General features: G+C 69.6%; 57 protein-coding genes (2 of these 57 only partly in view). 25 read left to right on the forward strand and 32 right to left on the reverse strand.

Features of this window, described 5'->3' with window-relative positions:
* Positions 1-168, reverse strand: partial view of an ArsR/SmtB family transcription factor gene (locus tag GEMRO_RS0116445; protein WP_027134877.1) — the 5' portion only. The gene continues 150 nt to the left of window position 1, outside the view; only the first 168 of its 318 coding nucleotides appear in the window; the start codon lies at positions 166-168; its stop codon lies off the left edge, out of view.
* A gap of 146 nt (positions 169-314) precedes the next feature.
* On the opposite strand from GEMRO_RS0116445, the gene GEMRO_RS0116450 reads away from it, so the two are divergent.
* Complete coding sequence (locus tag GEMRO_RS0116450) at positions 315-1,364, forward strand: alkene reductase (protein WP_027134878.1); 1,050 nt, start codon at positions 315-317, stop codon at positions 1,362-1,364.
* 96 nt (positions 1,365-1,460) lie between these two features.
* Here the strand turns inward: GEMRO_RS0116450 and GEMRO_RS0116455 are convergent, their stop codons facing one another.
* The 4 genes from GEMRO_RS0116455 to GEMRO_RS0116470 all read right to left on the reverse strand — a co-directional run bounded on the left by GEMRO_RS0116455 (position 1,461) and on the right by GEMRO_RS0116470 (position 5,538).
* Complete coding sequence (locus GEMRO_RS0116455; RefSeq protein ID WP_027134879.1) at positions 1,461-2,498, reverse strand: matrixin family metalloprotease; 1,038 nt, start codon at positions 2,496-2,498, stop codon at positions 1,461-1,463.
* Positions 2,499-2,546: 48 nt separating this feature from the next.
* Complete coding sequence (locus GEMRO_RS0116460) at positions 2,547-3,440, reverse strand: hypothetical protein (RefSeq protein WP_027134880.1); 894 nt, start codon at positions 3,438-3,440, stop codon at positions 2,547-2,549.
* Positions 3,441-3,953: 513 nt separating this feature from the next.
* Entirely contained in the window at positions 3,954-4,841 is an 888-nt protein-coding gene (locus GEMRO_RS0116465; RefSeq protein ID WP_027134881.1) for a protein-methionine-sulfoxide reductase heme-binding subunit MsrQ, read from the reverse strand.
* A gap of 43 nt (positions 4,842-4,884) precedes the next feature.
* Entirely contained in the window at positions 4,885-5,538 is a 654-nt protein-coding gene (locus GEMRO_RS0116470; RefSeq protein WP_035487396.1) for a ThuA domain-containing protein, read from the reverse strand.
* A gap of 233 nt (positions 5,539-5,771) precedes the next feature.
* Between GEMRO_RS0116470 and GEMRO_RS0116475 the strand changes: the two genes are divergently transcribed.
* The gene (locus GEMRO_RS0116475) at positions 5,772-6,347 is read left to right on the forward strand and encodes a cytochrome b (RefSeq protein ID WP_084507055.1); all 576 of its coding nucleotides are present in this window, start codon (positions 5,772-5,774) and stop codon (positions 6,345-6,347) included.
* Positions 6,348-6,375: 28 nt separating this feature from the next.
* Here GEMRO_RS0116475 and GEMRO_RS0116480 read toward each other — a convergent pair whose 3' ends face one another.
* From GEMRO_RS0116480 to GEMRO_RS30105, 6 genes are all read right to left on the reverse strand, one after another.
* Complete coding sequence (locus tag GEMRO_RS0116480) at positions 6,376-6,606, reverse strand: formate dehydrogenase subunit delta (RefSeq protein ID WP_027134884.1); 231 nt, start codon at positions 6,604-6,606, stop codon at positions 6,376-6,378.
* Entirely contained in the window at positions 6,606-7,433 is an 828-nt protein-coding gene (gene fdhD, locus GEMRO_RS0116485; RefSeq protein ID WP_035487397.1) for a formate dehydrogenase accessory sulfurtransferase FdhD, read from the reverse strand. The genes GEMRO_RS0116480 and fdhD overlap by 1 nt, the downstream gene beginning before the upstream one ends.
* Positions 7,434-7,444: 11 nt before the next feature.
* Positions 7,445-10,282 (reverse strand): formate dehydrogenase subunit alpha, encoded by a 2,838-nt coding sequence (gene fdhF / locus GEMRO_RS0116490; protein WP_027134886.1) that lies wholly within the window; start codon positions 10,280-10,282, stop codon positions 7,445-7,447.
* A gap of 11 nt (positions 10,283-10,293) precedes the next feature.
* Positions 10,294-11,853, reverse strand: coding sequence for a formate dehydrogenase beta subunit (locus tag GEMRO_RS0116495; RefSeq protein WP_027134887.1), 1,560 nt, complete (start codon positions 11,851-11,853; stop codon positions 10,294-10,296).
* A complete protein-coding gene (locus GEMRO_RS0116500; RefSeq protein WP_027134888.1) occupies positions 11,850-12,311 on the reverse strand; it encodes a formate dehydrogenase subunit gamma in 462 nt (153 codons plus the stop codon). Before GEMRO_RS0116500 ends, GEMRO_RS0116495 begins: the two co-directional genes overlap by 4 nt.
* Before the next feature lie 138 nt (positions 12,312-12,449).
* Positions 12,450-13,349, reverse strand: a complete 900-nt coding sequence (locus tag GEMRO_RS30105; protein WP_035487398.1) for a LysR family transcriptional regulator — start codon at positions 13,347-13,349, stop codon at positions 12,450-12,452.
* Between the two features lie 169 nt (positions 13,350-13,518).
* On the opposite strand from GEMRO_RS30105, the gene GEMRO_RS30110 reads away from it, so the two are divergent.
* Positions 13,519-14,562, forward strand: coding sequence for an adenylate/guanylate cyclase domain-containing protein (locus tag GEMRO_RS30110; RefSeq protein ID WP_051329143.1), 1,044 nt, complete (start codon positions 13,519-13,521; stop codon positions 14,560-14,562).
* 24 nt (positions 14,563-14,586) lie between these two features.
* On the opposite strand, the gene GEMRO_RS30115 is transcribed toward GEMRO_RS30110, so the two are convergent.
* From GEMRO_RS30115 to uxaC, 6 genes are all read right to left on the reverse strand, one after another.
* On the reverse strand, positions 14,587-16,407 hold the full coding sequence (locus GEMRO_RS30115; RefSeq protein WP_051329144.1) for a PAS domain-containing sensor histidine kinase: 1,821 nt from the start codon (positions 16,405-16,407) through the stop codon (positions 14,587-14,589).
* A gap of 220 nt (positions 16,408-16,627) precedes the next feature.
* A complete protein-coding gene (locus tag GEMRO_RS0116520; RefSeq protein ID WP_027134889.1) occupies positions 16,628-16,960 on the reverse strand; it encodes a cupin domain-containing protein in 333 nt (110 codons plus the stop codon).
* A 59-nt stretch (positions 16,961-17,019) separates the two neighbouring features.
* The gene (locus GEMRO_RS0116525) at positions 17,020-18,300 is read right to left on the reverse strand and encodes a TRAP transporter large permease (protein WP_027134890.1); all 1,281 of its coding nucleotides are present in this window, start codon (positions 18,298-18,300) and stop codon (positions 17,020-17,022) included.
* On the reverse strand, positions 18,288-18,830 hold the full coding sequence (locus tag GEMRO_RS0116530) for a TRAP transporter small permease (RefSeq protein ID WP_027134891.1): 543 nt from the start codon (positions 18,828-18,830) through the stop codon (positions 18,288-18,290). Before GEMRO_RS0116530 ends, GEMRO_RS0116525 begins: the two co-directional genes overlap by 13 nt.
* Before the next feature lie 73 nt (positions 18,831-18,903).
* Complete coding sequence (locus tag GEMRO_RS0116535; RefSeq protein WP_051329145.1) at positions 18,904-19,878, reverse strand: TRAP transporter substrate-binding protein; 975 nt, start codon at positions 19,876-19,878, stop codon at positions 18,904-18,906.
* A gap of 23 nt (positions 19,879-19,901) precedes the next feature.
* Positions 19,902-21,302: a glucuronate isomerase gene (gene uxaC, locus GEMRO_RS0116540; RefSeq protein ID WP_027134893.1), complete on the reverse strand. Its 1,401-nt coding sequence runs from the start codon at positions 21,300-21,302 to the stop codon at positions 19,902-19,904.
* 160 nt (positions 21,303-21,462) lie between these two features.
* On the opposite strand from uxaC, the gene GEMRO_RS0116545 reads away from it, so the two are divergent.
* The 3 genes from GEMRO_RS0116545 to GEMRO_RS34715 all read left to right on the forward strand — a co-directional run bounded on the left by GEMRO_RS0116545 (position 21,463) and on the right by GEMRO_RS34715 (position 23,415).
* Positions 21,463-22,245, forward strand: a complete 783-nt coding sequence (locus GEMRO_RS0116545) for an SDR family NAD(P)-dependent oxidoreductase (protein WP_027134894.1) — start codon at positions 21,463-21,465, stop codon at positions 22,243-22,245.
* 109 nt (positions 22,246-22,354) lie between these two features.
* Positions 22,355-22,744: a DUF6481 family protein gene (locus GEMRO_RS0116550; protein WP_240476702.1), complete on the forward strand. Its 390-nt coding sequence runs from the start codon at positions 22,355-22,357 to the stop codon at positions 22,742-22,744.
* Between the two features lie 257 nt (positions 22,745-23,001).
* Positions 23,002-23,415 carry a VOC family protein gene (locus GEMRO_RS34715; RefSeq protein ID WP_027134896.1) on the forward strand — a complete coding sequence of 138 codons (414 nt, stop codon included), beginning with the start codon at positions 23,002-23,004 and terminating at the stop codon, positions 23,413-23,415.
* A gap of 13 nt (positions 23,416-23,428) precedes the next feature.
* Here the strand turns inward: GEMRO_RS34715 and GEMRO_RS0116560 are convergent, their stop codons facing one another.
* Genes GEMRO_RS0116560 through nthA form a run of 4 tightly spaced genes read right to left on the reverse strand, consistent with a single transcriptional unit; the run spans position 23,429 to position 25,171 of the window.
* Positions 23,429-23,899 (reverse strand): nitrile hydratase accessory protein, encoded by a 471-nt coding sequence (locus GEMRO_RS0116560; RefSeq protein WP_051329146.1) that lies wholly within the window; start codon positions 23,897-23,899, stop codon positions 23,429-23,431.
* Complete coding sequence (locus GEMRO_RS35680) at positions 23,880-24,236, reverse strand: SH3-like domain-containing protein (RefSeq protein ID WP_205625000.1); 357 nt, start codon at positions 24,234-24,236, stop codon at positions 23,880-23,882. The genes GEMRO_RS0116560 and GEMRO_RS35680 overlap by 20 nt, the downstream gene beginning before the upstream one ends.
* 4 nt (positions 24,237-24,240) lie before the next feature.
* Complete coding sequence (locus tag GEMRO_RS35685; RefSeq protein WP_205625002.1) at positions 24,241-24,546, reverse strand: SH3-like domain-containing protein; 306 nt, start codon at positions 24,544-24,546, stop codon at positions 24,241-24,243.
* 25 nt (positions 24,547-24,571) lie between these two features.
* Positions 24,572-25,171, reverse strand: a complete 600-nt coding sequence (gene nthA / locus GEMRO_RS0116570) for a nitrile hydratase subunit alpha (protein ID WP_027134898.1) — start codon at positions 25,169-25,171, stop codon at positions 24,572-24,574.
* 187 nt (positions 25,172-25,358) lie between these two features.
* Here nthA and GEMRO_RS0116575 point away from each other — a divergent pair, with 187 nt between their 5' ends.
* The 6 genes from GEMRO_RS0116575 (at position 25,359) to GEMRO_RS0116600 (ending at position 31,445) form a co-directional block, all read left to right on the forward strand.
* Positions 25,359-26,375, forward strand: a complete 1,017-nt coding sequence (locus GEMRO_RS0116575; protein WP_027134899.1) for an aldo/keto reductase — start codon at positions 25,359-25,361, stop codon at positions 26,373-26,375.
* Between the two features lie 163 nt (positions 26,376-26,538).
* Positions 26,539-28,104, forward strand: coding sequence for a nickel ABC transporter substrate-binding protein (gene nikA, locus GEMRO_RS0116580; protein ID WP_027134900.1), 1,566 nt, complete (start codon positions 26,539-26,541; stop codon positions 28,102-28,104).
* Between the two features lie 26 nt (positions 28,105-28,130).
* On the forward strand, positions 28,131-29,072 hold the full coding sequence (gene nikB, locus GEMRO_RS0116585; protein WP_027134901.1) for a nickel ABC transporter permease subunit NikB: 942 nt from the start codon (positions 28,131-28,133) through the stop codon (positions 29,070-29,072).
* Positions 29,069-29,890 carry a nickel ABC transporter permease subunit NikC gene (gene nikC / locus GEMRO_RS0116590; RefSeq protein ID WP_027134902.1) on the forward strand — a complete coding sequence of 274 codons (822 nt, stop codon included), beginning with the start codon at positions 29,069-29,071 and terminating at the stop codon, positions 29,888-29,890. The genes nikB and nikC overlap by 4 nt, the downstream gene beginning before the upstream one ends.
* Positions 29,887-30,669, forward strand: a complete 783-nt coding sequence (locus GEMRO_RS0116595) for an ATP-binding cassette domain-containing protein (RefSeq protein ID WP_051329147.1) — start codon at positions 29,887-29,889, stop codon at positions 30,667-30,669. Before nikC ends, GEMRO_RS0116595 begins: the two co-directional genes overlap by 4 nt.
* Positions 30,666-31,445: an ABC transporter ATP-binding protein gene (locus tag GEMRO_RS0116600; RefSeq protein ID WP_027134904.1), complete on the forward strand. Its 780-nt coding sequence runs from the start codon at positions 30,666-30,668 to the stop codon at positions 31,443-31,445. Before GEMRO_RS0116595 ends, GEMRO_RS0116600 begins: the two co-directional genes overlap by 4 nt.
* Here GEMRO_RS0116600 and GEMRO_RS0116605 read toward each other — a convergent pair.
* Both GEMRO_RS0116605 and GEMRO_RS0116610 read right to left on the reverse strand, forming a co-directional pair.
* Positions 31,426-33,069, reverse strand: a complete 1,644-nt coding sequence (locus tag GEMRO_RS0116605; RefSeq protein WP_051329148.1) for an ABC transporter permease — start codon at positions 33,067-33,069, stop codon at positions 31,426-31,428. The genes GEMRO_RS0116600 and GEMRO_RS0116605 overlap by 20 nt on opposite strands.
* A gap of 92 nt (positions 33,070-33,161) precedes the next feature.
* Positions 33,162-34,202 carry an extracellular solute-binding protein gene (locus GEMRO_RS0116610; RefSeq protein ID WP_035485473.1) on the reverse strand — a complete coding sequence of 347 codons (1,041 nt, stop codon included), beginning with the start codon at positions 34,200-34,202 and terminating at the stop codon, positions 33,162-33,164.
* Positions 34,203-34,440: 238 nt separating this feature from the next.
* Between GEMRO_RS0116610 and GEMRO_RS30125 the strand changes: the two genes are divergently transcribed.
* Positions 34,441-35,445, forward strand: a complete 1,005-nt coding sequence (locus GEMRO_RS30125; RefSeq protein ID WP_051329149.1) for a serine hydrolase domain-containing protein — start codon at positions 34,441-34,443, stop codon at positions 35,443-35,445.
* Positions 35,446-35,526: 81 nt separating this feature from the next.
* On the forward strand, positions 35,527-36,471 hold the full coding sequence (locus GEMRO_RS30130) for a cation diffusion facilitator family transporter (protein ID WP_051329150.1): 945 nt from the start codon (positions 35,527-35,529) through the stop codon (positions 36,469-36,471).
* Positions 36,472-36,507: 36 nt separating this feature from the next.
* Here GEMRO_RS30130 and GEMRO_RS0116625 read toward each other — a convergent pair whose 3' ends face one another.
* The 3 genes from GEMRO_RS0116625 to GEMRO_RS0116635 all read right to left on the reverse strand — a co-directional run bounded on the left by GEMRO_RS0116625 (position 36,508) and on the right by GEMRO_RS0116635 (position 39,288).
* Positions 36,508-37,578: a zinc-binding dehydrogenase gene (locus GEMRO_RS0116625; protein WP_027134907.1), complete on the reverse strand. Its 1,071-nt coding sequence runs from the start codon at positions 37,576-37,578 to the stop codon at positions 36,508-36,510.
* Positions 37,579-37,717: 139 nt separating this feature from the next.
* A complete protein-coding gene (locus GEMRO_RS0116630) occupies positions 37,718-38,389 on the reverse strand; it encodes a GntR family transcriptional regulator (RefSeq protein ID WP_027134908.1) in 672 nt (223 codons plus the stop codon).
* Positions 38,386-39,288, reverse strand: coding sequence for a dihydrodipicolinate synthase family protein (locus GEMRO_RS0116635; RefSeq protein ID WP_027134909.1), 903 nt, complete (start codon positions 39,286-39,288; stop codon positions 38,386-38,388). Before GEMRO_RS0116635 ends, GEMRO_RS0116630 begins: the two co-directional genes overlap by 4 nt.
* Before the next feature lie 214 nt (positions 39,289-39,502).
* Here GEMRO_RS0116635 and GEMRO_RS0116640 point away from each other — a divergent pair, with 214 nt between their 5' ends.
* The 6 genes from GEMRO_RS0116640 (at position 39,503) to GEMRO_RS0116665 (ending at position 43,674) form a co-directional block, all read left to right on the forward strand.
* Positions 39,503-40,825, forward strand: coding sequence for an ABC transporter substrate-binding protein (locus GEMRO_RS0116640; RefSeq protein ID WP_027134910.1), 1,323 nt, complete (start codon positions 39,503-39,505; stop codon positions 40,823-40,825).
* The gene (locus tag GEMRO_RS0116645; protein WP_027134911.1) at positions 40,822-41,757 is read left to right on the forward strand and encodes a carbohydrate ABC transporter permease; all 936 of its coding nucleotides are present in this window, start codon (positions 40,822-40,824) and stop codon (positions 41,755-41,757) included. The genes GEMRO_RS0116640 and GEMRO_RS0116645 overlap by 4 nt, the downstream gene beginning before the upstream one ends.
* A complete protein-coding gene (locus GEMRO_RS0116650; protein WP_027134912.1) occupies positions 41,754-42,578 on the forward strand; it encodes a carbohydrate ABC transporter permease in 825 nt (274 codons plus the stop codon). Before GEMRO_RS0116645 ends, GEMRO_RS0116650 begins: the two co-directional genes overlap by 4 nt.
* 66 nt (positions 42,579-42,644) lie before the next feature.
* A complete protein-coding gene (locus tag GEMRO_RS0116655) occupies positions 42,645-42,926 on the forward strand; it encodes a type II toxin-antitoxin system ParD family antitoxin (protein ID WP_035487405.1) in 282 nt (93 codons plus the stop codon).
* Between the two features lie 5 nt (positions 42,927-42,931).
* On the forward strand, positions 42,932-43,219 hold the full coding sequence (locus GEMRO_RS0116660) for a type II toxin-antitoxin system RelE/ParE family toxin (protein WP_027134914.1): 288 nt from the start codon (positions 42,932-42,934) through the stop codon (positions 43,217-43,219).
* A 23-nt stretch (positions 43,220-43,242) separates the two neighbouring features.
* Complete coding sequence (locus GEMRO_RS0116665) at positions 43,243-43,674, forward strand: DUF488 domain-containing protein (RefSeq protein WP_027134915.1); 432 nt, start codon at positions 43,243-43,245, stop codon at positions 43,672-43,674.
* A gap of 3 nt (positions 43,675-43,677) precedes the next feature.
* Here the strand turns inward: GEMRO_RS0116665 and GEMRO_RS0116670 are convergent, their stop codons facing one another.
* Both GEMRO_RS0116670 and GEMRO_RS0116675 read right to left on the reverse strand, forming a co-directional pair.
* The gene (locus tag GEMRO_RS0116670; RefSeq protein WP_027134916.1) at positions 43,678-43,998 is read right to left on the reverse strand and encodes a Dabb family protein; all 321 of its coding nucleotides are present in this window, start codon (positions 43,996-43,998) and stop codon (positions 43,678-43,680) included.
* A gap of 81 nt (positions 43,999-44,079) precedes the next feature.
* A complete protein-coding gene (locus GEMRO_RS0116675) occupies positions 44,080-44,655 on the reverse strand; it encodes a helix-turn-helix domain-containing protein (protein WP_035485475.1) in 576 nt (191 codons plus the stop codon).
* Between the two features lie 97 nt (positions 44,656-44,752).
* Between GEMRO_RS0116675 and GEMRO_RS0116680 the strand changes: the two genes are divergently transcribed.
* Both GEMRO_RS0116680 and GEMRO_RS0116685 read left to right on the forward strand, forming a co-directional pair.
* Positions 44,753-45,979, forward strand: coding sequence for an MFS transporter (locus GEMRO_RS0116680; RefSeq protein WP_169728404.1), 1,227 nt, complete (start codon positions 44,753-44,755; stop codon positions 45,977-45,979).
* A complete protein-coding gene (locus GEMRO_RS0116685) occupies positions 45,976-46,695 on the forward strand; it encodes an HAD family hydrolase (RefSeq protein WP_035487407.1) in 720 nt (239 codons plus the stop codon). Before GEMRO_RS0116680 ends, GEMRO_RS0116685 begins: the two co-directional genes overlap by 4 nt.
* Here the strand turns inward: GEMRO_RS0116685 and GEMRO_RS0116690 are convergent.
* The 3 genes from GEMRO_RS0116690 to GEMRO_RS0116700 all read right to left on the reverse strand — a co-directional run bounded on the left by GEMRO_RS0116690 (position 46,692) and on the right by GEMRO_RS0116700 (position 51,142).
* Entirely contained in the window at positions 46,692-48,287 is a 1,596-nt protein-coding gene (locus tag GEMRO_RS0116690) for a GMC family oxidoreductase (protein WP_027134920.1), read from the reverse strand. The two genes, GEMRO_RS0116685 and GEMRO_RS0116690, sit on opposite strands and share 4 nt — an antisense overlap.
* Positions 48,288-48,342: 55 nt before the next feature.
* A complete protein-coding gene (locus GEMRO_RS0116695) occupies positions 48,343-49,881 on the reverse strand; it encodes an acyl CoA:acetate/3-ketoacid CoA transferase (protein WP_035485478.1) in 1,539 nt (512 codons plus the stop codon).
* Positions 49,882-49,963: 82 nt separating this feature from the next.
* Positions 49,964-51,142, reverse strand: a complete 1,179-nt coding sequence (locus GEMRO_RS0116700; RefSeq protein WP_051329635.1) for a benzoate/H(+) symporter BenE family transporter — start codon at positions 51,140-51,142, stop codon at positions 49,964-49,966.
* A gap of 146 nt (positions 51,143-51,288) precedes the next feature.
* Here GEMRO_RS0116700 and GEMRO_RS0116705 point away from each other — a divergent pair, with 146 nt between their 5' ends.
* The 3 genes from GEMRO_RS0116705 (at position 51,289) to GEMRO_RS0116715 (ending at position 53,840) form a co-directional block, all read left to right on the forward strand.
* The gene (locus GEMRO_RS0116705; RefSeq protein WP_027134923.1) at positions 51,289-52,431 is read left to right on the forward strand and encodes an acyl-CoA dehydrogenase family protein; all 1,143 of its coding nucleotides are present in this window, start codon (positions 51,289-51,291) and stop codon (positions 52,429-52,431) included.
* Complete coding sequence (locus GEMRO_RS0116710; RefSeq protein ID WP_027134924.1) at positions 52,428-53,201, forward strand: 3-ketoacyl-ACP reductase; 774 nt, start codon at positions 52,428-52,430, stop codon at positions 53,199-53,201. The genes GEMRO_RS0116705 and GEMRO_RS0116710 overlap by 4 nt, the downstream gene beginning before the upstream one ends.
* A gap of 105 nt (positions 53,202-53,306) precedes the next feature.
* Entirely contained in the window at positions 53,307-53,840 is a 534-nt protein-coding gene (locus GEMRO_RS0116715; RefSeq protein ID WP_027134925.1) for a hypothetical protein, read from the forward strand.
* On the opposite strand, the gene GEMRO_RS0116720 is transcribed toward GEMRO_RS0116715, so the two are convergent.
* Positions 53,837-54,530 carry the 3' portion of an MFS transporter gene (locus GEMRO_RS0116720; protein ID WP_027134926.1) on the reverse strand. It continues 554 nt past the right edge of the window, so 694 of the gene's 1,248 nt are visible here — the last part of the coding sequence; the start codon falls outside the window, past its right edge; the stop codon is at positions 53,837-53,839. The genes GEMRO_RS0116715 and GEMRO_RS0116720 overlap by 4 nt on opposite strands.

Raw genomic sequence — 54,530 nt, forward strand, 5'->3', positions numbered from 1 at the left:
GTGATGGCTGAGCGTCGACTTGGCGATCGGCAGGTCGAACTCGCCGCAGGTCCGGGGGCCGCCCTCGGCCAGGATCGACACGATCTGCAGGCGCACCGGATCCGACAGCGCGCCCAGCACGTCGGTGAGGCCGACCGCATCAAGGGCAGGATGGAACGGTTGCTTCAAGCGGTGAGCCTCCCCATGTTCGTTGTTCATCGAACTTCGAAAGATGGCGCAGGGGACAGGCCGGACAAGTGTCGGCAGTCCATCTTCCCATCGCCCGAGGATGACCCTGGCATCCGCCAGGACGGAGAACAATGATGGATCTGCCGATGCCCAATCTGTTCGACCCGATGAAGGTCGGAGATCTGCGCCTCCCCAACCGGATCTGGATGGCGCCGCTGACCCGCTCCCGCGCGGGCGAGGTGCGCGTGCCCAACGCCCTGATGCGCGACTATTACGTCCAGCGCGCCTCGGCTGGCCTGATCCTGTCCGAGGCGACCTCGGTGACGCCCACGGGCGTGGGCTATGCCGACACCCCCGGCATCTGGTCAACGGAGCAGGTCGAGGGCTGGAAGCAGATCACGGACGCGGTGCACGCGGCCGGCGGCCGGATGTTCCTGCAGCTCTGGCATGTCGGCCGGATCTCCGACCCGGTCTTCCTGGACGGCGAGCTGCCGGTCGCACCCAGCGCCGTGGCGGCCAAGGGCCATGTCAGCCTGGTCCGGCCGAAGCGCCCCTACCCGACGCCGCGCGCCCTCGGGCTGGACGAGATCCCGGGCGTGGTCGCGGCCTATCGCAAGGGTGCGGAGAACGCGCAGGCCGCCGGCTTCGACGGCGTGGAGATCCACGGCGCCAATGGCTACCTGCTCGACCAGTTCCTCCAGGACGGCAGCAACCATCGCACCGACGAGTATGGCGGCTCGATCGAGAACCGTGCCCGGCTGATGCTGGAGGTCACCGACGCGGCGATCTCGGTCTGGGGTGCGGACCGGGTCGGCATGCACCTGGCGCCGCGCGGCGACAGCCATGACATGGGCGACAGCGACCTCGCCGCCACGTTCGGCCATGTCGCCAGCGAGCTCGGCAAGCGCAGGATCGCGTTCATCTGCGCCCGCGAGCGCCTGGAGGAGCCGCGCCTGGGGCCGGCCCTGAAGAAGGCGTTCGGCGGGGTCTATGTCGCCAACGAAGGCTTCGACCAGGCAGCGGCCGACGAGGTGCTGGCCAGGGGCGAGGCGGACGCGGTGGCGTTCGGCAAGCTGTTCATCGCCAATCCCGACCTGCCCAGGCGCTTTGCCGAGAACCTGCCGCTCAACGCATGGGACGCCGAGACGTTCTACGCGCCCGGCCCCAAGGGCTACACGGACTATCCCGCGATCTGAGGCCGGCGCCGTTCGTGACGGCGAGCAGGGCCTGGACCGGATGGCAGGATCGTGATGCGCGCGTTCGGCGGAGGCGACCCGTCGAACGCGCGACCGTCAGTTGATCGTGATCGGGCGGGGCATCGCCAGGGCGTTGTTGCCCTCGCGGTCTTCCGCATGCTGGGCGTCCCGGTCGAGGATGAAGCCCAGCCAGTAGCGGCCAGGGGACACGTTGCCCGGGATCGCCAATGTCCTCGAGAAGGTGACGCTGACGCCCGGGTCGGCCCAGGCACCGGTGTTGGTTCCAAGCAGGCGGTCGCCGGTGCTGATGATGTCGTTGGTCGACAGGTAGAAGCCGATGTTGAACGTCCGCCGCGACGTGCTGAAATTGTGGAACGTCTGCTCCATGACGGCCGTCGCCCCCCGGACGGCGGCGAGGGAGCTGGAGGTGAGGCCCGAGGTGCCGGCGCCGGTCCGCTTGAAGTCGGAGGCCGCAAGGTCGACCTCGGTGGTGCCGTCCGGATAAAGGAAGCGCGCGCCGGCCCGGTCGTCGGCCAGCGGATCCCACTCCTTACCGTACCCCACAGGCCCGCTGTTCGGGTAGAACGAGTTCAGCGTGGCGAGCCAGCGGTCCTCGTGGTTCAGCCCGAGGGAATGGCCGAGCTCGTGCAGCGCCACGCTCTCGAAGCTGTAGGGCGAGCCCAGGCTGTCATAGCTGAGCGGCGACGTGGTCCAGCTGTAGTTGAGGTTGAAGCCGATATCGGTCTCGATGATGTTCCGGCTGGAGCATTGCCAGCGGAAGAAGGTGACGGCCAAAGCCGTGCCGAGGTTGCGGGCGAAGTAGATCTCGGTGACGCCGTTGGTGTTGCTGTAGGTGCCGTCGGTGTCGCGCAGGAAATAGAAGTTGAAGCCCGAGCCCTTGACGTTGTTCCAGCGCGCCATCGCGTTCTGGAACCGGATGTCCCAGACGCTGCCCGGGGGCAGGGAGACGGTGTTGATCGACAGATTGGTCCAGCCGCGCTGCCACTTGACCGGCACCCCGCTGCAGGTGGTGTAGGCATAGGCCTGGGCGGCGGAAGCACCGAAGGTCATCAGCGGGACGATGGCAAGCGCGCCCAGCATGGACCGGCGCCAGGAAGCTGTCATGGTCGACATGGCGGATCTCCTCGGAACGGCGTCCCGAAGGGGGTGGCGAGGCAGGAGCTACGGGTTGGCCGGCTGGTTTCCGGGACCGGCCGGAACGTTGCCGGGCTCTTCCGAGGCAAGGGGCGCCTTGATCCCGCCGCCGCGCTCCCGCCCGGGCTCCTTCAGGGTCGAGGCGGCGAGGCCGGGCCGCTGTACGGGCTGCTGCATTGCGGCGCCGACCGGCACCGAATGGAGCGCCGCCTGGGCCTGGCGCGGGGCGCTCAGCGCCGCCTGCCGCGCCGCCTGCCGGATCGCTTGCACGAACTCGCCGTAGCTCACCGGCTCGTCCGCCTGGGTGGATGCCTGGGCCGCACTGGGCGCCGATAGCGCCGGGGATCCCGCCTGGCTGCCGCCCGAGCCGGCGGCGGAGCGGGCCGTGCCGGGTCCCGGGGCAGCCGGTGCCGCCGCCGGGTCGATGATCTCGGCCTCGAACGCGTGGCGCTGCTCCTTCTCGATCCGCCCGCCTTCCACCTCGAGCAGCCGGTTGCCGACGCTGTCGGCGACCACCCGCTGCCCGTCGTCCGGCACCACCTGGAACAGGCCCTGCTCCCAGCCGACCAGGGGGACGATCCGGGTGCCGTTGCCGGCCACGAAGGCGATCACCCGTTGCCCCGGCTGGAAGGACGGCGCGCCCACCAGCTTCAAGGTCTCCCCGCCGGCGGACCCGCCCATCAGCATGAGGGTGAAGCGGTCCTGGCCGTAGCTTCCGGCATGGACCCGCAGGTCGCCCAGCGTGACATAGGTGAAGATCCCGCCATCGCCGCTCGTCCCGGAGGTGACCGATGCCACCGTGCCCTCCACGACGCCATCCGCGCCGCGGACCAGCGCGTTCAGATCCAGATAGGGCAGTGTCGTCGCCTGCGCCTGCGCGGCCAGGAACAGACCACCCAGGAACGCCACAGTTCTCACCATAGGCATGGCTCCGGCCAGGCGATGCCGATCCTGCCGAGGCGGCAGGATGAGCTCGCTGCTTCAACGGCGGACAATGATGCCGGCCCTCGCGACGGAGGAGGCCGGGCCATCCCGGGGACAGCCTGTCTCGCCCGCAATCAAGATCACGAGGGCCGGCGAACAGAATAGCACACCAAGTGCCATTTCAGCAATATTATAGTATCGGTGTCTATTTATTCGAGATGTCGATCGAAATCAGATGTCGATCAAGATGGTTTGTGATGAGGCAATGTATGTGGCTGGTTCGTCTCTAAAGATGCCGTGCCGGATGGTGGTGGCCCGTCGTCTCGGAGGGGCCATGTCCGGTTGGGCGGTGTTGCTGAGACGTTTTTGGCCGGCCCTTCCCGGATTGCGCCCTGGCGATCGGCCTGCGCGCCTTGCGCCATTGCGGCGAAGACGGCTTCGGCCGCTGTTTCATCATCCGGGGGCCGCGGAAACGGCCCACACCGCGGATCGGTGGCCGCCGCCTCGGGATCAGGAGCCGCGGGCGGAGAGGCGTGGCCCAGCTGGCCGGCCGGGGGCGGCGCGGCTGGCCTGCCACGAGCCTGCCGCGGCCAGCGCCGCGGCGGCGAGGCCGGCCGCCAGCACCCACCAGGCCGGGCGGATGCTGTAGGCGAACTCGAGATTGGCACCGAGCACCGCGCCCATCGGAGCGCCGCGGTAGAGCCCGTACCAAAGCGCCTCGATCCCGGCGCAGAGCAGCGCCGACGCAACCGCCAGGCTCGCCAGCCGCCAGGGCGCCGGCTGCCAGCGGCGCACCATCAGGCGGTAGCCCATCAGAAACAGGAAGAACCCGGTCAGCAGCACCGGCTCGGTGACGTCGACCTTGGACTGAATGAAGAAATGCACCAGGCCCAGCACCGCCAGCACGTAGACCGAGCGGTGCAGCGTCTGCCACCGGCGGCCCATCCGGCGGACCATGGCGTCGGTGGAGGTGACGCCCAGCGCCGCCAGGCCCAGCAGCGCCACGAAGCCGATGGTCAGGTAGAAGCGCAGCACGATCTCGGAGGCGACCTTCACCAGGTCGAACTGCTGGTCGACCACGTAGAGCGCCAGGTGCGCCAGCGCGTAGGCCAGCGCCGCCACGCCCACCATCCGCCGCACCAGCATCAGCCTGGGCCAGTTCAGGAGGCGGCGCAGCGGCGAGATGCACAAGGAGGCCAGCAGGAGGCGGATCGCCCAGCTGCCGGTCTGGTGGATCGCTTCCTCCAGCGGGCGCGGCTGCAGGCCCGTGGTGGCCCACAGCCAGATCACCCAGAGGGCGGGCAGGGCCACCAGTGCCAGGCAGGTAGCCTTGAGGGGGGAGAACCGCCCGGCCCGGTCGAGCCAGGGCAGCTTTTGGGAGAAGGATCGCTCGGCCATGCGCTCCATTACGCCCGATCGGGCCATCCGGTTTCAACATCCGTCAGCGCGCCGCCCAGACCAGGCCGCGGCGGAGGATGGTCTGCATCTGCGGGACGGCAAACTCCGAGGCGGCGTGCCCGAGCGAGGAGTAGAACACCCGGCCCCGGTCGTAGCGGTGCTTCCAGACCACCGGCATGACCACCCCGTCGATCCAGGAGGCGTGCTCGCCGGTGAACCTGGTGGTGGCGAGGACTTCCACCGCCGGGTCGACATGCAGGTAGTACTGCTCGGAGTGGTAGTCGAAGTCCTCGATGCCGGCCATGACCGGGTCGTCGGGTCGGGTGACGTTGACGCGGTAGTCGATGATGTTGCCCGGATGGGCGACCCACTGGCCGCCGCACATGAACTGGTAGGCGGGGGCCTGGCGGAACGCGTCGGCCATCCCGCCATGGTAGCCGCCAAGACCCACGCCGCCGGCGATCGCCCGGCACAAATTGTCGAGTTCCTCCTTCTCGATGGTCGACATGCTGCAGATCGGCACGATCAGGTCGAGATCGTGGAGGCCGGGGTCGGCGAAGGCACGGGTGGTGTCCTCGATCGACACCTCGAACCCTTCCTCCTGCAGCATCGCGCCCACGATCTCCGCACCCTTGTCCGGCTCGTGCCCGGCCCAGCCGCCCCAGACCACCAGCGCCCGCTTCCTGTTGCTCGCCATCCTGCCTCTCCTGTTCAGCCGGGCCCGCCGATCGAAGGCCTCCGGCGTCTCCAACGGCGACAGCATGGATGCCTGGGGGCTCGGGGTCATGCCCCCGCTGACATCGAGTTCATCCCGGGCGGGCTGGCGGCCGGCGCGGTCGAGGGCTGGCGCCGTCGCCGAGGGGGCGATTGCCTGCGGCACCGCCCTGGCACATGTTCCTGGAAGGGCAGGGCCAATAGGCGGAGGAACAGGTGGCAGCGAATGCTTTGGAGGCACGGCGCCAGGCGGCGCTGGCGCGGGAAAAGATCCGCCGCTACGACATCGTCAGCATCGTCCTGCATTGGCTGACCGTGCTGCTGGTGCTGGTCCAGATCGTTGCCGGGCTGGTGATGACCGACCTGGAGCGCGGCACGACCCAGGACGTCCTCTACTATACCCACAAGTCCGTGGGCATCGCCGTGCTGCTGGTGGTGCTGCTGCGGCTGCTCTGGCGGATCGGCCATCCCTGGCCGCCTTTGCCGCCGGACACGCCCAGCGCCCAGGCGGGACTGGCGCGGCTCAACCACCTGCTGCTCTACGTGATGCTGCTGGTGATGCCGATCAGCGGGTTCGTGTTCACCGCGGCCGGCGGCTATCCGGTGCCGTTCTTCGGGCTGGTCGACCTGACCGGCGTGATCGCGAAGAACCCGGACCTGGCCAAGACCGCGCAGTGGGTGCACCTCAGTGCACAGTGGGTCGTCTACGCCCTGGTGGCGCTGCACGTCCTGGGCGCGCTCTACCATCTGGTGGTGCGCAAGGACGGGGTGTTCCAGCGGATGTGGCCGTAACGGGCAAGGCGGGGGCGACCCCCGCGGGTCAGGCGGCCCGGGTCGGGGCTTCGCCGGCCAGGAGCCGCACCGCCGCCAGGGCCACCGGGTCCAGGCCTTCGCCGCCGGCCTCGACATGGGCGGCGATCGCCTGGCGCATCCGCGGGTCCCAGAACGAGCGGATATGGTCCGCGGTGGCGCGGGCGGCCTGATCGCCCGGCTGGGTGGCGAAGAAGGTGGCGATCTGGTTGGCCATCTTCACCAGACGGTTCTGGTCCATCACAGGGTGATCCGCTGCTCGTGGGTGTAGACGTTGAATCCGGACGGCCTGGCGAAGCCGATCAGGGTCAGGCCGGCGGCGTCGGCCAGTTCCACCGCCAGGGTGGTGGGTGCGGAGATCGCCACCACCACCGGGAAACCCGCCAGCGCCGCCTTCTGCACCATCTCGGTGCTGCAGCGGCTGGTGAGCAGCAGGAAGCCGTCGGCGGCCAGCAAACCCGCCCTGGCCATCGCCCCGGTCAGCTTGTCCAGGGCGTTGTGCCGGCCGACATCCTCGCGCAGCAGCACGACCCGGCCGTCGCGGTCGGCAAAGGCCGCGGCATGGGCGGCGCCGGTCTGGTGGTTGACCGCCTGGTGCTCGGGCAGGGCGGCCAGGGCCTGTTGGACGACCGACCCCGGAATGGAGGGGGAGGGCGGCAGCGCCGGCAGGGCGCGCAGGGCGCGCTCGATGCTGAGGATGCCGCACATGCCGCACGACGTGCCGGCGGTGACGTTGCGTCGCCTGTCCAGCAGCGCGTCCATCCGCCGTGCCGGGATGGTCAGCCGGATCTCGACGCCCAGCACCACGTCCTCGACCGTGATCGCGGAGATCTCCTGGGCATCCGCGACGATCCCCTCGGCGAGCGTGAAGCCGACCGCGAAATCCTCCAGATGCTCCGGGGTGGTCATCATCACGGCGAAGGAATCGCCGTTATAGACCAGGGCGGTGGCGCACTCGCCGGCGATGGTCTCGATCCGCTCGACGAACCGGCCGTCCTGGTAGCGGCGCACCGCCCGCGAGGGCGCGACCGGGTGGCCGCGCCGGCGCCGGCGGGCGGTCGGCTCCAGGACCGGTTCGCTCACTCGGCGGCCACCGCCGCGATCTTGCGGGTGCTCTCGCGGAACTCCTCGTAGTCCTCCTGCCAGCGCGACGGGTGGTTGGTCAGGCGCACCTCCACCGCGGTCACCTTGTATTCCGGACAGTTGGTCGCCCAGTCGGAATTGTCGGTGGTCACCACGTTGGCGCCGGAGAGCGGGTGGTGGAAGGTGGTGTAGACCACGCCCGGCTGCATCCGCTCGGAGATCTTCGCGGTGAGCGCGGTGTCGCCGGCGCGGCTGGCCAGCAGCACCTGGTCGCCGTCCACGATGCCGCGCTGCTCGGCGTCGTGCGGGTGGATCTCCAGCACGTCCTGGTCGTGCCAGGCGACGTTGGCGGTGCGCCGGGTCTGCGCGCCGACATTGTACTGGCTGAGGATCCGGCCGGTGGTGAGCAGGAGCGGGAAGCGCGGGCCGGTGCGCTCGTCGGTGGGCACGTAGGCGGTGACCACGAACTTGCCCTTGCCCCGGGCGAAGCCGTTCACGTGCATGGTCGGCGTGCCTTCCGGCGCCGCGTCGTTGCAGGGCCACTGCACCGAGCCCATCGCGTCGAGCTTCTCGTAGGTGACGCCGGCAAAGCCCGGGGTCAGCGCCGCGATCTCGGCCATGATCTCGGAAGGATGCTGGTAGGGCATCGGGTAGCCCAGCGCCTCGGAGAGGGCGACCGTCACTTCCCAGTCGGCCTTGCCGGCGACCGGCGGGATCGCCTTGCGCACCCTGGAGATCCGCCGCTCGGCATTGGTGAAGGTGCCGTCCTTCTCCAGGAAGGAGGAGCCCGGCAGGAACACATGGGCGTAGTTGGCGGTCTCGTTCAGGAAGATGTCCTGGATGACCACGCATTCCATGGCGGCCAGCGCCGCGGTGACGTGCTGGGTGTTCGGGTCGCTCTGCGCGATGTCCTCGCCCTGGATGTAGATGCCCTTGAACGAGCCCTCCACCGCGGCATCCAGCATGTTGGGAATGCGCAGGCCCGGCTCGTCGTCCAGGGTCACCCCCCACGCCGTGTCGAACATCTGCCGGGTCGTGGCGTCGGAGATGTGGCGGTAGCCGGACAGTTCGTGCGGGAACGAGCCCATGTCGCAGGCACCCTGCACGTTGTTCTGGCCGCGCAGCGGGTTCACGCCGACGCCAGGCCGGCCGAGATTGCCGGTCGCCATGGCAAGGTTGGCCATGCCCATTACCATGGTCGAGCCCTGGCTGTGCTCGGTGACGCCCAGCCCGTAATAGATCGCCCCGTTGCCGCCCATGGCGTAGAGGCGGGCGGCGGCGCGCACGGTCTGCGCCGGCACCCCGGTCATCGCCTCGGTGGCTTCCGGGCTGTTCTCCGGGCGCTCGATGAATTCCCGCCAGACCGCGAAATCGACCGGGTCGCAGCGCTCGGCGACGAACGCCTCGTCGATCATGCCCTCGGTGGCGATCACATGCGCGATCGCGTTGATGATCGCGACGTTGGTGCCCGGGCGCAGCTGCAGGTGGTGCTCCGCCTCGACATGCGGCATCCGCACCAGGTCGATCCGGCGCGGGTCGATCACGATCAGCCTGGCGCCCTCGCGCAGGCGCTTCTTCATGCGCGAGGCGAACACCGGGTGGCCGTCGGTCGGGTTGGCGCCGATCACCAGGATCACGTCGCTCTGGAGGACCGAATCGAAGTCCTGGGTGCCGGCCGAGGTGCCGAACGCGGTCTTCAGGCCATAGCCGGTCGGCGAGTGGCAGACCCGGGCGCAGGTGTCGACGTTGTTGTTGCCGAACGCGGCGCGGATCAGCTTCTGGACGAGGAAGGTCTCCTCGTTGGTGCAGCGTGACGAGGTGATGCCGCCCACCGCGTTGCGGCCGTGCTTGGCCTGGATGCGCTTGAACTCGGACGCCGCGTGGTTGATCGCGGTTTCCCAAGAGACCTCCTGCCAGGGCTCGTGGATCGAGGCGCGGATCATCGGCTTGGTGATCCGGTCGCGATGGGTGGTGTAGCCCCAGGCGAACCGGCCCTTGACGCAGGAATGGCCATGGTTGGCCTTGCCGTCTTTATGCGGCGTCATCCGCACCACGCGGTTGCCCTGCATCTCCGCCTTGAACGAGCAGCCGACCCCGCAATAGGCGCAGGTGGTGACCACGCTGCGGTCGGGCAGGCCGTGCTCGATGACGCTCTTCTCCATCAGCGTCGCAGTTGGGCAGGCGTCGACGCAGGCGCCGCAGGACACGCACTCGCTGTCCAAGAACGCCTCGTTGGCGCTGGCGGCCACGGTGGAACCGAAGCCGCGGCCCTGGATGGTCAGCGCGAAGGTGCCCTGGACCTCCTCGCAGGCGCGCACGCAGCGCGAGCAGACGATGCACTTGGAGGGGTCGAAGGTGAAGTAGGGGTTGCTCTGGTCCTTGGCGGCGCCGAGATGGTTGGCCCCGTCATAGCCGTAGCGGACCTCGCGCAGGCCGACCGCACCCGCCATGTCCTGCAGCTCGCAGTCGCCGTTGGCGGCACAAGTCAGGCAGTCCAGCGGATGGTCGGAGATGTAGAGCTCCATCACGCCGCGGCGCAGCTTGGCCAGCCGGTCGTTCTGGGTCGCCACCTTCATGCCGGGCTCGACCAGGGTCGTGCAGGAGGCGGGCGTGCCCTTGCGGCCCTCGATCTCGACCAGGCACAAGCGGCAGGAGCCGAACGATTCCAGCGTGTCGGTGGCGCACAGCTTGGGCACCGACACCCCAGCGATGGCGGCCGCGCGCATCACCGTGGTGCCCATCGGCACCAGGACTTCCTTGCCGTCGATCTCCAGGCTGACCAGCTCGCCGGTCGCTGCCGGGGTGCCGAGATCCTGTTCCTTGATGAGGCTCATGATGTCGGTCCTTACTCGGCGGCCTGCGCCAGGGGCGCGCGGTCGAAGTCTTCGGGGAAGTGGGTGAGCGCGCTCAGCACCGGCATGGGCGTGAGGCCGCCCAGGGCGCAAAGCGAGCCGTCCCGCATCAGCTCGGTCAGGTCCTGGAGCAGGGTGATCTGGTTGACCACGTCCTCCCCGGCGATGATCCGGTCCAGCACCTCGACCCCGCGGGTCGAGCCCACCCGGCAGGGCGTGCACTTGCCGCAGGACTCGATGGCGCAGAACTCCATGGCGAAGCGCGCCTGCTTCGCCAGGTCGACGCTGTCGTCGAACACCACGATCCCGCCATGGCCGATCATCCCGCCCTTGGCGGCGAACGCCTCGTACTCGAAAGGCGTGTCGAACAGATGGGTCGGCCAGTAGGCGCCAAGCGGGCCGCCGACCTGCACGGCGCGGATCGGCCGGCCGGTGCGGGTGCCGCCGCCCAGGCCCTCGACGATGTCGCCGAGCGTCAGGCCGAAGGCGCGCTCGATCAGGCCGCCATGCGCGACGTTGCCGGCCAGCTGGATCGGCATGGTGCCGCGCGAGCGGCCGATCCCGAACTCCTGGTAGAAGGCCGAACCCATCGCCAGGATGGTCGGCACGGCGGCCAGGGAAAGGAGGTTGTTGATGATGGTGGGCTTGCCGAACAGGCCCTCGATTGCCGGGAGCGGCGGCTTCTTGCGCACCGTGCCGCGCTTGCCCTCCAGGCTCTCCAGGAGCGAGGTTTCCTCGCCGCAGATATAGGCGCCGGCACCAAGGCGCGCTTCCAGGTGGAAGGCACGGCCGCTACCCAGCACGTCGCCGCCCAGGATCCCGGCTTCCTCGGCGATCCGGATCGCCTCAGAAAAGGTCTTGAAGGCGTGCGGGTATTCGGAGCGGATGTAGACGAAGCCCTTGGTGGCGTTCACCGCGAGGCCGGCGATCGCCATGCCCTCGATCAGGAGGTACGGGTCGCCCTCCATGATCATCCGGTCGGCAAACGTGCCGCTGTCGCCCTCGTCGGCGTTGCAGACGATGTAGCGCTGCTCGGCTGGTGCCGCGGCCGCCGTGCGCCACTTGATCCCGGTCGGAAAGCCAGCACCACCACGGCCGCGCAGGCCGGACTTCGTCACCTCCTCGACGATGGCGGCGGGGTCCATCTGCAGGGCGGCAGTGAGCCCGACCAGGCCGCCATGGGCGCGGTAATCGTCCAGGGACAGCGGGGCGGTGATGCCGCAGCGGGCAAAGGTCAGGCGCTGCTGGCAGGTCAGCCAGGGAAGGTCGGCGACGATGCCTTTAGCGAGCGGGTGGCTGCCGCCCTGAAGGAAGCCGGCGTCGAACAGGCCGGGCACGTCGGAGGCGGCGACCGGGCCGTAGCCGACCCGGCCCTGCGGCAGCTCGACCTCGACCAGCGGCTCCAGCCAGAACATGCCCCGGCTGCCGTTGCGCACGATCTCGATCTCGCAGCCGCGCGCCAGCGCCTCGGCGCGGATCGCCGAAACCACCCGCCCGGCGCCCACCGCCAGGGCGGCGGCATCCTGCGGAACGAAGACGCGGATCGCGGTCATGCCCGTGCCTCCCTTGCCAGCGCCGCAGCGCCTGGCGGGTCGAGCCGGCCATGCACCTCGCCGTCCACCAGGGCCGCGGGTGCGGTGGCGCACAGGCCCAGGCAATAGACCGGCTCCAGCGTCACCCGGCCGTCCGGGGTGGTCTGGCCCAGGCGGATGCCGAGCGCCGTTTCCATGGATTCCAGGATCCCGTCCGAGCCCATCGACTGGCAGGCTTCCGCCCGGCAGACCTTGATGACGTGCTGGCCGGCCGGGTGGTGGCGGAAGTCGTGGTAGAAGCTGGCCACGCCATGCACGTCGGCGCGGGACAGGTTCAGGACGTCGGCGATCACCGGGATCGCCCGCTCGTCGACAAAGCCGAACCGGTCGACCAGCGCGTGGAGGATCGGCAGGAGCGGTCCCTCCAGCGGCTTCAGCTCCAGGGCGATGGTGCGGACGAGGTCCGCGTCGAAATCCAGATACCGACGCTGCGTGGTCAACCCGGCCGCCTCCCAAAGCGGTCAACGATGTCGACTGATTCTATCTACCTGCGCATGCCAATGATCAAACGGGATAATTCGATGGCCTGATCGAGAATGTCGATCATGGTTGTGCAGCTACTCGATCACGTCCTGAAGGCGCAACGCGGATGTCGCTTTTTCGAGAGCGGCCACCAGCGGGGGCACCGGGGTCTGGTCGCGGAACACCAGGCCGATCTCATGGCTGGGCGAAGGCTCGACCAGAGGCAGGGCGATCATCCCGGCGGGCGTGCCGGATACCCACAGGAAGCTGTGCGGCAGGACGCTGGACCAGGCCCCGGTGCGCATCTGCGAATAAAGCGCCATCACCGAGTTGGTTTCCAGGCGCGGCTCGGGCCGAAGGCCGAGCTCGGTGAAGATGCCGTTCAGGATCCGCCGGTTCTGCATGTCCGGGGTGAGCAGGCACAACGGCACCGCCGCGGTCTCCGCCCAGCGCACCTCGCTGCGGCCCGCGAAGGGCCCGTCCGCCGGCGTCACCAGCAGGTAGCGCTCGCGGTAGAGCGGGATGGCGCGCATCCCGTGCAGGGGCTCGTTGTCCAGGTAGGTGAGGCCCGCCTCGAAGCGGAACTCGTCCAGGCCGCGCTGGATCTCCACCGAGGTGCGCGAGGTGACGGTCAGGCGCACGCCCGGATAGGCTTCCAGCAAGGGCGTGGTGACCAAGCCCACGATCGGCAGCGCCATCGGGATGGCGCCGATGCGCAGATGGCCGGTCAGGCCGCGGCGCAGCGCGCTCAGGTCCTGGTCCAGGGCGTCGCGTTCGGAGAGCATCCGGCGCGCCCAGTCCAGCAGCACCCGGCCCTCGGGCGTAAAGTCGCGAAAGCGGCGGTCGCGCTCCACCAACGGTGCGCCGACCTCCTCCTCCAGCTGGCGGATCGCGGCGGACAGGGTCGACTGGGTGATGTTGCAGGCCGCCGCGGCCCGGCCGAAATGGAGCTCGCGGCCGAGCGCTGCGAAATAGGCCAGATGGCGGATCTGCATCGACAACCGGTCCGGCGAGCCGAGGCACCGGGTGATGCCTTGGGCGGCCCGCCCGGCTGCCAGGATGCGGCGTCCGGCGGATCGGGGCAAGGCGGCGGCCGGGAGATCGTGACTTGGCGGCCGCGCCTGCGCATGATCCCGGGCCATCCCGATCAAACGGAGACGAAGCTTGGCCGCCGAACTGCAGATCCACGAGCGGATCCTCGCCGACCTGCAGGACGGCGTCCTGACCCTGGACCTGGAAGGCCGGCTGATCACCCTCAACCCGGCCGCTGCCCGCCTGCTCGACCTGGTGCCCGCCGAGGTGACCGGGCAGACCTATGCCGAGGTGTTCCTGCTCGACGAGGCGTTCGAGCCGCTGAACGAGGTGCTGCTGCAGGCCCTCTACGAGCCGGCGGTGACCCATGAGCGGGAAGTGGTGCTGAGCCTGCCGGCCGGGATCCGCGACCTGATGGTGCGCACCACGCTCTTGCGCGGCGAGGCCGAGGATCCGGGCGGGGTCATCGTGCTGCTGGCCGACATCTCCGGCGAGCGCAAGCGGCGCAAGCTCAAGCGCCTGTTCGGCTCCTATATCGACCCGCGCATCGTCGAGCGGCTGATCGACCAGGCCGACCAGATCGACGAGGGCAGCCGGCAGACCGCCACCATCGCGTTCTTGGACCTGCAGGGCTTCACCCGCCTGGCCGAGCGGCTGGCGCCGTCCGACATCGTCGCTTTCCTGAACGCCTACCTGGAGGAGATGTCGGCGCCGATCGGGGCCAACCAGGGGGTCACCGACAAGTATATCGGCGACGGGATCATGGCGTTCTGGTCGCCGGTGTTCGCGCCGGCCGGCGATCCGGCGGTGCTGGCCTGCCGGGCGGCCCTGGCGCAGCGCGCCAAGCTGCCGGACCTGCGCGAACGCATCCGCCGGGAGTTCAAGGTCCTGGCCGAGGCCGAGGCGATCGAGATCCGCTGCGGGATCGCCACCGGCGAGGTGATCGCCGGCAGCCTGGGGCCGCAGCAGGCGCGCACCTACACGGTGATCGGCGACGCAGTGAACCTGGCCGCCCGGCTGGAGGCCGCCAACAAGCGGCTGGGCACGCGGATCCTGGTCTCGGAAGCCACCCACGCGCAGGCGGCCGACCGGTTCGCCTTCCGGCCGCACGGCACCATCGAGCTGCCTGGGCGCGCCCGGACCGAGACGGTGTTCGAGCTGCTGGACGAACGCTGACCGGCGGGAGCCGGGTCGGAGCGGTCAGGCCGCCCGGATGTCCTCGTCCACCTGGGCCTCGGCCAAGGGCAGGGTGAACCAGAACCGGGTGCCGCCGTCGGCCACGTCCTCGTAGCCGATGGTCCCGCCATGCTTCTCCACCAGGGCCTTGGCGATGGAGAGGCCGAGGCCCGCGCCACCCAGGCGGCGGATGTCGGTGGCATCGGCCTGGGCGAAGCGCTGGAAGATCCGGGGGCGGAACGCCAGCGGCACCCCGGTTCCCTGGTCCCGGACGCCGACCCGCACAAACCTCTCCACCACCTCCAGGGTGATGTCGACCGTGGCGCCGCGAGGGGAGAACTTCGCGGCATTCGACAGGAGGCTGGCCATCACCCGCGCGAGCAGGCCGGCGTCACCGTTGACCGGCAGCGGCAGGTCGGGAGGGTGCAGGAAGCGGACAGCAACCTGGTGCTGCAGGGCGACCCCCTGGATGCTTTCGATCGCCCGCTCGACCATGGAGCGGGCGTCGAAGCGCCCCAGGCTCAGCTCCATGCGCCCCATGTCGATCTTCTCGATGTCCAGGATGTCGTTGATGAGGCTCGCCAGCAGCTCGCTGTTCTTGTGGGCAAGCTGGAGGAAGGCTTTCATCGGCTCCGGAGGAGTGCCGGTGGCCCCGCCCATCACCAGGCCGAGCGAGCCGCAGATCGAGGTGAGCGGCGTGCGCAGCTCGTGGCTGACGGTGGAGATGAACTCGTTCTTCAGCCGGTCCAGCCGGTGCCGCTCGGTGACGTCGCGGATGGCGCTGGAGACCAGCAGCTCGTCGCCGGTCTGCAGGGGGTTGAGGCTGATCTCGATCGGGAACTCGGAGCCGTCCCGCCGCTGGCCGAACAGGTTCAGGACGCCGGTGCCGAGCGGGCGGACCCGGGACTGGGCGAAGAAGCCCTGGCGGAGCTTGGGGTGCGCCGCCCGGAAGCGCTCGGGCAGGAGGACCTCGATGGTCTCGCCCAGGAGCTCGCTGCGGTCGAAGCCGAACAGGATCTCGGCCTGCGAGTTCACCAGGACGATCCGGCCCTCCTGGTCGACGATCACCATGGCGTCGGGGGCCGCCTCCAGCAGCATCCGGAACTTCTGCTCCGCCTTCTTCTGGGCGGTGATGTCGCGGATCGAGCCGACGGTGAGCTGCTCCTGGTCGAGGTCCAGGCTGCCCAGGCTGACCTGGACCGGAAACCCGGATCCGTCCGCGCGCCGGCCCTGCTGCTCCTGGCCGTCCAGGGCCTCGCCGGCCGCCGGCGCCGCGCCGACCAGATCGTGGAAGTGCGGCAGCAGCAGGTCGATCCGGCGGCCCAGCAGTTCGTCCTGGGCATAGCCGAACAGGCGGACCATGTGCCGGTTGGTGTGGACGATGTGGCCGGTGGCGTTGACCACCACCACCGCGTCCGGGATCGCGTCGAGCAGGCCGTGGAACCGGTTCCCGAGCAGCCGGGCGTCGCGCTGCACCTTGATCCCGGTTACGTCCTTCACCACGATGGCGACCTGCCGGCCCGAAGGCCCCTCGCTCGGGAGCGGGGTGGCGGTGACGTCGACATGGATGAGGCGCCCGTCCTTGCGCCGCCGGATCGCGTCGTAGGTGCCGCCCCCGGACTCGATGATGTTCAGGACCCGCCGACGTTCCTCGCGGGAGATCTGGAGCAGGACTCCAAGATCCTGGCCGACCGCCTCGGCCGCCTCGTAACCGAACGCGCGGGCCGCCCCAGCGTTCCAGAATATTATCTTGTAATTCGCGGTGACGACGATCACCGGGTCTTGGATATGTCCGGAAATAATCGTGTCGATCTGAACAGCTTCACGATCGTCGATCTGGTCCATGCCGTTCTCGTCCGCGACCCCCGCGAACAGGACGTAGCGACTTCGATCCTGACAAGCCATCCAGAAAATGTCTAAATGAGTCTGATGTCACAGCCTGTGTCGCATCGCCCGCGCACCCTTGGGCGGTGGCGGTGGCGGTGGCGGGAGGTTGGCGCTCGGACGTGCCTGTCGGGGAGAGGGGGAGGCCCGCCCATCGGCGGGACGGGCCTTAGGAACGGCGTCAGTCGTCCAGGAACTCGTCGCGGCGCGGCGTGAACACGTCCAGGAGCGCGCCGGCCTCCACCGCCACGCAGCCATGCACCGCGTCGGAAGGCACGTGGTAGATGTCGCCTTCCTGCAGGCGCTTGGTCTCGCCCGCGATGGTGACGTCGAACACGCCCCGCTCGACCACGCTGACCTGGGTATGCGGGTGCTGGTGCATGGCGCCGACCGCACCTTTCTCGAAGGCGACACGCACCGTCATCATCGCCGGGTCGTGGCTCAGGATCTGGCGGCGGACGCCGGGAGCGACGTCGCGCCAGGGGGCATCGGCGGTGGTGGCGAACAGGGGCATGGGCGAAGGTCCTCGGGCGATGGGAAGGTTCGGGCAGGAGGCCCGGCCGGCTGCCGCTGTCAATGGAACAGGCTCGGCAGCCACAGGGACAAAGCGGGGATGTAGGTCACCAGCAGGAGCACCAGGACCGAGGCGAAGTAGAACGGCCAGATCGTGCGCACCGCCTGCCAGATCGGGATCTTGGCGACCGCGCAGCCCACGAACAGGACCGAGCCCACCGGCGGGGTGCAAAGGCCGATGCCGAGATTGAGCACCAGGACGGCGCCGAAATGGACCGGGTCCATGCCGTAGGCGGTCACCACCGGCAAAAAGATCGGGGTGGTGATCACGATCAGCGGCGACATGTCCATGAAGGTGCCGAGGAACAGGAGGATCAGGTTCAGCAGCAGCAGGATGACGATCGGGTTCTCCGAGATCGTCTTCATGAACGCGATCATGCCGGCCGGGACGCGCAGGTAGGCCAGCAGCCAGCCGAACGCGGCGGCAGCGCCGATCACCAGCAGGACCATGGCGGTGGTGCGCACCGCACCCAGCGTCGCCGCCGTGAAATCCGCCCAGGACATCGAGCGATAGACCAGCACGGTGACGAACAGGGCGTAGACGATCGCGATGCAGGAGCTTTCCGAGGCGGTGAACACGCCCGAGCGCACCCCGCCGAAGATGATCGCGATCAGCAGGATGCCCGGGATCGCCGTGACCGCCAGACGCAAAATCATCGTGAGCCCGGGGAAAGGCTCGGTGGGGTAGCCGCGCTTCTTCGCCACGAACCAGGCAGCGATCATCAGCGCCGCGGCCAGCATCAGGCCGGGCACGATCCCGGCGGTGAACAGGTCGGCGATCGAGATCGTGCCGCCCGCCGAGATCGAGTAGATGATCATGTTGTGGGACGGCGGGATCAGAAGGGCGATCACCGCGCTGGTGACGGTGATGTTGACCGCGTAGTCGACGTCGTAGCCGCGCTCTTTCATCTGCGGGATCATCAGCCCCCCGATCGCCGAGGCGTCGGCCACCGCCGAGCCGGAGATCCCGCCGAACAGGGTCGAGGCGGCGATGTTGACCTGGCCCAGGCCCCCGCGCAGGTGGCCCACGATCGAGCCGGCCAGGCGCACCAGCCGGTCGGCGATCCCGCCGCGCACCATCAGGTCGCCCGCATAAATGAAGAACGGGATCGCCATCAGCGCGAAGCTGGACACGCCCGAGGTCAGGCGCTGGAACACGATGAGCGGCGGCATGCCGATGTAGAACACGGTCGCGAACGAGGCGACCCCTAGGCAGAACGCGACCGGCGTGCCGATCAGCAGCAGGACGACGAACGTCCCGAACAGGATCAGGAGTTCCATGCCGCCTCCTCGGGGCGCGCGTCGTGGACGCTGGGATGGACCGGCGCCATGCCGGCCAGGCGGCGGACCAGCTTTTCCAGCCCGAACAGGGCGATCAGCAGGCCGCCCGCCACGATCGACACGTATTCGACGGTGCCGGGCAGGCGCAGCACCGGGATGGTGGCGCTCCAGGTGCCGGCGGCGAGCTGGGTGCCGAAGTAGGTCATGCCCGCGCCGAACACGATCACCGCGAGGTCGCTGGCCAGGCGCATGACGCCGGCGACCGGCGCCGGCACCGCGCCGACCAGCACGTCGAAGCCCAGATGGGTATCCTCGCGCACGCCGGCGGCGGCACCCAGGAAGATGAACCAGCCCATCAGCAGGAGCGAGACCTGCTCGGTCCAGCTGGGCGAGCTGTTGAGGACATAGCGGCCGAACACCTGCCAGGCGGTGGCGGCGGTCATGGCGACCAGGCCGATGCCGGCGATCCACAAGGCCGCGGTCGACAGGAGATGGAGCAGGCCGGCTAGGCGATGCAGGGCGGAGCGCACGTGGGCGTGACCCTTGGCGGATGTCGGTGGGATCGAAGTGGCCCGCCGCCCGACCGGGCGGCGGGCCGGGCGACTACTCGACCGCCTGGATGCGCTCCACCAGGTCCTTGAGCTCGGGCGTGTTGGCGAACTCCTCGTAGACCGGACCCATCGCGTCGACGAAGGGCTGCTTGTCGACCTCGATCACCTCGACGCCGGCCTGGCGCACGATCTCCTCCGACGCCTTCTCGCGCTCGGCCCAGAGATCGCGCATCTTGCCGACCGATTCCTGGGCGGCCTCCTGGACCGCCTGCTGGTCCTCGGGGCTGAGCTTGTCCCAGGTCGCCTTAGCCATCACCAGGACTTCCGGCGACATGGAGTGCTCGGTCAGCGTGTAGAACTTCGCGACCTCGTAGTGCTTGGAGGATTCGAGGGACGGCCAGTTGTTCTCCGCCCCGTCGATCACGCCGGTCTGCAGCGCGGAATAAACCTCGCCGAACGACATGGGCGTCGGGTTGGCGTTCAGCGCCTGCATCATCGACAGCCACATGTCGGACTGCTGGACGCGGATCTTCTGGCCCTGCATGTCCTCGATGCCGCGGATCGGCTTGCCCACCGTGTAGAACGAGCGGGCGCCGCTGTCGTAGTAGGCCAGCGCCACCAGGTCGTGCGGCTCGAACGCGGCGCGGATCTCGTCGCCGATCTCGCCGTCCATCACCTGGTGCATGTGCTCGGTGGAGCGGAAGATGAAGGGCAGGGCGGGGACCACCGTCGCCGGGACCAGGTTGTTGAACGGGGCCAGGTTGACGCGGTTCATGTCGATCACGCCGAACCGGGTCTGCTCGATCGTGTCCTTCTCCTCGCCGAGCTGGCGGGAATGGAACACCTCGACCGAGATCCGACCGTCGGTCTTTTGCTGGAGCAGCTCGCCCATGTACTTGACCGCCTCGACGGTCGGGTAGCCGTCGGGATGGATGTCGGCCGAGCGCAGGATCATCTCCTGGGCCTGGCCAGTGCCGGTCATGAGTGCCAGGGCGGCGGTGGCGCCCAAAAACAGTCTGCGGATCATGAAGCTTCTCCCTGAAGGATGGATCAGAGGCGGTAGGCCTTCTTGGCGAGGCCGTAGGCCAGGTCATGCGCGAGCTCGTGGGCTTCGTCCTCGTCGAGCCGGCCGGTGAGGACCAGGTTCGCCAGGAACGCGCAGTCGACCCGGCGCGCCACGTCGTGACGGGCCGGGATCGAGGGAAAGGCGCGGGTGTCGTCGTTGAAGCCGACCGTGTTGTAGAAGCCGGCGGTCTCGGTGGTCAGCTCGCGGTAGCGGCGCATCCCGTCGGCGCTGTCGAAGAACCACCAGGCCGGGCCGAGCTTCAGGCAGGGATAATAACCGGCCAGCGGCGCCAGCTCGCGGGCGTAGGTGCTCTCGTCCAGCGTGAACAGGATGATCGACAGGTCGGACCGGTGGCCGACCAGGCTCAAGAGCGGCTGCAGCGCCCGGACATAATCGGTGCGGGTGGGGATGTCGGCGCCCTTGTCGCGGCCGAACCTGGCGAATCCATAAGGGTCGTGGCAGCGCAGCGAGCCCGGATGGATCTGCATCACCAGCCCGTCGTCCAGGCTCATCTTCGCCATCTCGGTGAGCATCTGGGCGCGGAATGCCTCCCGCTCGGCCGGATCGGCATCGCCGGTCCGCACCTTCGCGTAGAGTGCCGCCGCCTGGGCCTCGTCCAGGGCCAGGGTGGCGGCGGTGGGGTGGCCGTGGTCGGTGGAGGTGGCGCCCATCTCCTGGAAGAAGGCGCGGCGCTGGCGGTGCGCGTCGAGATAGCCCCGCCAGCTGCCAAGCTCGCAGCCGGTGATCTCGGCCAGCCGCTCCAGGTTGGCGGCGAAGCCCGGGAAGTCCGGATCGACCACCGGATCCGGGCGGTAGGCGGTGACCACCCGGCCCTGCCAGCCGGATTCCCGGATCTGCCGGTGCCAGCGCAGATCGTCGAGCGGGCTCTCGGTGGTGGCGATCACCTCGATGTTGAACCGCTCGAACAGGGCGCGGGGGCGGAACTCGGGCCTGGAAAGGTAGCTGGCGATCTGGTCGTAATAGTGGTCGGCGTTGCGGGCCGAGAGGCGCTCGTCCAGGTCGAACAGGGTCTGGAAGGCGTGGTCCAGCCACAGCCGGGTCGGGGTGCCGCGGAACAAATGGTAGTGCTCGGCAAAGCGCCGCCAGATCCTGCGTCCGTCGGTCTCGACCGGGCTGCCGTCGACCGTCGGGACGCCCAGATCCTCCAGGGGCACCCCCTGGCTGTACAGCATCCGGAACACGTAGTGGTCGGGCACCACGAACAGCTGGGCAGGGTCGGGGAACGGCTCGTTGCGGGCATACCAGCTGGGATCGGTATGGCCATGCGGGCTGACGATCGGCAGGCCGCTGATCTCGTCGTACAGGCGTCGCGCCAAGGCACGCGCATCCGGTTCGAATGGCAGCAGCCGGTTGTCGTCGAGCAGCAAGGCTCGCCTCCCTGTTCCCTGGTTCGATCGGCCAGTCGCCCACAAGCTAATATATCAGTTTGGTATGATCAATAGACCTGCGACATCGCGGGGCGGCTCTTGACGCGAGGGGGCGGCTCGTGGGTGCTGCACCGAACAGCCAGGCGGGAGAATGGCGATGGGCGTACTCGATCTGTTCAAAGTCGACGGCAAGCGGCTGATGGTCACCGGCGGCAGCCGCGGGCTCGGCCGGGCCATGGCGCTAGCGATCGCCGAGGCCGGCGCCGACGTCATCCTGACCGGCCGCACGCCGGACACGCTGGAGAGCACCGCCGACGAGATCCGGGCGCTCGGCCGGCAGGCCTGGACGATCACCGCCGACATGGCCGACCCGGCGCAGTGCGAGCGGGCCTGCCAGGAGGCGCTGGCGATTCCGGGGCAGATCGACATCCTGATCAACAATGTCGGTAACCGGGAGGCCAACATCCCGACCGAGGAGATGCCGCTCGCAACCTGGCAGGAGATGATCGACCTGAACCTGACCAGCGCCTTTCTGGCCACCAAGCTGATCGGCGGCTCGATGCTGGATCGGCCGACCCGCTCCAAGATCATCAACATCGCCTCGATCAGCGCCATCATCGCCAATCGCGGCATCCATGGCCGCCATTACGAGACCGCCAAGGCGGCGCTCCTGCATTTCACCAAGGCGACCGCCGCCGACTGGGCGACCCGCAACGTCAACGTCAACGCGATCTGCCCCGGCCTGTTCATGACCGACGCCAACAAGCGCTGGAACGAGCTTCGCCCGGAGGTGATCCAGACCTTCGTGCAGCAGGTGCCGATGGGCCGGCCGGGCGAACCGGAGGAAATCGGGCCGCTCGCCCTCTACCTTGCCAGCCCGGCGTCCGATTTCGTGACCGGATCCGCCTACGTGATCGATGGCGGCTACCTGATCTGGTAAGGTCCGGCGACGCGCTCCGGCCGGACGGTGACGTTTCCCGTCGCTTCGTCCAGGCAGGTCGGATAGATGCGGTGCCGGCAGGGTTGAAACGCCCCTGCAACAATATCACATGGACCACATGCCAAATTCAAAGAGTGTCGAATCGAAAAGTGTCAACTTCTCGGACCGGGCGAACAGTTCCGCCGAGGCGAAGAAGGCACTGCTCGAACGTTTCCGCGCCAAGGCGACGGCGAACGATCCCGCCGCCGCCGAGCGGCAGGCGGAGCGGGTAGCGATTGCCCGCGCGCGCGAGGCCCGCAAGGCCGAGCGCGATGCGGCCAAGCGCGAGCTGCAGGCCCAGCAGGAGGCCGAGAAGGCCAGGCGCGAGGCGGAGATCGAGGCCGAGAAGGCGGCCGCGGCTGCCGAGGCCGAGCTCGAGGCCCAGCGTGCCGTCGAGCTCGCGGCAGCCCAGAAGGCCGCCCGCGACGCACGCTACGCGGCGCGCAAGGCCCGCAAGTAGCGTCCTTGGCCCCGATGGCGCAGTGCCGCCATCGGGGCAGGGCGCCTCGCGGGATCGCGATGGCGGCCGGACCGCCTTCTGGCCGGCAGGGGCTTTACCCCTGGCCGCTCCCGCCGCACCCTCCTCGGACCGGTCCTCACCTGCCCGGCGCCGGCACGTCGTTGCGCCGTAAGCCAAGGTGGGCCGCAGCCCCCGATCCGGCTCCTGCCCGGATCGCCATGGACAGACCCGCACCGGTCGGTACCGAGGAGACGCGCATGACCACTCCCAGCCTCGACTTCATCAGCCTGGCCGTGGACGACATCGAGCGGACCGCCGCCTTCTACCGGGACGGGCTCGGCTGGCCCGCCGACCGGATCACCACCGGCGACGACCATGTGAAGATCGACCTGGAGCACGGCCTGTCCCTGGTGCTCTACGAGCGCAGCTTCTTCGCCAGCCAGTTCGGCGAGGTGGTGGGCGCCGGCCAGGGCGGCGGGATGATCTTCAGCACCTTCGAATCCACCCCGGACGGGGTCACGACGATGGTGGAGCGGGCGGCTGCCGCCGGCGGCCGCAAGGTCGGCGGCGAGCCGCGCGAGCATGACTGGGGCGGCTTCGCCGGCTATTTCGCCGACCCGGACGGCCATGTCTGGGAAGTGGTGTGCAATCCCGAGGACGAAGAGGACTGAGCGGCTAGCATCCTCAGCCGCCACGTGCCGGCGCGACCGCAACCGGGGCGGGCGGCACCGGGTGGCGGCCATGGTCATGACCGTGATGGTGGTGATCGCCGTGGTCGTGCCGGCCGGCGTTGGTCAGCTCGACCGGCTCGCCGTGCGGCGTGCGCAGATAGGCCTGGCGCCAGGCAGACTGGCAGGCGTCGATCTCCGCCGCCGCGCAGGCCTGCCGCTCGATCACCAGATCTTCCAGGGCCGACAGCCACTGGCGGTAATAGGCGTCGTTCGCATCCTCGCCCGGCTGCTGCGGTGCGGAGGCGATGACGGCGGAGAACCGCTCCGCCCATTCCGGCCAGGTGAACAGCCCGCCCCGGCTCAGCTCCACCGCCAGCGCGAACGCCTGCGCGTGCCAGGGCTGGGTGAAGGGCCGCTCGCTCGCGGCGAGGCCGGCCTCGTCCGGCAGCCGGGCTTGGGCCGGATCAGGATCCGCAGGGCTCAAGATAGCTCTCCCAGAGATCCAGATGGAGCGCCTGCGCGCCTGACTGGCCGTCGCCCCAAAGCTCCCGGCCGTCGAAGCGGACGCTGTAGAGATGCTGCGGCTGCTCGCCTCCGCCATGGGCGTTGCTGTCCGGGAAGACGAAGCTGCCGCGATGGGCCACCACCGTGCCGGTCTTGCCCTTGGCGTAGGCGGGCAGGCGGGTGTGGTGCGCCGGATTGAAGGCGATGGTCCGCACCCGCTCGTCCTTGGCGAAGCGCGGCTCGCGTCCGTTTGGCACGAGGTAGCGGCCGCCCTGCAGGGCCGCCGCCTCGACATTGTCCCTGGTCATCACGGTCATGGCTTCAGCCCTTCGCCTGCAGCGCCGCCACCGTCCGGTCGAGCTCCTCGGGCGTGAACAGGCCCTTCTCGACGCACAGCGTCTCGATCGCCGCCAGCCAGTGCTCGTAATAGGAGGTGGTCAGGTAGGACGGGCCCATCCGCTCGATCGCGTGGCGCGCCTCGTCGATGTTGCAGTGGCCCTCGAAGGCCAGCATCTCGAGCAGGCCGAACGTGGTCCGCTCCCAGTCCGCGTGGAACACGGGCTCGTCGTTCTCGCGGACCACCGGGCCGAAGCCGTGCAGGCCGCCCAGGTCGTGCACACCGTTCATCGCTCTCGCTCCAGGGGGCCAGGGTTCAGGAGGGACCGGCCGGCCGGCCGGTCCCGATCATCGAATCCCGCGTCACCAGATTGGCCAACTGCTCCTCGGTCATCCCCTCGCTGCCCGGCGGGCGCTGCGGCAGGACCAGGTAGCGGATCTCGGCATTGCTGTCCCAGACCCGGATCTCCACCGAATCGGGCAGCTCCAGGCCGAACTCCGCCAGCACCGCGCGCGGCTCCATCACCACCCGGGCGCGGTAGGGCGCCGACTTGTACCAGACCGGCGGCAGGCCCAGGACCGGCCAGGGATAGCAGGAGCAGAGCGTGCACACGACGACGTTGTGCACGCTGTCGGTGTTCTCCAGGACCACCATGTGCTCGCCCTGGGCGCCGGAAAAGCCGAACTCGGCGATGGCGGCGGTGCCGTCCTCGAGCAGGCGGGCCTTGTAGGCGGGATCGGCCCAGGCGCGGGCCACCACGCGCGCACCGTTGCGCGGGCCGATCTTGTGCTCGTAGAGCTCGACGATCGCCTCCAGGGCGCCCTGGTCGATCAGCTTCTTTTCGACCAGCAGCGTCTCGATCGCCTTGGCGCGCAGGGCGGCGGCGGAGGGCGGCTGGGTGTGGCCATGAGCCATGGTCGGATCTCCGGGAGGGCATCTCGCGCGGACGACCGGCGCTGGGCCGGTCCTGGCCGGATTGGCCCCATGAACGTTCCACCTCCCCGGCGCGATGGTCAATGCCGAAGGACCGCCGGCGGCCGCCCGCTTGCCAGCTCCTTGAAGTAACCGTACGGTTACCTCAAACGACCGGGAGGGACGCATCATGGATCCGATAGCCAGGCGCAGGCTGCCGAAGAGCGGGCTGGAGGTGACCCAGATCGGGTTCGGGGCGGCGCCGATCGGCAATTTCCTGAAGCCGATCACCGAGGAAACCAGCGCCGCGATGATCTCGGCCGCCTGGGATGCCGGGGTGCGCTATTTCGATACCGCCCCCCTTTATGGCCATGGCCTGAGCGAACTGCGCCTGGGCCAGGGGCTGCGCTGGTACCCGCGCGACGAGTTCGTGGTCTCCTCCAAGGTCGGCCGCCGGCTGGTGCCGGCCCGGCGGGACAGCATCGACTACGCGCCCTGGGTCAATGCCGGGCCGTTCAAGCTGGAGTTCGACGTCTCCTACGACGGCACCATGCGCGCCTTCGAGGACAGCCTGCAGCGCATGGCGATCGAGCGGATCGACATCCTGTTCATCCACGACATCGACCGCTTCAACTTCGGCGACGAGCAGCCGGAAGTGTTCGAGAAGGCGATGAACGGCTCGGCCAAGGCGATCCTCAAGCTGCGCGACGAGGGCGTGGTCAAGGCGGTGGGCCTGGGGGTCAACGAGTGGCAGGTCTGCCACGAGAGCCTCAAGCGCCACGACTTCGACTGCTTCCTGCTGGCCGGCCGCTACACCCTCCTGGAGCAGGAGGCGCTGGACGGGTTCCTGCCGCTCTGCGAGGAGCGCGGCGCGTCCGTGGTGCTGGGCGGCGGCTACAATTCCGGCATCCTGGCGACTGGGGCGGTGCCGGGGGCGAAGTACAACTACAAGCCGGCGCCCGAGCCGATCATGGAGCGGGTCCGCCGGATCGAGGCGGTCTGCCAGCGCCACCAGGTGCCGCTCAAGGCGGCTGCCCTGCAGTTCGTCCTGGGCCACCCGGCGATCGTCGCGAACATCCCCGGCACCCGCACCGTGGCGCAGCTGGAGGAGAACCTGGCGATCTTCCGCACCGAGATCCCGCAGGATTTCTGGGCCGACCTGAAGAAGGAGGGCCTGGTGCGCGAGGACGCGCCTGTCCCGGAGTGAGCCGCGCTTCCAGGATCCTCCGGTAATCCCGCTGGACAGGGCTCCGGCCGGCTCGGTATGACGTTTTGACCAAATGATCATACGCGCGCCGGTCTCACGCGCTGCCCGGGCCGGCAGGCCCGGCGGCGCCGTCGCGTGCTTCGCCGGACGAGGGACGCCCGCCATGCTGCGTCGGGAATTGCTGGGAGGTGCAGCTGCCCTCCTGGGAAGTGCTGCCATCGCCGGCCGGGCCCGGGCCGCCAGCACGACCCTGGTCTTCTCCCATGCCGACAATGTCGGGCCGCTCCACCCGCACCGCTACGCGCCCAACCAGATGTTCGGCCAGGCGCTGCTCTACGAGCCGCTGGTCCGCTATGCCGAAGGTGGCCGGATCGAGCCCTGCCTGGCTTCCGGCTGGACGGTGGCCAAGGACGGGCGAAGCTATGACTTCGTCCTGCGCGAGGATGTGCGCTTCACCGACGGGCAGCCGTTCGACGCCCATGCGGTCAAGGCCAACATCGACGCGGTCATCGCCGAGCGGGACCTGCATGGCTGGCTGGGCCTGGTCGGCCAGATCGAGGGCGTCGACGTCCCGGACACCTATGTGGTGCGGCTGCGGCTGAAGGAGGCCTACCAGCCGGTCCTCTACGAACTGTCCTTGGTCCGCCCGTTCCGCTTCCTTTCCCCGGCCGTGCTGCAGGGGGCCGCCGAAGCGTTCCGCCCGGTCGGCACCGGGCCCTGGACGCTGGTGGAGACGCTGCGCGGCGAATCCGACCGGTTCGCCCGCAACGAATCCTACTGGGGAAGCCGGCCGGGCTACGAGCAACTGCTGGTCCGGGTCATCCCCGATCCCAACACCCGGGTCCTGGCGCTGGAGACCGGCGAGATCGACCTGGTCTACGGCGCCGACCAGATCGGCAGCGAGGCGTTCGCGCGGCTGGACGCCGATCCCCGCTTCCAGGCGGCGATCTCGCCGCCGCGCGCCTCCCGCCTGGTCGCGATCAACACGAGCCGCGCCCCCACCGACGACCCGGCGGTGCGCCGGGCGATCCTCCAGGCGGTGGACCGCGCGTCGCTGGTCCGCAACGTCCTGCTCGACATGGAGCGGCCGGCGGACACGCTGTTCGCCCCGAACGTGCCGTTTGCCGACGTGGCGCTGGAGCCGGTGCTGTTCGACCGGGACGCCGCCGACGCCTCGCTGGATGCGGCCGGCTGGACCGCCGGCGAGGAGGGAATGCGCGCCAGGGACGGCCGGGAGCTCGCCCTGGATTTCTGCTTCATGGGCACCGACGCCGTGCAGAAATCCCTGGCCGAGGCGATCCAGAGCGACCTGCGCAAGGCGGGCTTCCAGGTCCGGCTGGTCGGCGAGGACGAGGGCAGCTTCGCCGGCCGGCAGCGCTCCGGCGAGTTCGGGCTGATCTTCGCCGACAGCTGGGGCGCTCCCTACGATCCGCACGCATTCATGAGCTCGATGCGGGTGCCGTCCCATGCCGACTTCCAGGCGCAGTCCGGGCTGGCGATGAAGGCGGAGATCGACCGGCGGATCGGCGAGGTCCTGGTCGGCACCGACGATGCCGCCCGCCGCGAGAACTATCGCTGGCTGATGACCACCCTGCACGAGCAGGCCGTCTACCTGCCGATCTCCTACCTCACCATCAGCTATGTCCATGCCGCCTCGGTGGCGGGGGTGGAGTTCGGCCCGACGCTCACCGAGATCCCGTTCGACCGGATGATGCCGGCCGCCGCCTGACCTGTCCCCCGTCCACGGCGCCCGCCATGCTCCGCTTCGTCCTCCGCCGCCTGCTCAGCCTCCTGCCGCTCCTGCTGATCGTGTCGGTCGCGGTGTTCCTGGTGCTGCGCCTGGGGCGGGGCGACCCGGCCCTGGACTATCTGCGCCTGTCGCAGATCCCGCCAACCGAGGCGGCCCTGGCCCATGCCCGGACGGAACTCGGCCTGGACCGGCCCCTGGCGACCCAGTACCTGGACTGGCTCACGGGCGTCCTGCGTGGCGATTTCGGGACTTCCTGGGCGACGCACCGGCCGGTTCTGGACGAGCTGCTCTATTTCCTGCCGGCGACCCTGCAGCTGGCTGGCGCCGCCCTGATGCTGACGATCCTGGCGGGCGTGCCGCTGGGGGTGCTGGCGGCGCTCACCCGCGACCGCTGGCCGGACCAGCTGACCCGGCTGTTCGCCTTCGTGGGCGTGTCGATCCCCAATTTCTGGCTGGCCTTCCTCCTGATCCTCCTGTTCGCGGTGAAGCTGGACTGGCTGCCGCCCATGGGCCGGGGCGGGATTGAGCACCTGATCCTGCCAACCATTGCCACCGCCCTGATGTCGACCTCGATCAATCTGCGCCTGATGCGCGCCTCGGTGCTGGGGCAGATGGGCGAGCGGCACCTGCCGTTCGCCCGCGCCCGCGGCCTGTCCGAGCCGGCGGTGATCGGCCGCCACGTGGTGCGCAACGCCCTGATCGCCCCGCTCACCGCCATCGGCCTGCATGTTGGCGAGCTGATCGGCGGCGCGATGGTGGTGGAGATCGTGTTCGGCTGGCCAGGGGTTGGCCGCTACGTGCTGCAGGCGATCTCCAACCGCGACTTCCCGGTCCTGCAGGGCTTCATCCTGGTGATGACCGCCGTGTTCGTGCTGTGCAACCTGGCGGTCGACATCGCCTATGCCTGGCTGGACCCGCGCATCCGCTTCCAGGAGATGCGGCCGTGACCCGCAGGCCCTGGCTGCTGCGGCTGTCGCTCCTGGCGGTGGGCCTCCTGCTGCTGGTCGCCGTGGCCGGCCCCTGGCTGGCGCCCTACGACCCGACCGAGGCCAGCCTGGACCAGCGGATGCTCCCGCCCTCGCTCAGCCATTGGCTGGGCACCGACCATCTGGGCCGCGACCTCCTTTCCCGCCTCCTCGCGGGTGCCCGCGCGTCGCTGGGCTCGGTGCTGGCGATCCTGGCGATGGTGCTGGCGGTCGGCATCACGGTCGGCTCGATCGCCGGCTATGCCGGGGGCGTGGTGGACGCGGTGCTGATGCGGATCTGCGACGCGTTCATGACCGTGCCGACCCTGGTGCTGGCGCTGTTCATGGTCGGCGTGCTCGGCACCGGGCTGCTCAACGTGGTGATCGCGATCGTGCTGGCGCACTGGGCCTGGTACGCGCGGCTGGTGCGCGGGCTGACCCTGTCCCTGAAGAACCGCGACTTCGTGGCGGCGGCCCGGGTCGCCGGCGGGTCGCGGTTCGCGATCATGCGCCGCCACATCCTGCCGAACATCCTGGGCCAGCTGGCCGTGCTCGCCAGCCTCGACCTCGGCCACTGGATGCTGCACGTCTCCGGCCTGTCCTTCCTGGGCCTGGGCGTGGCGCCGCCCATGCCGGAATGGGGCATCATGATCAACGACGCCCGCCCGTTCGTGTGGACCGCGCCGATGCTGATCGTGCTGCCGGGTGCGGCGATCTTCGTCACGGTGATGGCCTTCAACCTGCTGGGCGACGCGCTGCGCGACCGGCTCGACCCTGTTCTCGCGGAGTATCCCCATTGAGCGGCGACCTGCGGATCGAGGGATTGCGGCTGCACAGCGGCGATGCCCTCCTGGTGGACGGCGTCGACCTGAGCGTGGCTTCCGGCCGGGTCCTGGCCCTGGTCGGCGCCAGCGGCGGCGGCAAGACCCTGAGCACCCTGGCGCTTCTGGGCCTGCTGCCGCCGGGCGTGCGCCGGACCGGCGGGCGGGTCAGCCTGGACGGGCGGGCCTTGGAGCCGGCTGCCTTGCGCGGGCGCACCGTCGGGCTGGTCCAGCAGAACCCGCGCAGCGCCTTCAACCCGCTGCTCTCGATCGGCGGCCATTTCGCCGAGACCCTGGGAGGTATCGGCCTGCGCGGCCGGGCGATGCGGGAACGCGCCTTGGCCCTCCTGGCCGAGACCGGCTTCGAGCGCCCGGCCGCCATCCTGCCGCTCCATCCGTTCCAGCTGAGCGGCGGGATGCTGCAGCGGGCGATGATCGCCCTGGCCCTGAGCCTGGAGCCGCGCTTCCTCCTGGCCGACGAGCCCACCACCGACCTGGACGCCATCCTGCAGGCGCAGCTCCTGGACCTGCTCGACCGCCTGCGCAGCGCGCGCGGGCTGGGCATCCTGCTGGTGACCCATGATCTCTCGGTGGTGGCGCGCCTGGCCGACGAGGTGGCGGTCATGGCAGGTGGCCGGATCGTCGAGCAGGCGCCGGCAAGCCTCCTGTTTCACCGCCCGCGCCATCAGGTGACCCGGGCGCTGCTGGACACCCATTTCGCGCTCTATGACCACCAGCCGGCGGCGGCCGCGGCATGAGCCTGCTGGACGTCCGGGAGGTTTCCCGCTTCTACCGGGGCGGCGGGCTGTTCTCGCGCACGCCGCCGGTCCGGGTGCTGGACCGGGCCAGCCTGCGGATCGAGGCCGGCGAGTGCGTGGCGCTGCTGGGGCCGTCCGGCTCGGGCAAGAGCACGCTCGGCCGGATCCTGCTGGGCCTGGAAGCCCCGGATGGCGGCGAGGTTCGCTTCGACGGCGCAAGGCTGGAGGAAGGACGGATCGCCAGGCCAGCGCGCCGGGCGATCCAGGCGGTGTTCCAGGACCCCTACGCCGCCACCAACCCACGCTTCTCCGCCTTCGAGGTGGTGGCGGAGCCGCTGCGCTATGCCGGCCGGACCCGCGACCTGCGCCGCCGGGTCGAGGAACTGGCGGCATCGGTCGGCCTGGAGCCCGCCACGCTCGACCGGCTGGCGCACCGCTTCAGCGGCGGGCAGCTGCAGCGCCTGTGCATCGCCCGGGCCCTGGCGCTGCGCCCGCGCCTGGTGCTGCTCGACGAGGCGGTCAGCAGCCTGGACCTGCAGACCCAGGCGCACATCCTCCGCTTGCTGGCGGACCTGCGCCGGCGGACGGGGCTCGCCTACCTGTTCATCACCCACGACCTGCGCCTTTTGCGCGGGTTTGCCGAGCGGACCTACGTGATGGAGGATGGCCGCCCGGTGGAGGCCGACCTGGCCCTGCCGGCCGCCGAGGTCCCGCCGGTGCTGGCGAAGCTGCGGGCGGCGATGCTGCCGGCCTGGCCTAGCCCTCGCGCCGGCTGAGCCTGGCCAGCAGGATCACCGGGATCAGCCCGAACAGCACGATCAGGATCGCGGCGATCGCCCCGTCCTCGTAGGTGCCGCGGGCCGCCTCGCCGTAGAGGTGTGTGGACAGGGTCTCGAAGCCCAAGGGGCGCAACAGGAGCGTCGCCGGCAGCTCCTTCATGCAGTCCACGAACACCAGCAGGGCTGCGGTCAAGAGGGCCGGGCGCACCAGCGGCAGATGGATGGCGCGCATGGCGCCGGCGGGGGTGCGGCCGAGCATCCGGGCGGCCTGGTCGAACGAGGGCGGAATCCGGGACAGCCCGGCCTCGATGCCGCCCGCCGCGATCGCCATGAAGCGCGCGCCATAGGCATAGACCAGGGCCACGATCGAGCCGGACAGGAACATGCCGCTGACCAGGCCCACCCGGTTCAGCGCCTCGTCGACCAGCGCCATCGGCCAGAGCAGCCCGATCGCCAGCACCGTGCCAGGCACGGCATAGCCCAGGCTGGCGATCCGTAGGAGATGCAGGCCCAGGCGCGACTGGCGCGCGGCGAACGCCACCACCAGCCCGCCCGCCAGGATCACCGCGGTAGCGATGCCCGACAGGAGCATGGTGTTGACCGTCTCCTCGACCAGCCGGTCGGAGAAGCCCGCGAAGCTCAGGCGCTTCCAGGATTCGTTGGCGAGATAGGCTGCCGGGGCCAGGAAGCCCAGCAGGACCGGCACGAAGCACAAGGCCGGCGCCAGCAGCGCCCAGACGCCTGCCAGCCGGACCGGCTGCAGCCGGCGCGCCCGCGCGGCCTCGGCGGCGTAGCGCTGGCGGCTGCGGGCGCGCCGCTCCACCACGATCAGCGCCACCACCACGACCAGCATGGCGATGGCGATCTGCGCGGCGCCCGGCATGCTCGTGCGGTTGATCCAGGTCGCATAGATCGAGACGGTCAGGGTCTGCACGCCCAGAAATTCCGAGGCGCCGATGTCGTTGATCGCCTCCATCAGGGCAAGGCTGGTGCCGACCGCGATGGCGGGCCGGGCCAGCGGCAGGGCGACCCGGAAGAACACCGCGGCCGGGCTGGCGCCCAGCATCCGCGCGGCGTCCACCAGGCTCGCGGCCTGCATCAGGAACATCGCCCGGGCGAACAGGTAGACATAGGGGTAGAGCACCACGCCCAGCACGAAGATCGCCCCGGGCAGCGAGCGCATCTCCAAAAAGTGCAGGTCGCGCGGGCGCAGGCCGAACAGGGCGCGCAGCGTGCTCTGCACCGGCCCGATCGGGTGCATCAGGTCCAGATAGGCGAACGCGATGATGTAGGTCGGGATCGCGAGCGGCAGCAGCAGCGCCCACTCGAAGCCGCGGCGCAAGGGGAAGTCGTAGGCGGTGACCAGCCAGGCGCTGCCGGTGCCGACCGCGGTCACGATCACCGACACGCCCAGGAGCAGGAGGGCGGTCTGGCTCAGCGCGTGGGGCAGGACATAGCTGATCAGATGCGGCCACAGATCGCCGGAGCTCTGCGTCGCGATCAGGAGCAGGGCGATGATCGGCGCCACGGCGAGCAGGGCGATCAGGGCGGAGGCAGCCAGCCAGGACCGGCCCGGGGAGGCGGTCGAGCCGGCCAGCGCCGTCGCGAGGAAGGAGCGCATCGGGCTCTGAGGCAGTTTCAAGGCTGGAACGGGTGGCGCCCTTCTACATGGGAAAGGCGGGCAGCGCCAACCGGCGCTGCCCGCGGGACGCCTCAGTCGTCGAAGCCGACCTTGTCCACCAGGGCGGCGGCCTCCTTGCGGTGGGCGGCGATCTCGGTGAGCTGGGTCGGGTCGACCGTGAGCGGGCCCAGCGCCTCGATGATCGGGTCGACCGGGGCGCCCGGCTTCACCGGGTACTCGTAGTTGGCGCTGGCATAGATGCCCTGCGCCTCGTCGGAGACCAGGTATTCCAGCAGCTTGACCGCGTTGTCCTTGTTGGGCGCGTTCTTGGCGACCGCGGCGCCCGACACGTTGACCTGGGTGCCGCTGCCGTCGGCGAAGGTCGGCAGGATCACCTTGATCGCCTGGCCCCAGTCCTCCTGCTCCGGGCCGCCGCGCCCGCTGCGCATCAGGCCGACATAGTAGGAGTTGCCGATGCCGACGTCGCAGATGTCGCCCAGGATGTCGCGGGCGACGTCGCGATCGCCGCCGGCGGCCGGACGGGCGAGGTTGTCCTTCACGCCCTGCAGCCACTGCTCGGTCTTCTCCGGGCCGTCCTTGGCGATCATCGTGGCGATGAGCGCGATGTTGTAGGGGTGCTTGCCCGAACGGATGCAGACCCGGTCCTGCCACTTCGGATCAGCCAGCTCCTCGTAGGTGAAGCTGGTGACGTCCTCGAGCGACTTGTCGAGATAGGCCACCCGGGCGCGCAGCGACAGGGCGAACCAGTTGCCGTCGGCGTCGCGCAGGTTCTCGGGAATGGCGCCTTCCAGGACCTCGGAATCGATCGGCTGGGTCACGCCGGCATCGACCAGGTCGACCAGGTTGCCGAAGTCCACGGTCATCAGCACGTCGGCCGGGGAGTTGGTGCCCTCGGTGGCGACGCGCTCGGCCAGGCCGTCCTTCAGCGAGACGGTCTTGGTCTCGATGCCGGTTTCCTTGGTGAACGCGTCCAGCAGCGGCTGGATCAGGCCGGGTTCGCGGGTGGTGTAGATGTTGACCTCGTCCGCGAAGGCGGTCTGGGCCACCAGCAGCGTGGCGCCCGCCAGAAGGGCAGTCTGCGTGCAGCGTCGCACGGTGTTCGCCAAGGTCATCGTCCGCTCCGTCTCTTGTCCATCGCTGGCGTGCAGCGCGGCGGAGAAACGACATTCGCAGCAGTCGCGCAAGTAAATGTCGCAATTTTAGAATTATTATAATTCAGAATCGCGATCTATTGTTTTACTATACTTGCATGGTTCCAGGGGACGCCCCAGGCAAGTACCCTGGGCCCCAGGCGATGCCAGAACGGGACGCCTGGCCGCCGGCCGGGACCAGGGAAGGAGCGCGAAGGTCATGGTCACGAAGGCGTTGCGGGCCGTCGTCCGTCTTGCCCGAAGCGAAGCCGCCCCGGTCGGGCTGGCGATGCTGCGCGGCGGGGAATGCTGGAGCGGCACGATCGGGCCGGACGGGCCGCGGCCGGGAGTCCAGGAGCGCCATCTCCTCTACAGCTTCACCAAGACCATCACGGCGGCGGCCGCCCTGCGGCTGGCGGAGCGGGGCGTGCTGGATCTGGACCGGCCGGCCTCGGCCTGGCTCGCCAGCCCGGCCAGCGCCGGTCGCTTCACCCTCCGCCAGCTCCTGGCCCACACCTCCGGCCTACCCGACTATGGCGGCTGCGCCCGCTACCAGGCGGCGGTGCGGGCGAAGGGCCGGCCCTGGTCGCGCGAGGACTATCTGCGCGAGACCGGGGCCGAACGGCTCCGGTTCGAGCCGGGGCAGGGCTGGGCCTATTCCAACATCGGCTACATGCTGGTGAAGGACATCCTGGTCCGGGCGACCGGCATGGCGTTCGGCCCGCTGCTGCACCGGGAAGTGTTCGGTCCCCTCGGGATCGAGGACGCGGCGGTGCCCGAAGAACACGCCGATCTCGGCGCCTACCGGTTCGGGCTGAGCCGGCTGTTCGACGAGCAGCCGGTCGCGGCATGCTACCATCCGGGCTGGATCGCCACCGGCGTGGTTGGGGCCACGCCGCTTAGCGCCGCCCGGATCCTGCACGGCCTGATGGCGGGCGACCTGCTGGGGGCTGCCTCCCTGGCGGCGATGCGGGCCGCGCGGCCCGTGGCCGCTCCGGTCGACGGGCGGCCCTGGCAGGCGCCCGGCTATGGGCTGGGCCTGATGGTCGAGACCGACCCGGACGCGCCGCAGCTGATCGGCCATACCGGCGGCGGGCCCGGCTGTTCCACGGCGGTCTACCACCTGGCCGGCGCCGCGCCGCCCGCCACGGTCTGCGTCGTCACCCGAAACGAGGATGCCGGGCTGGCGGAGCGGATGGCGCTGGCGGCGCTGACCGCCGGCTGAGGGGCCGGCCTCGGCCATGCAACGCCCTGCCCGGCAAGGCCGTTGCAGCAGGAACGACCTCCAACCCGGGAAGCATGCTGCATGGGTGCCGGCCACCATCACCACCACCCGGGCGCCGAAAGCGGCGACCGGCGGGTCCTCTGGGCGGTGGCGATCAACCTGCTGCTCACCCTGGCCCAGATCGTGGGCGGCATCCTGGCTGGCAGCCTCGCCCTGGTTGCTGATGCCATCCACAACCTGAGCGACGCCATCTCGATCGGCATCGGCTACATCGCACGGCGGATCGCGCGCCGGCCGGCCAACGAGGCCATGACGTTCGGCTACGTGCGCGCCGAGATCGTGGCCGCCCTGATCAACTACACGACCCTGATCGTGATCGGCGTCTACCTCGTCTATGAGGCGGTGATGCGCTTCATCGAGCCGAAGCCGGTGACAGGCTGGCTGGTGGTGGTGGTGGGCGGCATCGCGTTCGTGGTGGATCTGGCAACCGCCGTCCTGACCTATGCGCTCTCCAAGGAGAGCATGAACATCCGGGCGGTGTTCCTGCACAATGTCGCCGACACGCTCGGCTCGGTCGGCGTGATCGCGGCGGGCACCCTGGTCCTGCTGTACGACTGGCAGATCGCCGACCCGATCATCACCCTGCTGATCGCCGCTTATGTCCTGTGGCAGGCGTTCCGGGAAATCGGCGGCTCGATCCGCATGCTGATGCTCAGCACCCCACCCGGGATCGACGTCTTGGCGCTGGTCGGCGCCATGCGGGAGGCCGAGGGCGTGGCGGATGTCCACCATGTCCATGTGTTCGCGCTCGACGAGCAGGAGAACGCGCTGGAGGCGCATGTGGTCCTGGAGGACGGGGCCGATGCCGAGGCGGTCAAGTGCTCGCTGAGAGAGCGCCTGCGCGACGGCTTCGGCGTCGGCCACACGACCCTGGAGCTGGAGAGCCGGGCGACCTGCCGCCGGAACGGGGAAACGGAGACCATCGGGCACCGGATCGGGGCCGCACCGCGCGGGCGGCCCCGGTGAGCCTCGGCCAGGCCTGGCCGCCTGCGGACTGGAGGATCAGCCCGCCGCGCTGACCAGGATCTTCAGCTTGCCCGCCCCTGGCCGGGTCAGCACCTCAAAGCCCCGGCCGACCGCCTCATCCAGCCCGACCCGGTCGGACAGGATCTTCTCCACCGGCATCTTGCCCGCCGCCACCAGGCTGATGGTGCGCGGCCACAAGGTCAGCGGATAGCACCAGCTCCCTTCCAGGGTGATGTCCTTGGTCACCAGCATCGACACGTCGACCATGCCCGGCGCCACCGACAGGCCGACCTGGACGATCGTGCCGCGCTTGCGCACGTTCCTGATGCAGGTGTCGAGCGCCCCTGCATGGCCCACGCACTCGATCGCCACGTCGACGCCCTGGCCGGCCTCGGTCTGCGCGGCAATCCGGGCGGCCGCGTCGGGTGCTTCCGGATCGACCGCGTCATCGACCACGCCCAGCTCCATGATCCGCTCCCGGCGCAAGGGATTGGTTTCCGACACGATGATCCGGGTGGCGCCCGCGGCACTGGCCGCCAGGGCCGCCAGCGCCCCGATCGGCCCGGCCCCGGTGATCAGGACGGTGCTGCCGGCCTGCACCCGGCCCTTGTCCACCGCATGCACCACCACCGCCGCCGGCTCGATCATGGCGCCCTGCTCGTCGCTGACCTCGTCGGGGAGCTTCGCCACGTTCGGCTCGCGCACGATCGCCTGCTCGCCGAACCCGCCCCACGGCCAGTTCAGCCCGACCATGCCGAGCCTGGCGCTCAGCTGGCCCTGGCCGCGCCGGGCGTAGAAGTCGTCGGGCGGCGCCACCAGCGGCTGCACGGCAACCCGGTCGCCGGCCCGGACGCTCGTCACGTTGGAACCGACCGCCAGCACCCGGCCGGAGAACTCGTGGCCCAGGATCTGCGGCGCCTTCGCACCGGTGAAGGGATCGGTGGTGGTCGGGATGAAGATCGGCCCGGCCAAGTACTCGTGCAGGTCGGTCCCGCAGATCCCGCACCAGGCGGTCTTGAGGACCACGTCGTCCGGCCCCGGCCGGTCGGGTGGCGGTACGTCCTCGACGCGCAGGTCCTTGACCCCGTGGAAACGCAGTGCCCGCATTGCCTGCTCCTTTGCCGGCAGGCCGCTCGCAGCGCCCGTCCGGTCGCTCCCCTGATCATGATCAAGGAACGACGCCGGCGACATCGAAGCAAGGGGTCGACGACGGCTGCGGCATCGGGGCCGTCCGCTGCGCGGCCGGTCAGCCCATGCCCAGCGCCCGGTTGCGCGCCCGGTGGATATGCGCCGCCATGGCTTCCTCGGCCCCGGCCTCGTCGCGGGCGCGCATCCGCTCGATGATCCGCAGATGCTCCTCCATCACCGGGACCACCAGCGTGTCGATACGGGTGGCGGCATCGCGGATCAGGCGGATCTTGATCGAGTTGACGCGATAGGCCTTGCTGATGATCTCGTTGCCCAGCGCATCGATGATCTGGTCGTGCATGCCCCAGTCGGTCGACTGGGCCAGCGCCTGCACCTCCGGGGTGGGTCCCTCCGCCAAGGCGCGGTCCAGCACCAGCCGGTGGGCGGCCTCCAGGCGGGACAGCACCTCGTCGCCAGCGGTGTTCACGTAGATCCGCGTCGCCGGCCCCTCCAGGAACAGGCGGAACTGATAGGCGTCGCGGATCAGGTTCAGGTCGAGATTGGCGATCTGCATGCCGCGCTGCGGCACGGTGCGGATCAGGCCCTCCGCTTCCAGCCGCGGGATCAGCTCGCGGATCGCTCCCAGCGGCATCCCGGTCAGCGCCACCAGCTCGCGCTGCGAGACGAACTGCCCGGGCGTCAGCTCGCGGGCCAGCAGGTGCCGGGTGAACCGGTCATAGGCCTTCTCGCGCTGCTTGCGCTGCGAGCTGTTGTCGGCCTCGACCGTCACGCGGCCACGCCGGGCAAGGGTTTCGCCACGATCTCGTCCAGATGGCCGGCGGCGCGGGCGATCCTTTCGGCGGCAAGCGGCAGGAGCGGCGGGCGGACCTCGGCCCAGGCGCGCGAGCCGGTCTGGCGGGCGATCAGCGCCTTGACCGCCGGGATCACCGGCAGTTGGCCGATCTCGTCGACCAGCCGGTTGATGCGCGGATCGTCCTGCCCATCGGTTGCCAGCGGCAAGAGGGCCGCCGGGCACAGGTTGGCCAGCCCGCAGATGCTGCCGGCCCCGCCCAGGCGGACAGCACCGGCCAGGTGCCGCTCGTCACCGACCAGGATGGCCAGCCGGTGGGCTTCGGCAACCAGCAGCGGCTGGGTGAACGCCCAGTCGCAGGAGGAATCCTTGACCCCTGCGACCACGCCCGGGAAGGCGTCGGCCAGCCGCGTCACCAGCGGCACGCTGAAGGCCACCGCGGTCAGCGAGGGGATGTTGTAGAGGAACAGGTCGCGTGCCCGGGCGCCCAGCCGCTCGATCAGGCGGGCGTACCAGCGGAAGACGCCCTCGTCGTCCACGCCCTTGAAGTAGAAGGGCGGGGCGACCAGCACCGCGTGGGCGTCCTGCTCATAAGCCTGCATGACCTGGCGCTCGGCCGAATCGAGCGTGGAGGCGAGCACGCCGCCAACCAGCCGGGGACCGGCGATGCCGGCCCGGGCCACCGCCTCCCAGACTGCCTCCCGCTCCTGGTCGCCGATCGACGAACCCTCGCCGGTGGTCCCGAACAGGGTGACCCGGCCGCAGCCCTCGGCTAGGCACCAGCTGGCATGGGCGACCAGCCGGGCCACGTCGACCTCTCCATCCGCCGAGAACGGCGTCGCCAGCGCCACCGAAAGCCCGAACCGCTCGCTGTCCATGACCGCTCCATCCTTGCTCGCCGACCTCGCGCCGGACTGCATGGCACGACTAACATGTCAGTGCGAGCATATTGTGCTTGCAGGACAGCGCCCAGCATGTTCAACCCTGGAGGCAGATCAGGAAGAATGCCGCGCGAGGCCCCTCCAGGAGGCCGGGACGACGGCATCAGGATACCAACGGGCCGACGAAGGTCGGCCGCAGGGAGGCGGGAAGATGACGTTCGGCAGGATCACACGTCGGTCGGCGATGGCGGGTGCGATGGCGGCCGGGGCCTTCGGGCTCGCGGGGACGCGCCGGGCGTTCGCGGCACCAAACTGGAAGGCGTTCGACGGCACCGACCTGGAGGTCATGCTCACCAAGGGGCCGCGCGGCGAGACCCTGCAGAAATACGAGAACGAGTTCACCGAGCTGACCGGGATCCGGGTCGGCTCCGAGCAGATCCCCGAGCAGCAGCAGCGCCAGAAGGCGGTGATCGAGCTGACCTCGGGCGCGCCCAGCTTCGACGTGATCCACCTGAGCTACCACGTGCAGAAGCGCCAGTTCGAGAAGGCGAACTGGCTGGCGAACTTCTCGCAGTTCATGAAGGACAGCAACCTCACCGAGGCGACGCTCACCGAGGACGACTTCTCCTCCGCCGGCCTCCTCTACGCCAAGAACGACGCCGGCGAGATGCACTCGCTGCCGTTCTCGGTGGATTACTGGATGGTCTACTACAACAAGGAGATGTTCGAGCGCAAAGGCGTGGCCTACCCGACCACGTTCGAGGAGCTGGTGACCGCCGCCGAGAAGCTGACCGACCCGGCCGAGGGCGAATACGGCTTCGTCGCGCGCGGCCTGCGCAACGCCAACGTGCCGGTCTGGACCTCGTTCCTGCTGGGCTATGGCGGCACCATGGTCGAGGATGGGCAGCTTCGGACCGACACGCCCGAGGCGGTCGAGGCGGCCAGGCTCTACCAGCGCCTGCTCACCAAGTCGGCCCCGCCCGGCGTCGCCGGCTTCAACTGGTCGGAGTGCCAGTCGGCCTTCCTGCAGGGCAAGATCGGCATGTGGATGGACGGGGTCGGCTTCGCCCCGCCGCTGGAGGACCCGACCAAGTCGCGCATCGTCGGCAAGGTCGGCTACGGCGTGATGCCCAAGGGCCCGGTCGCCCATGTCTCCGGCACGTTCGGCGACGGGCTGGGCGTGGCCGAGGCCAGCTCCAACAAGGAGGCCGGCTATCTCTACTGCCAGTGGGCGGTGTCCAAGCTGATGGGCACGCGTCTCCTGCAGAGCGGCAGCGGCGTGCCGTTCCGCAACTCGATCCTGAACGACCCGGAAGTGCGCCAGGGCGTCAAGCTGCCGGCCGAGTGGGTCGAGTGCGTGGCGCAGTCCTCGGCGATCAGCCAGCTGGGCCTGCCGGTGATCATCCCGGTCACCGAGTTCCGCGATGTGTTCGGAACGGCGCTCACCACGCTGCTGTCCGAGGGCGACCCCAAGGCGCTGCTCACCCAGGCGACCCAGCAGTTCCAGCCGGTGCTGGACAAGAGCGAGGCATGACCAGCCTCGCGCTGGAAAAATCCGAGCGCGCCGCCGCCCGCCCCGCCAGGGGCAGGCGGCACACGCGGTCCTACTGGCCGTTCGTGCTGCCGGCGCTGGTCGTGGTCGGCTCGGTGATCGTGTTCCCCTGGGCGTTCACGATCTGGATGAGCCTGCACGAGTGGCAGATCGGCGGCGGCAGCAGCTTCGTGGGGCTTGCCAACTTCGCACGCCTGGGCACCGACCTGCGCTTCCACGAGGCGCTGGTCCACACGATCTACTTCACCTCGCTGGCGGTGGTCCTGCCGGTAGTGCTGGGCCTGTTCTCGGCGATCGTGTTCCACCAGAACTTCAAGGGCAGGGGCTTCCTGCGCGGCCTGTTCGTGATGCCGATGATGGCGACCCCGGTGGCGATCGCGCTGGTCTGGGCGATGATGTTCCATCCGCAGCTGGGCGTCTTGAACTACCTGCTCTCGCTGGTGGGCATCCCCCCGCAGCTCTGGGTGTTCCATCCCTCCACGGTGATCCCGTCTCTGGTGCTGGTCGAGACCTGGCAGTGGACGCCGCTGGTCATGCTGATCGTGCTGGGCGGCCTCGCCGCAATCCCGACCGAGCCCTATGAGAGCGCGCTGATCGACGGGGCCACCGGCTGGCAGATGTTCTGGCACATCACCTTGCCGCTGGTGATGCCGTTCGTGATGGTCGCCGCGATCATCCGCTCGATCGACGCGATCAAGAGCTTCGACATCATCTACGCGATCACCCAGGGCGGGCCCGGCACCGCGTCGGAAACCATCAACCTCTACCTCTACAGCGTCGCCTTTGCCTATTACGACATCGGCTACGGCTCCGCGATCGCGCTGGTGTTCTTCCTGATGGTGGTGGGACTGGCGGTCCTGCTGCTCTGGCTGAAGAAGCGCAGCCAGTGGACCGAGATGGGGGCCGGGGCATGACCGCCAGCCGGATCCTGAACCGGATCGGGCTGTGGTTCGCGGTCGTGATGATCGTGTCGCCCGGCATCCTGTTCTTCGTCTGGATGCTGTCGCTCTCGCTCAAGCACGAGATCGACAACGCGGCCTATCCCCCGATCCTGATCCCCGAGCAGTTCGCCTGGAGCAACTACACCGCCGTGCTCGAATCCAACCGGTTCGGCACCTATTTCCTGAACAGCATCCTGGTCACCGGCTCCGCGACCCTGCTGGGCCTGCTGGTGGGCGTGCCGGCCGGCTACGGCATGGCGCGGATGAAGGCGACCAAGTCCGCGGTGGTGGTGCTGATCGCCCGGATGACGCCCGGCCTGTCCTACCTGATCCCCCTGTTCCTGCTGTTCCAGTGGCTGGGACTGATGGGCACGCTCCTGCCGCAGATCATCATCCACCTGGTGATCACCGTGCCGATCATCATCTGGATCATGATCGGCTATTTCGAGACCACGCCTTTGGAACTGGAGGAGGCCGCCACCATCGACGGCGCCGACCGCTGGCAGGTGTTCCGCCACGTGGCCCTGCCGATCGCCAGGCCCGGGATCACGGTGGCGCTGATCCTCTCGGTGATCTTCTCCTGGAACAATTTCGTGTTCGGCATCGTGCTGGCCGGCCGCGAGACCCGCACCCTGCCGGTCGCGGTCTACAACATGATCTCGTTCGAGCAGCTGAGCTGGGGGCCGCTGGCCGCCGGCGCCCTGCTGGTCACCCTGCCGGTGCTGCTGCTCACCATCCTGGCCCAGCGCCAGATCGTGGCGGGACTGACGGCGGGGGCGGTGAAGGGGGGTTGATACTGCTCTTGGCCAGCCGGTATGAAACAATCATACTTCAGGGCCTTGTGCAGGGGAGTCCCGATCGTGACTGAGGCACCCGGAGTTCAGAGGATCACCGTCGCCATCACGCCGGAGATGGCGCACATGGTGAAAGATGTGGTGCAGAGCGGCGAGTACGCCTCGGCGAGCGAGGTCGTGCGCGACGCGCTGCGGCTGTGGAAAGAGCACCAGAAGGCCCGAGAACGAGAAGTCTCGGAACTCCGCCGGCTTTGGCGGGAGGGTGAGGAAAGCGGCTTGGCGAAGGAGGGGGACGCCGTGTTCGCCCGGCTGCGTCAACGCTACGCCCGCCGCGGCGAAACCGGCTAGAAGGCATGGCCTGCCGCTTCTCCCGCGCGGCGGAAGCCGACCTTGCCGAACTGGCCGACTATATCGCCCTGGACAATCCGGAAGCTGCGCTCCGCATGATCGCCAGGATCGAGCAGGCATGCCGGATGCTGAGCGACCGTCCGCTGCTCGGGCGCGCTCGTCCGGAGATCGCCGCAGACGCCCATTTCTGGCGCGTCGGCCGGTACCTGATCCTCTACCGGCCAGTGGCCGACGGGGTTCAGGTCGTCCGGATCCTGCACGGCGCGAGAAGGCTGGACGACCTCGATGTGTGATCCGCACCGCGGGGAGACCGCTATTGCCTGAACCCGTCTTCACCGTCGGCTACGAGGGCCTGGCGCAGCGCGACGTGCTCGACGCCCTGAAGGGCGCTGCCGTCGAGTTGCTGGTCGACGTGCGTGCCGTGTCCACGTCCCGCCGCGCCGGCTTTTCCAAGAACGCCCTGAAGACCGGGGTGGCCGCGATCGGGATCGAGTATTTGCACCTGCGGGCGCTGGGCACGCCGGCGCAGGGGCGGCTGGCCGCGCGCAGCGGCCGCTACGACGAGCTGCGCCGGATCTTCGAGGCGCACATGGAAACGCCGGAGGCAGTCCACGAGTTCGAGATGCTGCGCGGGCTGGCGGCAGGGCGGCGCTGCTGCCTGCTCTGCTACGAGCGGCAGCCGCACCACTGCCACCGCGCCATCATCGCCGAACGGCTGGACCTGCCGACCCGGCACCTGCTCGCCTGAAGTTCAGTGGGCGTCCGACAGGTTGAGGTCCATCACCAAAAGCCCGTCCTTGCCGCCCTCGGCCACGCCGCACAACTGCTCGCCCAGGGACTTATGCTCCGGGTCGACCAGATAGGCGTCGCGCGCCTTCACATCCATGAAGTCGATGGTGAAGCCGTGGGTGTAGTCGCGGGTCATGCCCTCGGGGCTGAAGTTCTCGCTGCCGTGGAAGTCGACCATGCCCGGGATCGAATGGCGCAGGCCGGCCAGCCCGTCGAAGATCTTCTGCAGCGCGCCGTCACGCTGGTCCTTGCGCAGCTTGAACAGGACGATATGGCGGATCATGCGGTTCACCTTCCCGAGCGTCTTGGACGCGAAGACTAGCTTGCGGGGACAGAGCGCGCAAACCCGTGCCCCGGTTCCCGCTCAGGCGGCCTCGCCCGGCTCCAGGGTCTCGGTCAGCCGGGCGTAGCTGCCGTCGGAAAGCTGGAAGCGCACCCAGCGCAGCCGGCTGTCCCGGATTCGGATCACCTTGGAGCGGTTGGCGCCGGTATGCAGTTCGACGGCAGGCGGCGCCGGCTCGAACCAGCCGAGCCCCGCCAGTTCCGCCTCGGCCGCGACGATCTCGTCGCTGGCATAGGGCCAGAGCGAGGTCCCCATCAGCTCGGCCGCCGGCACCGAGCAGGCGCGCTCGCGGGCAGGGGAGATGGCCAGGAGCCGGTGGGTCAGGTCGCACACCAGGTGCACCGCCGCGGTCGAGTGGCGGACCATCCGGGCCAGCTCCCGGTCGGCGGCGCTGTCCAGCCGGGCCTGCAAGAGCTCGCGGATCAGGGTCTGCTCGCCCTGATCCGGTGCCTGCACGCCGTTCTCCCAGCGCGACACCGTGGTCTGCGAGACGCAAAGCAGCTCGGCGGCATGGCTCTGCTTCATCCGCCGCAGCATCCGCCAGGTCCGCAGGGAGCGGCCGAGCCGCGAGGCGTCGCCGCAGGCGATGGCTGCCATCTTCCTTCTCCCGCCATGACGGGTCTCGTGCTTGCGCCAGCGGCCGGCCGGCCCTGGCACAGGCGCATATCTTATGCGCTGCGCGGCAGGGCTGGCCATGGCAAAGCCCCCGTGGGACGAGGTGGATGGAGTTGCGGCGGCCATGATCGGGGACTGGGTCCGGATCGGCTGGTTCTATGCCATCGGCGTGCTGGCGGCAGCCCAGCTCGGCAAGATGTCGGCGCTGCTGCCGCTGATCGAGGCCGAGCTGGCGCTGGGCCTGACCCTGGCGGCGGCCCTGGTCTCGCTCCTGGAGCTTGGCGGGGCGACCCTGGGCCTCCTGGCCGGAACGCTGGCGGCGACGCTTGGCCGGCGGCGCACGCTCCTTTGGGGCATCGCGCTGCTGGCGGGTGCCGGGATCGGCGAGGCGCTGGCCGGCTCGCCGCTGGCGATGATGGCCTGGCGCGCGGTGGAGAGCCTTGGCTATCTCGCCATCGTGATCGCCGCACCGCTGATGATCTTCCACACCGCCAGGCCCCACCAGCGCAGCGTGGCGCTGGCGCTCTGGAGCAGCTTCGTGCCGGTGGGCCTGGCGCTGGGCGCGATCCTGTCCGGCTTCATCGCCGAGCTGTTCTCCTGGCGGACCGCCCTGCTTTGCGCAGGCGCTGCGGGCGTCGTGGCCTGGCTGGTCACCCTGGCGCTGCCCGGGCTGCCCGCGAGAGAGGCCGCGCCAGGCAAGGCGATACGGCCGGGAGCGGCTGCCTGGGCGCTGGCGGCGGCGTTCGGCTGCTATACCATGTTCGAGGTCGGCATGCTGGCCCTGCTGCCGACCTTTCTGGTCGAGCGGGCCGGCGCATCCGCGGCGCTGGCGGGTCTGCTCACCGGGATCGCGGCCTTCGTCACCCTCCTGGGCAGCATCGTGGCCGCCTGGCACAGCCGCCGGCCCCGTGAGGCCCGCCTCCTGCTCCCGGTCGCGATCCTCCTGCCGGCGGCGATGCTGTTCCTGGTGTTCCACGACCAGCCGGACCTGGCCCTGGTGGCCAGCGCCGCCATCGCCCTGAACGGCATTTCCGGGATCTTCCCGGGCCTGGCGTTCGCGATGCTGCCGCAGGCTGCGGGCTCCGAGGCCGGCATGGCCGGCGCCAACGGGCTGCTGACCCAGTTCGGCGCGGCAGGCTCGCTGGTCGGCCCGCCGCTGTTCGCCGCCTGCGTGACCGCCGCGGGCTGGCCGGGCGCCGCGCTCACCGGCGCCACGGCATCGCTCGGCTGCTTCTTGTTGATGCGCCTGGCCCAGGCCGGAGTCAGATTGCGCAATCCTTCCATGCTCACCGGAGAATGCCGATGACGCCCCGCGAGTCCCGGACCTTTCCGCCCAGGGTGGTGGCGCTCGATGGCGACGACACGCTCTGGCACAACGAGACGATGTTCTCGACCTCCTACGACCGGTTCCGCGACCTGGTCCTGCGCCATGTCGACCTGCCCGGCCACGAGGTCGACGCGCAGCTCCTGGAGACCGAGCGGCGCAACCTCGGCACCTATGGCTACGGCATCAAGGGTTTCGTCCTGTCGATGGTCGAGACCGCGATCGAGGTGACCGGCGGGCGGATCCCTACGGCCGACATCCAGGCGATCCTGCGCTTCGGCCGGCTGATGCTGGAGCATCCGGTCGAGTTGATCGACGGCGCCGAGGACGTGATCGCAGCCTTGCACGCCCAGGACCACGAGGTCTGGCTGCTCACCAAGGGCGACCTGTTCGACCAGGAAAGCAAGATCGCCCGCTCCGGCCTGACCGAGCGCTTTCACCGGATCGAGATCGTGTCGGAGAAGGACGAGGCGACCTACCGCCGCCTCCTGGACCGCCACGGCGTGGCGATCGAGGAATTCGCGATGGTCGGCAACTCCCTGCGCTCCGACGTGCTGCCGGTGGCCGCCATCGGCGCCCGGGCGTTCCACGTCCCCTACGAGCTGACCTGGGCGCACGAGGCGGTGGCGCCCGATCCGGACGCCGACTTCGTGACCCTGGACAGCCTGCGCGCGCTGCCGGCGGCGCTGCGGGACTAGGCCGCCTTCCGGTTGCCGCGGATCAGGTCCGACGCCTTCTCGCCGATCATGATGGTCGGCGCGTTGGTGTTGGAGCCCACCATGCTCGGCATGATCGAGGAATCGCACACGCGCAGGCCGTCCAGCCCGCGTACCCGCAGCTGCGGGTCGACCACCGCCATCGCGTCCTGGCCCATCTTGCAGGTGCCGACCGGGTGGTAGGAGGTCCGTCCGGAGCGGCGCAGGAACTCCTCGGCCTCGGCGTCGGTGCGGATGTCCTCCGGGTGGTGGCCGCGCTTGACCACCTTCGCGAAGGCCGGCTGCGCCATGATCTCGCGCATCTTCTTCAGGCCCTCGATCGACACCTTCAGATCGTAGGGGTCGTCCAGGTAGTTCGGGTCGATCACCGGCGCGGCCGCAGGATCGCTCGAACGCAGCGTCACCGAGCCGCGCGAGCGCGGGCGCAGGCAGTAATTGTTCATGGTGACGCCGGCCCCTGACGGCACCGCCGCCACACCCGCCTCGACCCCGGCGCCCACCAGGAAGTGGAACTGCATGTCGGGCAGCGGCGCATCCTGCTCGGCGAACCAGAAGGCGCCGCCCTCCACGATGTTGGACGCCACCGGGCCCTTGCCGAACAGCTTGTATTCGAGCCCGGCCCACATCATCCAGTGCCACTTCTTGTAGCGGTCAAAGCTGACCTGCTCGTGCAGCTCGTAGATGACGTCGGTGCCGTAATGGTCGTGCAGGTTGCGGCCGACGCCCGGCAGGTCGTGGACCGGGTCGATCCCGAGCGCCTTCAGCTCGTCGGCCGGGCCGATCCCGGACAGCATCAGAAGCTTGGGCGAGCCGATGGCGCCCGCCGTGACCAGCACCTCGCGCTCGGCGCGCACCACGGTCTCGTTGTTGAAGTGAAGGAAGCGCACGCCCACCGCGCGGCCATGCTCCACCAGGATCCGGGTGATCCGGCAGTCGGTCATGACGTCCAGGTTCGGCCGGCTGCGCGCCGGGTTCAGGTAGCCCACCGCCGCCGAGCAGCGCTTCCCGCCCCGGATCGTGGTCTGGTAGACGCCGGAGCCTGCCTGCTTCGGGCCGTTGAAGTCCGGGTTGTAGGGGATGCCGGCCTGCTGGCAGGCCTGGACGAAGCGGCGCGTGAGCGGGTGCGGGTTGAGCTGCGAGACACCCAAGGGGCCGCCCACGCCGTGCCAGTCCCCGGCAAAGGTGTCGTTGTCCTCGGCGCGGACGAACAGGGGCTTCACCTCGTCGAACGACCAGCCGGGGCAGCCTTCGTCCTTTGCCCAGCGGTCATAGTCCTCCGGGGCGCCGCGGGTGTAGACCTGGGCGTTGATCGAACTGGAGCCGCCGATCACCCGGCCCTGCGCATAGACGATCTCGCGATCGTAGCAGTGCTTTTGCGGGGCAGTCGTGTAGCCCCAGGTGAGCGGGCCGCCGGTCATCTTGGAGAAGCCCACCGGCATGTGGATGTAGGGATCGCGGTCGGCCGGCCCGGCCTCCAGCAGCAGCACGCGGATGTCGGGCAGCTCGGAGAGGCGCGCGGCCAAAACGCAGCCGGCGCTGCCTCCACCGACGATGACGTAGTCGTAGGTCTTCACGCTTGCGGGACTCCTGGGAGCGGACAGCGTCGAGGGCGTTCGGGGTGCGGCATGCCTAGAGGAAGGCGGATTCCGGCATGGTCTTCAGCGGCTCCGCCACCGTCGGCACGAAGTCCATCTGGTCGATGACGTCGCGCCTGGCGTCGATGCCGGGCGCCACCTCGACCAGCTCGATGCCCTCGGGCGTGAGCCGGAACACGGCGCGCTCGGTGACGTAGAGGATGGTCTGGCCGCGCTGGAGCGCATAGCGGCCGGAGAACGAGACCTCGCGGACATGCTCCACCAACTTGCGCACCTGGCCCGGCGCTTCCAGCACGATCCGGCCGGGCTCGTAGCGGTAGCGGGTGCCCTTGGCGTCGAAGGTCCCGCAGAACACGACCTCCTTGGCGTTCTGGCTGATGTCGACGAAGCCGCCAGGCCCCACCACCTTGGTGCCGAGCCGGCTGACATTGACGTTGCCGGCCTGGTCGAACTCGCCCATGCCGAGAAACGCCACGTCGATCCCGCCGCCGGAATAGAAGTCGAACTGGCGGGTCGAGCTGACGATCGCCTCGGGATAGCGGGCCGCGCCGAACAGGATGTCGTCGTAGAGGTCGCCGTTGTGGATGCCCTGCTCGACGGTCACCCACAGCGTGTGCATCAGGCCGCGCTCGCGCAGCACGCCCGGGATGGTGCCGGGGATGCCGTAGCCAAAATTGACCGACGCGCCGGCGCGGGCCTCCAGGGCGGCTCGCTTGGCGATGATCAGCCGGGGTCCCGGCACCGGCTTCTCGTCCAGGTGCGCCTCGCCCGGCGGGCGGAGGATCTCGCCGCTGATCGCCGGATCATAGCCGCCCAGATAGGTCTGGCGCTGCTCGGGGTGGACCACGACATGGTCGACCAGGATGCCTGGCAGCGTCACCTGGCGGGCCGGGAACTGGTGGCGCGGCACCGTCTCGCGGACCTGGGCGATCACCCGGCCGCCGCAGGCATGGGCGGCGGTGGCAACGCTCACCGCGTCGATGTCGGCAGCCTCGTGGACGAAGCTGACATTGCCGGCAGGGTCGGCGATCGAGCCGCGCACGATGCCGATGTCGGCCTTGAACGGCAGGTAGCGCAGCTTCTCCTCGCCGCCGATCTCGATCAGCTCGACCAGCTTGTGGCCCGAGCGCCGGGCGCGCTCGTTGACCGCTCCGCCCAGCTCGCGCGGATCGGCGAAGGTGCCCAGGCCCACATGGGTGATCAGGCCCGGACGGCCGGCGCCGATCTCGCGGTTGAGCAGCGCGATGCAGCCGGCCGGCAGCACGAAGGCCTCGATCAGGTCCGCCTCGGCCAGCGCCTGCATCCTGGGCGACCAGGACCAGTGGCCGCCGATCACGCGGCGGACCATGCCCTCATGGGCGAAGCGGTTGGTGCCGGCCTGCTTGTGGTCGCCCATGCCCAGCGCATGGACGATGGTCAGGTCACGTGGATGGCCGGTCGCCAGGAAGCGCCGCTCGATCGCGGCGTGCACCAGGTCCGGCTCGACCAGCCCACCGCCCGAGCCACCGAGCAGTAGGGTGGCGCCATCCTCGATCGTGGCCGCCACCGCGTCGGCGTCGATCCGCTTGTCCAAGGCCAGCTCCCTGCTTCCGGCTCGTTCTAATGAACTATCTGGTTACATACTTGCGCGAAGTTCGACAAGAGGACCGAGCGGCTCAGTGTCGGCCGCTCCTGGCCAGCGCCAGCATGGCGCCGCCGGCCAGGAGCCCCCAGAACGCGCCGCCGATCCCGAAGAAGGATACACCCGATGCGGTGGTGACGAAGGTCAGGATCGCGGGGATCCGCTCGGCCTCCTTGGCCAGCGCCGCGGAGATGGCGCCGGCCAAGGCACCCAGCAGGGCCAGGCCGGCCACGGCCTGGATCAGCAAGGGCGGCGAGGCGGCGATGAAGGCGGCGGCAAAGCCGGCGAACAGGCCGAGCAGCACGTAGCCGACCCCGTTGGTGACCGCGGCGATCCAGCGCCGGGACGGGTCGGGATGGGCCTCCGGGCCGGCGCACAGGGCGGCGGTGATCGCCGCCAGGTTCACCAGATGGCCGCCGAACAGGGAGGTGATCATGCTGGCGAGCCCGCTCGACACGAAGATCGGGGCCACGTCCGGCCGGTAGCCGTTCGCCTGCAGCACCGCCAGGCCCGGCACGTTCTGCGAGGCCATGGTCACCAGGAACATCGGCAGGGCGATCCCGACCAGGGCGTCCAGGGAAAAGCTTGGGGTCACCAGGACCAGGCGCGGCATGATGTCGTGCAGGGCCCCGGCCGGGACCGGGGTGGCGACCAGCACGATCACGGCGGTGACCACCACCGCGATCGGCACCGCGTAGAGCCGGGCGAAGCGCCAGGCTAGCGCCCAGACCAGGATGATCGGCAGGGCCAGGGCCGGCATGGTGCCGGCGGCGCGCACGGGCGCCAGGCACAGGTCGAGCAGCACGCCTGCCAGCATGGCGTTGGCGAGCGAGGCCGGGATGGCGGCCACCGCGCGGCCGAAGCTCTTCCACACCCCCGCCGCCACGATCAGCAGGGCCGCCACCAGGAAGGCGCCCACCGCGCTGGCGAAGCCGCCTTCCGGCATGCCGGTCGAGACCAGCAGGGCGGCCCCGGGGGTCGACCAGGCCACCGAGACCGGCAGGCGCGAGCGCAGGCTCAAGGCGATGGCGAGCAGGCCCATCACCACCGAGAGCGCGATCAGGCCGGAAGCGGCCTCGGCCGGGCTGGCGCCGGCGGCGGCCAGGCCCTGCAGCACGATCGGAAACGAGCTGCCGAAGCCCACGATCGCGGCGAGCAGGCCGGCCGTCACCGGCTGGAACAGGCCGACCCGTTGCACCTCACCCGTCACCATCGCCTGCAACCTCCCGCAGCACAGCGCTCCGTGTTCTGGGGGAGCGGCGGCCTGCCGGCAATCCGTTGCCTGCTTGCATGACGCCGCAGATCGGTCCAAATAACCATCTAGTTACTTACGCGGCCAACGATCGGGGGAAGGCGGACATGCTGGGCGAGCAACATCGTGAGGTTCAGGACGCGGTCCGCCGCTTCGCCACCGAGGTGATCCGCCCGGTGGCGAACGAACTGGACGAGACCGAGCGCTTCCCGGCGGAGATCTACGCCCAGATGGCCGAGCTCGGACTGTTCGGCATCACCGTGCCGTCCGAGCATGGCGGCGCGGGGATGGACGTCCTGTCCTACGCGGTGGTGATGGAGGAACTTTCCAAGGGCTATGCCTCGGTCGCCGACCAGTGCGGGCTGCTGGAGCTGATCGGCACGCTGTTCACCCGCTACGGCACCGACGCCCAGCGCCGCCGCTGGCTGACCCCGGCCCTGAAGGCCGAGCTGCGCCCGGCCTACGGCATCACCGAGGCGGATGCCGGCACCGACGTTTCCGGCATCCGCACCCAGGCGACCCGCACGCCCGGCGGATGGCGGCTGGACGGCGGCAAGCTCTGGATCCATAACGCCCCGGTGTGCGACTTCGCGGTGGTCCTGGCGCGAACCGACAAGAACGCCGGCCACCGCGGCATGAGCATCTTCATCGTCGACGCGAACAGTCCCGGCTTCTCCCGCGGGGGGAAGGAACACAAGATGGGGCAGCGCGGCTCGCCGGTGGGAGCGCTCCATTTCGACGGGGTCGAGCTGCCCGAGGACGCCCTGCTGGGGCCGGAAGGGCGCGGCTTCCACATCATGATGAGCGTGCTGGAAAAGGGCCGGGTGGGCATCGCCGCCCTGGCGGTGGGCATCGCCCAGGCCGGGCTGGACGCGGCGCTGGTCCAGGCACGGCAGCGCCGCCAGTTTGGCCAGCCGATTGCCGAGTTCCAGGGCCTGCAATGGCTGCTGGCCGACATGGCCAAGGACATCCAGGCGGCGCGCCTGCTCACCTGGGACGCGGCGGTGAAGCTGGAGAACGGCGATCCGGCCGCCAACATGGCCTGCTCGATGGCCAAGTGCATGGCAGGCGACGTCGCGGTCGCCCGTTCGGCCGATGCGATCCAGGTGTTCGGGGGGAGCGGCTACGTGAAGGGCTACGAGGTCGAGCGGCTCTACCGCGACGCCAAGATCTGCCAGATCTACGAGGGCACCAACCAGATCCAGCGCACCATCATCGCCCGCGAGCTGCTGAAGGGGGCGGTGTCGTGACCGCCCGCCCGGTCGCCCTGGTCACCGGTTCCGGCCGGGGCATCGGCCAGGCCGCGGCGGTGGCCCTGGCCAGGCGCGGCTACGACCTGGTTTTGCACGAACGAACCCGGGACGACGACCTGCAGGAGTCCGCCGCCCTGGTGGAGGCCGCGGGCGGGCAGTCGGCCGCGGTGCAGGGCGACGTCGCGGCCATCGAGGACCATGAGCGCCTCCTGCACGACGCGCTCGGCTGCTTTGGCCGGCTGGACTGCCTGGTCGCCAATGCCGGCGTCTCGGTGATGGTGCGCGGCGACCTGCTCCAGGTGAGCGCCGAGAGCTTTGACCGCTGCATCGACGTCAACACCCGCGGCCTGTTCTTCCTGCTGCAGTGCTTCACCCGCCACCTGCTGGCCAGCCAGCCTCTGGCGGACCATCACCGCTCGATCGTGGTGGTCAGTTCCAGCAATGCCGAGGCGGTATCGATCAACCGGGGCGAATACTGCGTGAGCAAGGCCGGGGCGAGCATGGTCGCCAAGCTGTTCGCCACCCGCCTGGCCGCCCACGGCATCGGCGTCTACGAGGTGCGCCCCGGCATCATCAAGACCCCGATGACCGCGCCCTCCACCGAGAAATACGATGCCTTCTTCGCCGCCGACGGTGCGCCGGTGCCGCGCTGGGGCGAGGCCGGGGAGGTGGGGCGCTGCATCGCGACCCTGGCGGCCGGCGACCTTCCCTACACGGTCGGGCAGGTGATCGCGGTGGATGGCGGCCTCACCCTGCGGCGATTCTGACTGCCACCATACCGGCGTGCGCAGGCCCGCTGCGCCACTTCCATGAGGAGGGCCCCGGGTTCGGCTATCCTGGATGCTCCTGCCGAGCTGAGACGGGGTAGAGCCATGGAAAGCCTGATTAACGAAGTCTCAACCAATCCCCACATCGTCGAGATCGACGAGCGGCACCGGGCGGTGCTGGATTTCGGGCAGAAGAGCGCCCGCAAGGGATTCCTGACCTGGCGCGAGCTGACCCATCTGCTCGACTGCCTGGAGAGCTGCCCGATGCGGCACTGGCAGCGCCTGAACGAAGAGCAGGTCCGGATGGCGACCAGGGCGGCGTTCGCCCGGCGCGCCCGGCCCCTGGAGGCGCTCGCCTGCCTGGACGGCCTGCCGGGCGTCTCGCTGTTCGCAGCCTCGGCGGTGCTGGCATGGACCGATCCCGACCGGTTCGCCGCGATCGACCGGCATGCCTGGCGGGCGCTGGAGCGGTTCGGGCTGGTCCAGCACCAGCCGGCGGGCACCGGGCTGTGCCGCCAGGACTATGCCATGTTCAACGAGATCTGCCGCATGGTGGGCGACCGGCTGGACCGTCCGGCCCATTGGGTCGACCGCTGGCTGTACACCCGCGATCGCCTGGATGGAGGCGTGTGGCACTAGCTGGACGGTCCGGGCGCATGGGCCGGTGGGTTCGGCCGCACCATCGCGGCCAGCACGAGTGCCGCCACCGCAAGGACGAGGGGAGCGAACGACAGCCAGAGGACCGTGTTCCAGCCATAGGCCGTCAGCAGGCCGCCGGACAGGAACGACCCGAACGCCATGGTCCCGAACACGATGAAGTCGTTGAGCGACTGCACCCGCGTCTTCTCCTCGGGACGGTGGCATTCCAGCACCATGGCCGAGGCGCCCACGAAGCCGAAGTTCCAGCCGACGCCGAGCAGGATCAGGGTGAGCCAGAAATGCGCGACCTCCATCCCCAGCAGCCCGACCGCCGCCGAGGCGGCCGTCAGCGCCAGCCCGGCCGCCACCACGCGCGGCGCGCCAAAGCGCGTGATCAGCCGCCCGGTGAAGAAGCTGGGACCGTACATGGCGATCACGTGCCACTGGATGCCGAGATTGGCCGATTCTTGCGAGAGGCCGCACATCTGCATGGCCAGGGGTGCGGCCGTCATCAGGAAGTTCATGAGCAGGTAGGAGACCACCCCGCAGACCACCGCGGTGACGAAGCGGGGCTGGCGCACGATGATCTGGAGCGGACGGCCGCCGGCGACCTCCGCCGCTGTCGGCATCGGCAGCCGGATGCCCAGCAGGAGGACAGCGGAGACCGCGGCCACGGCGGCCTGGGCCAAG

The organism is Geminicoccus roseus DSM 18922 (assembly GCF_000427665.1).
GTDB classification, from domain to species: domain Bacteria; phylum Pseudomonadota; class Alphaproteobacteria; order Geminicoccales; family Geminicoccaceae; genus Geminicoccus; species Geminicoccus roseus.

Coding starts and splice junctions, on each gene's coding strand:
- GEMRO_RS0116450 (WP_027134878.1), top strand. CDS start 315: ATGCCCAATCTGTTCGACCCGATGAAGGTCGGAGATCTGCGCCTCCCC.
- GEMRO_RS0116455 (WP_027134879.1), bottom strand. CDS start 2,498: ATGTCGACCATGACAGCTTCCTGGCGCCGGTCCATGCTGGGCGCGCTT.
- GEMRO_RS0116460 (WP_027134880.1), bottom strand. CDS start 3,440: ATGGTGAGAACTGTGGCGTTCCTGGGTGGTCTGTTCCTGGCCGCGCAG.
- GEMRO_RS0116465 (WP_027134881.1), bottom strand. CDS start 4,841: ATGGCCGAGCGATCCTTCTCCCAAAAGCTGCCCTGGCTCGACCGGGCC.
- GEMRO_RS0116470 (WP_035487396.1), bottom strand. CDS start 5,538: ATGGCGAGCAACAGGAAGCGGGCGCTGGTGGTCTGGGGCGGCTGGGCC.
- GEMRO_RS0116480 (WP_027134884.1), bottom strand. CDS start 6,606: ATGGACCAGAACCGTCTGGTGAAGATGGCCAACCAGATCGCCACCTTC.
- fdhF (WP_027134886.1), bottom strand. CDS start 10,282: ATGAGCCTCATCAAGGAACAGGATCTCGGCACCCCGGCAGCGACCGGC.
- GEMRO_RS0116495 (WP_027134887.1), bottom strand. CDS start 11,853: ATGACCGCGATCCGCGTCTTCGTTCCGCAGGATGCCGCCGCCCTGGCG.
- GEMRO_RS30105 (WP_035487398.1), bottom strand. CDS start 13,349: ATGCAGATCCGCCATCTGGCCTATTTCGCAGCGCTCGGCCGCGAGCTC.
- GEMRO_RS30115 (WP_051329144.1), bottom strand. CDS start 16,407: ATGGACCAGATCGACGATCGTGAAGCTGTTCAGATCGACACGATTATT.
- GEMRO_RS0116520 (WP_027134889.1), bottom strand. CDS start 16,960: ATGCCCCTGTTCGCCACCACCGCCGATGCCCCCTGGCGCGACGTCGCT.
- GEMRO_RS0116525 (WP_027134890.1), bottom strand. CDS start 18,300: ATGGAACTCCTGATCCTGTTCGGGACGTTCGTCGTCCTGCTGCTGATC.
- GEMRO_RS0116535 (WP_051329145.1), bottom strand. CDS start 19,878: ATGATCCGCAGACTGTTTTTGGGCGCCACCGCCGCCCTGGCACTCATG.
- GEMRO_RS0116545 (WP_027134894.1), top strand. CDS start 21,463: ATGGGCGTACTCGATCTGTTCAAAGTCGACGGCAAGCGGCTGATGGTC.
- GEMRO_RS0116550 (WP_240476702.1), top strand. CDS start 22,355: ATGGACCACATGCCAAATTCAAAGAGTGTCGAATCGAAAAGTGTCAAC.
- GEMRO_RS34715 (WP_027134896.1), top strand. CDS start 23,002: ATGACCACTCCCAGCCTCGACTTCATCAGCCTGGCCGTGGACGACATC.
- GEMRO_RS35680 (WP_205625000.1), bottom strand. CDS start 24,236: ATGACCGTGATGACCAGGGACAATGTCGAGGCGGCGGCCCTGCAGGGC.
- GEMRO_RS35685 (WP_205625002.1), bottom strand. CDS start 24,546: ATGAACGGTGTGCACGACCTGGGCGGCCTGCACGGCTTCGGCCCGGTG.
- nthA (WP_027134898.1), bottom strand. CDS start 25,171: ATGGCTCATGGCCACACCCAGCCGCCCTCCGCCGCCGCCCTGCGCGCC.
- GEMRO_RS0116575 (WP_027134899.1), top strand. CDS start 25,359: ATGGATCCGATAGCCAGGCGCAGGCTGCCGAAGAGCGGGCTGGAGGTG.
- nikA (WP_027134900.1), top strand. CDS start 26,539: ATGCTGCGTCGGGAATTGCTGGGAGGTGCAGCTGCCCTCCTGGGAAGT.
- nikB (WP_027134901.1), top strand. CDS start 28,131: ATGCTCCGCTTCGTCCTCCGCCGCCTGCTCAGCCTCCTGCCGCTCCTG.
- GEMRO_RS0116600 (WP_027134904.1), top strand. CDS start 30,666: ATGAGCCTGCTGGACGTCCGGGAGGTTTCCCGCTTCTACCGGGGCGGC.
- GEMRO_RS0116605 (WP_051329148.1), bottom strand. CDS start 33,069: ATGCGCTCCTTCCTCGCGACGGCGCTGGCCGGCTCGACCGCCTCCCCG.
- GEMRO_RS0116610 (WP_035485473.1), bottom strand. CDS start 34,202: ATGACCTTGGCGAACACCGTGCGACGCTGCACGCAGACTGCCCTTCTG.
- GEMRO_RS30125 (WP_051329149.1), top strand. CDS start 34,441: ATGGTCACGAAGGCGTTGCGGGCCGTCGTCCGTCTTGCCCGAAGCGAA.
- GEMRO_RS30130 (WP_051329150.1), top strand. CDS start 35,527: ATGGGTGCCGGCCACCATCACCACCACCCGGGCGCCGAAAGCGGCGAC.
- GEMRO_RS0116625 (WP_027134907.1), bottom strand. CDS start 37,578: ATGCGGGCACTGCGTTTCCACGGGGTCAAGGACCTGCGCGTCGAGGAC.
- GEMRO_RS0116635 (WP_027134909.1), bottom strand. CDS start 39,288: ATGGACAGCGAGCGGTTCGGGCTTTCGGTGGCGCTGGCGACGCCGTTC.
- GEMRO_RS0116640 (WP_027134910.1), top strand. CDS start 39,503: ATGACGTTCGGCAGGATCACACGTCGGTCGGCGATGGCGGGTGCGATG.
- GEMRO_RS0116645 (WP_027134911.1), top strand. CDS start 40,822: ATGACCAGCCTCGCGCTGGAAAAATCCGAGCGCGCCGCCGCCCGCCCC.
- GEMRO_RS0116650 (WP_027134912.1), top strand. CDS start 41,754: ATGACCGCCAGCCGGATCCTGAACCGGATCGGGCTGTGGTTCGCGGTC.
- GEMRO_RS0116660 (WP_027134914.1), top strand. CDS start 42,932: ATGGCCTGCCGCTTCTCCCGCGCGGCGGAAGCCGACCTTGCCGAACTG.
- GEMRO_RS0116670 (WP_027134916.1), bottom strand. CDS start 43,998: ATGATCCGCCATATCGTCCTGTTCAAGCTGCGCAAGGACCAGCGTGAC.
- GEMRO_RS0116675 (WP_035485475.1), bottom strand. CDS start 44,655: ATGGCAGCCATCGCCTGCGGCGACGCCTCGCGGCTCGGCCGCTCCCTG.
- GEMRO_RS0116680 (WP_169728404.1), top strand. CDS start 44,753: ATGGCAAAGCCCCCGTGGGACGAGGTGGATGGAGTTGCGGCGGCCATG.
- GEMRO_RS0116685 (WP_035487407.1), top strand. CDS start 45,976: ATGACGCCCCGCGAGTCCCGGACCTTTCCGCCCAGGGTGGTGGCGCTC.
- GEMRO_RS0116700 (WP_051329635.1), bottom strand. CDS start 51,142: ATGGTGACGGGTGAGGTGCAACGGGTCGGCCTGTTCCAGCCGGTGACG.
- GEMRO_RS0116705 (WP_027134923.1), top strand. CDS start 51,289: ATGCTGGGCGAGCAACATCGTGAGGTTCAGGACGCGGTCCGCCGCTTC.
- GEMRO_RS0116715 (WP_027134925.1), top strand. CDS start 53,307: ATGGAAAGCCTGATTAACGAAGTCTCAACCAATCCCCACATCGTCGAG.